We start from the raw sequence: 52,582 nt of genomic DNA, 5'->3' as shown, positions 1-52,582 counted from the left end.
GGCCTCAGCCCCTCGTCGTGCGCCCGGTCACGGCCGGGCGGCTCAGTCGCCCTCGCCCTCGCGCGGCTGGTCCTTCCACCGCGGGTCGTTCTCCCACTGCAGGTTGCGCTCGGCGGCGGTCTCCATCGCGCGTTCGGCGTCGGCCCGGCTGGGGTACGGCCCCATGCGGTCCTTGGCCGGGCACTCCGGGCCCTCCTCCACCTTTCTGTGCTCGATGCAGTAGAACCACTCACCGGGCTTGCCGGCCGGCTTGCGGACCCTCCTGAACGGCGCCATCGCTCCTCCTCGTACGACGTCCTGCCGCCATGCTGCCCGACCGGCCGCCGATACACTCGCTGACATGTCTGTCCTGGTGCCCGGCAAGCTCTCCCCCACGCGTCCTGTCCCCGCCTCGATCCCGCGGCCCGAGTACGTGGGGCGTCCCGCCCCGCGGCCGTACGACGGGCCGGAGGTGCAGTCGGCGGAGACCGTCGAGAAGATGCGCGTCGCCTCCCGGATCGCGGCCCAGGCGATGGAGGAGGCGGCCAAGGCCATCGCGCCGGGGGTCACCACCGACGAACTGGACCGGATCGCGCACGAGTACATGTGCGACCACCAGGCCTATCCCTCGGACCTGGGCTACCGCGGCTTCCCCAAGTCGCTGTGCGCCTCGATCAACGAGGTGATCTGCCACGGCATCCCCGACTCGACGCGACTGCGCGACGGCGACATCGTCAACCTCGATGTCACCGCCTTCGTCCACGGAGTGCACGGCGACACCAACGCCACCTATTTCGTCGGTGAAGTCGACGAGGAATCAAGGCAGTTGGTGGATCGCACCCGGGAATCCCTGAATCGCGCGATCAAGGCGGTCAAGCCGGGCCGGCAGATCAATGTGATCGGCCGGGTGATCGAGTCCTACGCCAAGCGCTTCGGGTACGGCGTGGTGCGCGACTTCACCGGCCACGGCATCAACACGGCCTTCCATTCGGGTCTGATCGTCCCGCACTACGACGACCCGCGCGCGACCACGGTGATGAAGCCGGGCATGACCTTCACCATCGAGCCCATGCTGACGCTCGGCACCCACGAGTACGACATCTGGGACGACGGCTGGACGGTGGTCACCAAGGACCGCAAGCGCACCGCGCAGTTCGAGCACACCCTGGTGGTCACGGACACGGGCGCCGAGGTGCTGACGCTGCCGTGACGCGTCCCTGACGCGTCCCGATGCCGCCACGCCCTTCATTACCTTTTCTTTACTCAATAGTGGGCACGGCGAGATGAGGCTCGGATAGGTTAGGCAAGCCTTTCCACAGAAAGGCACACCTAAGTCCTCGCCACACCGAGCTGCCAGGAGCCCGTATGTCCGCCGTCCGCATGTCCGCAGTAGCCGCCGCCGGGCTGGTGGTCGCCGTCACCGCTGTGACCGGATGCGCGAAGAAGGCGGACAGCTCCTCCTCGGACGCGATAAAGGTGACCGCTTCGGACACCGCCTGCGAGGTCTCCAAGACCACCTTCCCGGCCGGCCATGTGCAGCTCGCCGTGGAGAACAAGGGCTCCAAGGTCACCGAGGTCTACGTCTACACGCCCAGCGACCAGATCGTGACCGAGCGGGAGAACATAGGCCCCGGCACCAAGGCCAACATCACGGCCGAGATCAAGGCCGGTGCGTACGAGATCGCCTGCAAGCCCGGCATGCAGGGCGACGGCATCCGCCAGAAGATCACCGTGACCGGCAAGGGCGCCGTCAAGTCCGACCCGCGCCTGGACACGGCCGTCGCCGCGTACCGCAAGTACGCCCAGGAGCAGGCCGACCAGACCATCCCGGTGGTCCAGCAGTTCGCCGACGCCGTCAAGGCCGGCGACGTGGAGAAGGCCAAGTCGCTCTTCGCGCCCTCGCGCGTCGGCTGGGAGCGCACCGAGCCGGTCGCCGAGTCCTTCGGCGACATCGACCCCCTGACCGACACCCGTGAGGACGGTCTGGAGGACGGCCAGAAGTGGACCGGCTGGCACCGGCTGGAGAAGTCCCTGTGGAAGGACAAGAAGGCCGGCACCGAGGAGGGCACCCTCGCCGACCAGCTCGTCACCGACCTGAAGGACTGGCAGACCCGGGTCGGCAAGGCCGACATCACCGCCACCAGCATGGCCAACGGCGCCAAGGAGCTGCTGGACGAGGTCGCCACCGGCAAGATCACCGGTGAGGAGGACCGCTACTCCCACACGGACCTGTCGGATTTCCAGGCCAACGTCGAGGGCGCGCAGAAGGCGTACGAGCTGCTGAAGCCGGTCGCCGCCGAGAACGACCCGGCGCTCACCACCGAGCTGGACAAGCAGTTCACGGCCCTGGACGGCCTGCTGGCCAAGTACCGCAAGGGCGACACGTTCGTCTCGTACGACACCGTGGGCAAGGCCGACCGCAAGGACCTCTCGGACGCCGTCAACGCGCTCGCCGAGCCGCTGTCCAAGCTGGCCGCGGCCGTCGCCAAGTAACCGCAGAGGACTGGGGAGCATGTCCGAGGAAAGCACCACCTCGCGGCGCACGCTGCTCGGCTGGACCGGCGCCGGGGTCGTTCTCGGCGCCGCCGCGGCCGGCAGCGCAGTGGCCGCCGTACGCACCGGGAACGACGTGCAGCCCGCGGCCTCCGCGGGCAGCGCGATCGCCTTCCACGGCGCGCACCAGGCCGGCATCACCACCCCGGTCCAGGACCGGCTCCACTTCGCGTCCTTCGACGTCAAGACCGAGGACCGCGAGGAACTGATCGCGCTCCTCAAGGAGTGGACCGAGGCCGCGCGCAGGATGACGCAGGGCCGGCCGGTCGGCGAGGGCGCGGTCGGCGGTCTCGCCGAGGCCCCGCCGGACGACACCGGCGAGGCCCTGGGCCTGCCGCCCTCACGGCTCACCCTGACCATCGGCTTCGGCCCCTCGCTCTTCCGTGGCGCGGACGGCAAGGACCGCTTCGGGCTCGCCGGGAAGCGTCCCGAGGCCCTGGTGGACCTGCCCAAGTTCCCCGGCGACAACCTCGACGCGAGCCGCAGCGGCGGCGACCTGTGCGTCCAGGCCTGCGCCGACGACCCCCAGGTGGCGGTGCACGCCATCCGCAACCTGGCCCGCATCGGCTTCGGCAAGGTCGCCATGCGCTGGTCGCAGCTCGGCTTCGGCAAGACCTCCTCGACCACGCCCGAGGAGCAGACCCCGCGCAATCTGATGGGCTTCAAGGACGGCACGCACAACGTCGCCGGCTCCGACCGGGCCACCCAGGACAAGCATGTGTGGGTCTCCTCCGGCGACGGCCCGGCGTGGATGGCCGGCGGCTCGTACCTGGTGGCCCGGCGCATCCGGATGCACATCGAGACCTGGGACCGGACCTCCCTGGGCGAGCAGGAGGACGTCTTCGGCCGGACCAAGGGCGAAGGCGCCCCGCTCGGCAGGAAGCACGAGCGGGACACCCCCGACTTCAAGGTGATGAGGCCCGACGCGCACGTCCGCCTCGCGCACCCGGACAACAGCGGCGTCACGATCCTGCGGCGCGGCTACTCCTTCACCGACGGCACCGACGGCCTCGGACGGCTGGACGCCGGGCTGTTCTTCATCGCCTACCAGCGCGACGTGCGCGACGGCTTCATCCCGCTGCAGATGCAGCTGGCGAAGACCGACGCGCTCAACGAGTACATCCAGCACGTGGGTTCGGCCGTCTTCGCCGTGCCGCCGGGCGCCCGGGACACCGGCGACTGGTGGGGCCGTGCGCTGTTCGAGAACAAGTGAGAGGAAGTGACGGCGGGTGTTCGGCAACTACCTGATCGGGCTCCGTGAGGGTCTGGAGGCCAGCCTGGTCGTCTGCATCCTGGTCGCCTATCTGGTCAAGACCGACCGCAGGGACAAGCTGCCGCCGGTCTGGCTCGGCGTCGGCGCCGCGGTGCTGCTGAGCCTGGGCTTCGGTGCCGCCCTGCAGTTCGGTTCCTCCGAGCTGACCTTCCAGGCGCAGGAGGCACTCGGCGGGTCGCTGTCGGTCATCGCGGTCGGCCTGGTGACCTGGATGGTGTTCTGGATGCGGCGCACCGCGCGGCATCTGAAGGCCGAGCTGCACGGCAAGCTGGACGCCGCGGTCGCCATGGGCACCGGCGCGCTGGTCGTCACCGCCTTCCTCGCGGTGGGCCGTGAGGGGCTGGAGACCTCGCTGTTCATCTGGACCGCCGTGCAGGCCACCGACGACGGCGTGCGTCCGCTGGTCGGCGCGGCACTGGGACTGCTCACGGCCGTGGTGCTGGGCTGGCTGTTCTACCGCGGCGCGGTGCGCATCAACCTGGCCAAGTTCTTCACCTGGACCGGGGCGATGCTGGTCGTCGTGGCGGCGGGCGTCCTCGCGTACGGCTTCCACGACCTCCAGGAGGCCGGCTGGCTGCCGGGGCTGCGCGCGAAGGCCTTCGACATCGGCACCACGATCCCGGCGGACTCCTGGTACGGCACCCTGCTCAAGGGCGTGTTCAACTTCCAGCCGGACCCGACCTGGCTCCAGGTCACGGTCTGGGCGCTGTACCTCGTACCGGCGATGTTCTTCTTCCTTCGCCCCGGTAAGGTTGCGGCGCCGGTCGCGAAGGCGCCCGCCGCTGCCCCGAAGGAGCCCACGTCCGATGCCGCGCAGGTCCCGACTCCCGTCAGCGCTCGTCCTGTTGATGATGGCGCCGCTGACCGGGTGCGTGACGGTGCACGGGGAGAAGGCGCTCATCCCGTCGGTGACGAAGGCTGACGCCGCCAAGGCGCTGGCGCACTTCACCGAGGTCAACAACAAGGCGAACAAGAGCCTCGACGCGCGGCTGATCGCCACCGTGGAGACCGGCCCCCTCGGCGCCGTCGACGAGGCCGGTCTCACGGCGCGGCACGCGGCGCAGCCGGGCGGCAACCCGGACTTCAAGGAACTCTCCCTCAGCGACGCCGACTTCCTGATACCGCGGCAGGTCGGCTGGCCCAAGTGGTTCGTCGCCGACGCGGCCGTGGGTGTGGGCGACGCCGCCCCCGGGGCGAACCGCTGGCTCGTGGTCTTCCAGCGCGACGACGCCTCGAAGGCCTGGCGCGCCTCCTACGTCTCGGTCTTCCGGACCGGCTCCCTGCCGCGGTTCGCCCGCGACGCGGACGGCCTGGTCGAGGCCGTCCCGGCGGCCGGCTCGGGGCTGCTGGTGGAACCGGGCGCGCTGAGCAAGGCGTACGCCGGCTATCTCGACAAGGGCGACGCCAAGGACACCTCCGTCTTCGCCCCGGGCGCAGCGACCTCGCAGCAGATCGCGGAGCGGGCCAAGGGGGCCCGTACCGCCGCATCGGCGACGCAGTACGCCGACCAGCCCGCCACGAACGGGGAGTTCGCCCCGGTGGCGCTGCGCACCGCGGACGGCGGGGCGCTGGTCTTCTTCGCCTCGCACCACACCGCGAAGATCACGATGCTCCGCCCGGGGGTCGCCCCGCCGGTCAACGCCTACACCAAGGCGCTGATGACGGGCACCCCGAAGAAGTCCGTGACGCTGGGCCGGGTCGCCCGGCAGGCCGTCGTCGTCCCCGCGAAGAAGGACGGCGGCCAGGTCGTCTTCCGCAGCCGCATCGTCGGTCTGGTCGCCGCGCGCGGCGAGTGACGCGGCGGCCCGGGAGGGTTCGCGAGGGGCCCGGCCGCCGCCGGCCTCAGCCGATCCAGCCGGCCGTCTCCGGCTCGTGCTCGATCTGGGCGCAGGCGTCGGTGAGGACGGCGAGCAGCGGCAGCGGGTCGGGCAGCGGACGGTCGGGGCCGTGGCCGGGCAGCCAGGCCACGACGGCGCCGGACGGCAGCCGCGAGGGCGGCATCAGCACATAGCTGGCGCGGCAGTGCCAGCGCAGGCCGGGGTGCTCGTCCTGGGTCTCGGGATGGCAGTCCAGTTCGCAGGGCCACCACTCGTCCTCGTCGGCGGTGGCGCGGGTGCCGGTGAAGAAGAGCGTCCGGCCGTCGGAGACGGCCACCGGTCCGGTGGCGGCACCCTCGGCATCCAGCCGCTCCAGGGCGATCCTGCCCGCCTCGGCGGGGACGTCCAGGACGTCGTGGGCGATCCCGGTGGCGGTGATGAAGTTCGCGAGCGGCTGGGTGCGCAGCCAGCGCTGGATCTTCTCCGGGTCCGTGGTGGCCTGGGTCTGCCAGGCGAAGGAGACCGGGTGGGTGCCCGGGGTCGGACAGCCGATCCGGTCACAGGAGCAGCGGTAGCCCGATTCGGCGGACGGATGCGCGGCGGGAGCCAGCGGCAGCCCGGCCGCGGCGGCCGCCAGCAGCAGGTCGTCCCGGTCGCGGGCGCCCGGGGTCCGCTGGGCGAAACCGTCCTCGCCGTCGCCGTCCCGCTCCCCCGCTTTCCGGCGCAACCAGCCGGACAACCTGCCCTTGGTGACCATCGAGCCCCTTCCCTCGCCCGCGTGAACCCTCACTCCACCCTACGTAACGAAGGAAAAGACGTAAGCGGAATCCACGGATGGTGGATTTCCATCCTGCGCCCTGTACCGATCCGGTCCGCACCCGGGGTGCCCGGAAGGTCCCTCGAATGGGGGATGGGACCCCGCAAATGACCCTATACCGCACCGACCGGACGTAACCTGGTTTCCGACAAGTTGTCGGCAAGCCCATTGACTTAGGTGAGCCTAAGTTGACACGATTCCTGCTGGGACCGACGCAGGAGGATTCCTTTGACGCCCGCCAGTTCTTCCGGAGCCACGCCGTTCTCCACCGTGATCCGCGCCGCCGGCCACGACCGCCACACCGAGGCGGAGAACTCCACGTTCATCGGCGACCTGCTGGGCGGGCGCCTCGGAGTGACCGCGTACGCCCGCTACACCGAGCAGCTGTGGTTCGTGTACCGGGCCCTGGAGGACGCGGCCGGGACCTTGGCCGGCGACCCCGTCGCGGGCCCCTTCCTGCGACCGGAGCTGCCGCGGGTCGCCGCCCTCGAACGTGACCTCGGCCACCTGCTCGGGGCCGGCTGGCGGCAGCGGGCGGCGGCGCTGCCCGCGACCGCCGCGTACGCCGCCCGCATCACCGAGACCGCCCGTCTCTGGCCGGCCGGCTACGTCGCCCACCACTACACCCGCTACCTCGGCGACCTCTCCGGCGGCCAGGTCATCCGCGGCATCGCCGAGAAGACCTGGGGCTTCCCGCGCAAGGGCGACGGTGTGCGCTTCTACGTCTTCGAGGCGATCGGCAACCCCGCCGCCTTCAAGCGCGAGTACCGGGCCCTGCTGGACGCCCTGCCGGCCGACGAACTGGAGAAGCAGCGCGTCGTCGAGGAGTGCCGACGGGCCTTCGCCCACAACTCGGCGGTCTTCGCCGCGCTCGGGCGGGAGTTCCCGCTCACCGCCTGAGCACGTGCTCCGTGATCGGGCTAGGCCCCGTGTGCTCCCCAGCCCGCCGGGTCCACGCCGCCCGGGACCGGGGCCGCGGGGTCGTAAGGGGTGCGGGTGAAGACGAACGAGCCGATGTCGAGGTGGGTGACCGTGCCGTCGGCCGAGCGGACCGCGCGCAGCGTCTCGCCGTCGTAGTAGCCGTCCTGGCCGGTCCAGGTGCCGTCCTGCCCGGCGCGGAAGCGGGCGCCGCGGCCGCCGCCGGGGGTGGCCGGGGCGAGTTCCAGGTCGCGGCCCGCGGCCAGGCGCAGCACATGGGGCGCGGTGCCCCAATACCAGGGGCCGGTCAGCGCCAGCAGTTCCGGGTCGGGGTCGGAGACCGGGCGCCAGGGCTCGGGGATGCGCGGCTCGCGCTCGGCCACGATGCGCAGCAGGTCGCGGGCGATCTCCCCGGTCGGCGCGCCGGTGGTGGAGTTGGCGAGGACGGCGGCGCCCAGCCCCTCGGCGACGTCGCACCACAGCCCGGCCACGAAGCCGGGCATGGAGCCGCCGTGCCCGACGAGCGGCCGCCCGCCGGGGCCTGTCACCACCTGGAGGCCGAGGCCGTACTCGCCTGCGGGCGCCGCGGGCCGGCGCATCTCCTCCAGGGTGGCGGCGGACAGGACGCGTTCGTCGCCCGCGGCCAGGAAGGCCGCCCAGCGGCACAGGTCGTCCGCCGTCGACCACAGTTCGCCGGCCGGGGACATCAGCCCGGTCTCCTGGACCGCCTCGGGCAGCATCAGCTCGGCGTACGGGTGCACGGCCCAGCCGCCCGCGTGCGGGGCCTGCGGACGGCGTGTGGTGCGGGTCATCCCGAGCGGGTCCAGCACCTGGGACCAGAGCACCTCGTCCCACGGCCGTCCGTCGTGCAGCCGCTCCACGACGGCGCCGAGCAGGGCGAAGCCCGGGTTCGAGTAGTGGTGCCGCTCGCCCGCCGGGTGCAGCCGGGCGCGCTCGCCCAGCAGCCCGTCGAGGTCCGGGCGCAGCGCGCCGGGGGTGCGCTCCCACCACGGCCCGGGGGTCTCGGCGGCCAGACCGGCGGTGTGCGAAAGGAGTTGACGGATCGTCACCCCGTCTGCGGCGGTGGCGCCGAGGTGCTTGCCGACCGGGTCGTCCAGTCCGAGGCGTCCCGCGTCGCGCAGCCACATCACGAGCACGGCCACGAAGGTCTTGGTGATCGAGCCGATGCGGTACTGCACGTCTCCGTCCGGCGCGTGCCCGTCCACACAGGACCGGGAGCCGGTCCACACGGTGCGGCCGTCCCGGACGACGGCCGCCACGAGGGAGGGCGTACGGGCGGCGGACTGGGCGACCGCGATCCGGTGCAGCAGAGCGCGGCGGGTCTCGGGGAGCAGGACATCCGCGGACTCGGGGGACGCGGGACTGGGTGTCGGCATGCGCTCACCTTAGAGTCCGCCCACCAGGGCCGAACGGGCATTTTTCCGTCCGCAATCCGGTGCGGGATGTCCGCCGCGGGTCCACCATGTGCACAACGGCCTCAACCACACCGTGAGGAGCCTTCATTGAGCGCAGCGCGAACCGCTTCGTTCCGGCGGTACCTGATGTGTCCTCCCACGTACTTCCGGGTCACCTACTCCATCAACCCCTGGATGGACCCCGCAAAGCCGGTCGATCCCGCGCTCGCCCTCTTCCAGTGGGAGGACCTCCGCGACCGGTACCGCTCGCTGGGACACGCCGTCGAGATCCTGCAGCCGCTGCCCGGCCTGCCGGACATGGTGTTCGCGGCGAACGGCGCGACCGTGGTGGACGGACGGGTCTTCGGCGCCCGCTTCGCCAACATCGAGCGGAGGGCGGAGGCCCCGGCGCACCGCGACTGGTTCCTCAGCCGCGGCTACAGCCACGTCCACGACCCGCAGCACATCAACGAGGGCGAGGGCGACTTCGCGGTCACCGACAGCTGGCTGCTGGCCGGCAAGGGCTTCCGCAGCAGCCCGCTGTCGCACTCCGAGCTCCAGGAGTACTTCGGCAGGCCCGTGATCGGCCTGGAGCTCACCGATCCGCACTTCTACCACCTGGACACGGCGCTGTGCGTGCTCTCCGGCGACGAGATCATGTACCACCCGGACGCCTTCTCCCCCGGCAGCCGGTCGGTGCTGCGCCGGCTCTTCCCCGACGCGCTGGTCGCCACCCGGGACGACGCGCTGGCCTTCGGCCTGAACTGCGTCAGCGACGGCCGGAACGTCCTGGTCCCGGCGGCGGCCAAGGGACTGCTCAAGCCGCTGCGTGAGCGCGGTTTCGAGCCGCTCACGGTGGACATGTCCGAGCTGCACAAGGCGGGTGGCAGCGTGAAGTGCTGCACCATGGAGCTGCGCGACTGACCGTGATACGAAGGGGCCCATGTCTCAGCAGCCGCAGCAGCCGCCTCACCGGCCCCTTCGGACCACCTACGACGCCGTGATCGTGGGCGGCGGCCACAACGGCCTGGTCGCCGCCGCGTACCTGGCCCGAGCGGGCCGCTCGGTGCTGCTGCTGGAGCGGCTGCCCTCGACCGGCGGCGCCGCGGTCTCCACGCGGGCGTTCAGCGGTTTCGACGCGCGGCTGTCGCGCTACTCGTACCTGGTGAGCCTGCTGCCCCGGAAGATCACCGACGACCTGGGACTGCGCTTCGCGGTGCGGCGGCGGCGGATCTCCTCGTACACCCCGCACGGGGACGGCGGCCTGCTCGTGGACGCCGGGTCGCCCGCCCGCACCCGGGAGAGCTTCGTGCGGCTCACCGGCTCCGACCGCGACTTCGAGGCCTGGCAGAGCTTCTACGCGATGACGCAGCGGGTCGCCGAGCGGGTCTTCCCCACGCTGACCGGTCCGTTGCCCTCACGCGACGAGCTGGAGCGGATCGTGGACGACCCGCGGGCCTGGGAGACGCTGTTCGAGCGGCCGCTGGGCGAGAGCGTCGAGGCGGCGTTCGACGACGACGTGGTGCGGGGCGTGGTGCTCACCGACGCCCTCATCGGCACCTTCACACACGCCCACGACCCCTCGCTGCTGCAGAACCGCTGCTTCCTCTACCACGTGATCGGCGGCGGCACGGGCGACTGGGACGTGCCCGTGGGCGGCATGGGCGCCCTCACCGACGCCCTGGCGGACGCGGCACGGACGGCCGGTGCGGAGATCGTCACGGACACCGAGGTCACCGCGATCGCCACGGACGGGACCCGCGCGGAGGTGGACTTCGACGGCGGCCGGGTCTCGGCCCGGCACGTCCTGGTGGGTGCCTCCCCGCACACCCTGGCCGGGCTGCTCGGCGAGGCCGCCCCGGACAAGCCCGAGGGCGCCCAGCTCAAGGTCAACATGCTGCTGCGCCGCCTGCCGCGGCTGAGGGACACCGCCGCCGACCCGCGCGAGGCGTTCTCCGGCACCTTCCACATCGCCGAGTCGTACACCCAGTTGCAGACGGCCTACGAGGAGGCCGCGGCCGGCGCGGTGCCCACCGCCCCGCCCTCGGAGATCTACTGCCACTCGCTGACCGACCCCACGATCCTGGCCCCCGGGCTCGTCGCGGACGGCATGCACACCCTCACCCTCTTCGGGCTGCACGCCCCCGCCCGGCTGTTCGCGGCCGACCCCGCCGGGGCGAAGGACGCCCTGCTGGCGGCCACCCTCGCGCAGCTGGACGCGGTGCTCGCGGAGCCGCTGGCGGACTGCCTGGCGGTCGACGCGGACGGACGGCCGTGCATCGAGGCGAAGTCCCCGCTTGACCTGGAGCGGGAGGTCGGACTGCCCGGCGGGCACATCTTCCACCGGGACCTGTCCTTCCCCTACGCGCGGGAGGGCGCCGGCGCCTGGGGCGTGGGGACGGCCCACGCCAACGTGCTGCTCTGCGGCGCGGGCGCCGTGCGCGGTGGTGGCGTCAGCGGGATCCCGGGCCACAACGCGGCCATGGCGGTGCTCGGCGCCTGACGGCGCGGGACCGGTTGGACCGGGCCCGGGCACTCGGCGGTGGCGTCCGGGGTGGCAGGCCTCGCCCCACGCCGCCACGCGCCGACCCGGCTGAGTGACGCGCGCGCACGGACCGGGCCCGGGCGGCCACGGGGCTACTTGGCCGTGTCCGGATCGCCCAGGCGTCGCCCCACGGCACGGGCCGACCGGGCACAGGGCATCGTGACGTCCGACGGGAGCGTCGCCCGTCCGGCGCCGAAGCCCGCCACCGCGACGCGGCCGGGACGGGTCGGCCGGCTCCCCGGTCATTGTCCCGGGCCGGCCACGCGCCGAACGGCACAGGGCACCCTGCCGGCTACGGATTCGCCCGGAGCGCACCCCCCGGACCGGCGCCGAAGCCCGCCACCGCGACGCGGCCGGAAGGGGCCGACCGGCTACTCGGCCGTGTCCGGGGGCGGCCAGGCGTCGCCCCATGCCGCGTCGCGCGCCGCTCGGTACAGGGGGCCCTGGCGCTTGCTGACCGTGGTGCGGCGCAGCCCCTCCTCCACGGTGCACAGGTCGATCAGCACCTGCCCCTTGCGGATCTGCGGGTGGCGCACCACCCGGTCCGGCGCGGGCCCGGCGGGGAAGCGCGCCGCGGCGACGTAGCTGAACTTCTCGTCCTCGTAGGGCAGGGAACCGCCCTTGACCTGACGGTGCAGCGAGGTCCGGGCGACGCGGGCAGCGAAGTGGCACCAGTCGGGCGCCTGCACCGGGCACGCCCCGTCGTGCGGGCAGGGCGCGAGCACGTGGAGGCCGGCCGCGACGAAGGCGTCGCGGGCGGCGAGCACGCGGGCGTAGCCGTCGGGGGTGCCGGGCTCGACCACGAGGACGGCGCCGCGCGCGGCGCGGGCGGCCTCGGCGACGACGGCCGCCCGGTCGGCGTCCGGCAGTTCGCCGATGACGTAGGAGAGCGTGATCAGGTCGGCCTCGGGGAGCCGCGCCCCGGCACCCAGCGGCGCCCTGAGCCATTGGGCCTGCCGTACGGCCTCGGGCCGGGCGGAGCCGGCCAGCTCGCGGCCGAGCGCGAGGGCGGCGTCCGACCAGTCCAGGACCGTGCTGGTGTGCGTGCCCTCGTCCCAGGCGTCGGCGACCGCCCAGGTCGCGGCGCCCGTGCCGCCGCCCACGTCGACATGGCTGCCCGGCGCCCACTCGCCCGCCCGGTCGCGGAACTCCGCCAGCGCGGCGTACACGGCCGCGTAGGTCGCGGGCATGCGGTAGGCCGCGTACGCCGCCACGTCGGAGCGGTCGCGGAGGATCGGCGTGCTGCTGGGCGTACGCCCCCGGTAGGTGGCGATCAGACGGTCGACGGCCTGGGCGGCGCGGCCCGGGGGGAGCCCGTCGAGGAGATCGGCGAGGGCGGCATGCAGTGTGGACACAAGGGACAAGGGTAAGGGCCACTCCCGCACCACCCGCCCCGGCCGCGGCCCCCGCGGACGCCCCGCCCGACGCCCGGCCCTACGCCCCGCCCGTCACCCGGACGGCCGAGCGGACGGCCGAATCCTGGCTCCCCGGCACCCCGGCGCGGCGTACCGGGCCGGTCGTACACGATCCCGGCCCGTTCCTGGCGAACCCGCAGGTTGATCTCCACACTCCGTAACATGCGCGCAATCAGCCACAAAAGGGCAGAGGCTTCACTGGAGTGACCAGATCCAGCCGAACGTGAACTTCAGGACAACGGACCTCCGAAATTTCGTAAACCGCAGCGAACGTACAACTGTTTGGCATAGCGTTCCGGCTTACTACGGCACACCGCTGCTTGGGGAAGTGGCGGATGTGCCCACTTTGTCGCGTTGTGCCAGGGGGGTCCATGCGGCGGGTCGGTACACCCAGTTCGGAAGAGATGGATACAACTCCCGGGCAGGGCCGCATGGTCGCGGCTCCGCACGGGTCGAGCGACAAGGCGCGCTGGTATCTCCCGGTGGCGCTCGTCACGGATGCCGCCGGGGTCGGCGTGCCCGTCGAGCTCGTCTTCGACGCCACAGGCCAGCCGCATCCCCTGCTGTGCGCCGGGACCGCGGCGGTGGCGTGGGCGTGCGTGCAGGCCGGGCGGCACCGCTACGCCGGCCGGGTGCTGGGCGAGTCGCGCAGCGCGCGCTCGGTGCTCTACGACTGGCTGATCCTGCTGGGCGTGCTGGCCATGATCCGCACCGTCGTGGGCGAGGCCTCGGAGCCACTGGTGGCGCTGGTGGCGCTCACCCCGGGACTCCTGCTGACCGCCGTCTGCCGCAAACTGACATACCATCACCTGATCGCCTCGCGGCGCGAGGCGCACGCCGTGCGCAGGGTGCTCGTGGTGGGCGAACCGAGCGCGGCGGACTACGTGGTCGACCATCTGGCGGCACGCACCGACCACGAGTACGTGGTGGTCGGCGCGGTCCCGGTCGGCCTGGCCAATCTGGAGTGCGGCGCCCCGGTCGCCGCCCGCCTGGACTCGCTGCCGCCGGCCCGTCCGAGCGGCGACTCCGGCGCCGTCCTGGCCGCCGCCCGCGAACTCGGCGCGGACCTGCTGCTGGTGGCGCCCGGTCCGCGGATGGCCGGGGAGCGGCTGCGCAGGCTGTCGTGGGCGGTGCACGACGCGGGGGTGCCGCTGGCCGTCCTGCCCGGCCTGACCGACGTCTCCGAGCGCCGGGTGGAACTCGCCTCCGCCGCGGGCCTGACGCTCCTGCACATCAGCCCGCCGGTGCGGCGCGGGGTGCAGGTCACCCTCAAGTCGGCGATGGACCGGGTCGGGGCGGGGGTCGGACTCCTGCTGCTCTCCCCGCTGTTCGGGATCATCGCGGCGGCCATCCGGCTGGGCTCCAAGGGCCCGGTCTTCTACCGGCAGATCCGCCACGGTCTGGACTGCGCGCCCTTCACCATGTGGAAGTTCCGCACGATGGTGGCCGACGCGGACGACCGCAAGCCGGAGTTGGCGCCCGCCAACGAGAACGACGGCCTGATGTTCAAGATGCGCCGCGACCCCCGGGTCACCCGGGTCGGGCGCATCCTGCGCCGCTGCTCGCTGGACGAACTGCCGCAGCTGCTCAACGTCCTAAGGGGTGACATGTCCCTGGTGGGTCCGCGCCCGCCGCTGCCCGAGGAGGTCGCGCGCTACGACGAGGTCGAGCTGCGACGCCTCGCCGTGAAGCCCGGCCTGACCGGCCTGTGGCAGATCAGCGGGCGCTCCGAGCTGTCCTGGGACGAGACCCTCCAGCTCGATCTGCGCTACGTGGACAACTGGACGTTCACCAGCGACGTCGACCTGATGGCCCGCACGCTCCGGGCCGTGGTCGACGGCCGCGGAGCGTACTGATGCCCAGCGCCTCATCAGCCCGCGCCGTGCTCCCGCCACCAGGCGTACGTCGCGGCGATGCCGTCGCGCAGGGCGATCTCGGGCTTCCAGCCGAGGCCCGCCAGCCGCGACACGTCGAGCAGCTTGCGCGGAGTGCCGTCGGGCTTGCCGGTGTCCCAGGCGATGGCGCCCTCGTAGCCCACGACCTCCCGGACGGTCTCGGCCAGTTCGCGGATGGTGAGGTCGGCGCCGCAGCCGACGTTGACCGGCTCGTCGCCGTCGTAGGAGCGCAGCAGCAGCGCGCAGGCGGCGGCGAGGTCGTCCACGTGCAGGAACTCCCGGCGCGGTGTGCCGGAACCCCACAGCACCACCTCGGGGGCCCCGGCCAGGCGGGCCTCGTGGAAGCGGCGGACCAGGGCCGGCAGCACGTGCGAGGACTCCAGGTCGAAGTTGTCGCCGGGCCCGTAGAGGTTGGTCGGCATGGCGGAGACGAAGGACGCCCCGTACTGCCGCCGGTAGGACTGCACCTGGACAAGCCCTGCGATCTTGGCCAGCGCGTACGCCTCGTTCGTCGGCTCCAGCGGGCCGGTGAGCAGCGCGTCCTCGCGGATCGGCTGGGGCGCGTGCTTGGGGTAGATGCAGGACGAGCCGAGGAAGAGCAGCCGTCCCGCCCCGGCGGCGTGGGAGCCGGCGATCACGCTCAGCTGGATCCGCAGGTTGTCCTCCAGGAACTGCACCGGGTAGGTGCTGTTCGCCATGATGCCGCCCACCTTGGCGGCCGCCAGCACCACCGCGTCCGGGCGGGCCCCGGTCAGGAACGCCTCGGTTGCCGCCGCGTCCCGCAGGTCGAGTTCGCCGCGGCCGCGGGTGATCACCTCGTGCCCGTCGGCCTCCAGCCGGCGCACCAGCGCCGATCCGACCAGTCCGCGGTGGCCCGCGACGAAGATCCGGGCGCGCTCCGGCAGCAATGCGTTCGCTTGGGTCATGACAGCGGATTCTGCCAGCCCGGGTCACCCCATAGGGGCTGAATCCAAACATCAGTACGCAAAGGAAACATATCCGACCCCAGGGGGGACAGCGCATGGGCAAGAGCGCCCTGATCACGGGTGTCACCGGCCAGGACGGCTCCTATCTCGCGGAGCTGCTGCTGAGCAAGGGCTACTCGGTGCACGGCCTCGTCAGACGGTCGTCCAGCTTCAACACCGAGCGGATCGACCACATCTACCAGGGGCCACAGGAGGCGAATCGTTCCTTCACGCTCCATCACGCCGATCTCTCCGACGGCGTGGCCCTGGTCAACCTGCTGCGCGACCTGCGCCCCGACGAGGTCTACAACCTGGGCGCGCAGTCCCATGTCCGCGTCTCCTTCGACGCGCCGCTCTACACCGGCGACGTCACGGGCCTCGGCTCGATCCGGCTGCTGGAGGCGGTGCGCGCCAGCGGCGTCGACACCCGCGTCTACCAGGCCTCCTCGTCCGAGATGTTCGGCGCGACCCCGCCGCCGCAGAACGAGCGGACGCCCTTCCACCCGCGCAGCCCGTACGGCTGCGCCAAGGTGTACGGCTACTGGGCGACCGTCAACTACCGCGAGGCGTACGACATGTTCGCGGTCAACGGCATCCTCTTCAACCACGAGTCCCCGCGCCGCGGCGAGACCTTCGTGACCCGCAAGATCACCCGCGCCGTCGCCCGCATCAAGGCGGGCCTGCAGGACCGGCTCTACCTGGGCAACCTCGACGCCGTCCGCGACTGGGGCTACGCGCCCGAGTACGTCGAGGCGATGTGGCTGATGCTGCAGCGCGACACCCCGGACGACTACGTGGTGGCCACCGGGGAGGCGGCCACCGTACGGCAGTTCCTGGACACCTCCTTCGCGCACGCCGGCCTCGACCCGGCCGAGTACGTCCGCTACGACCCCAAGTACGAGCGCCCGAGCGAGGTCGACGCCCTCATCGGCGACGCGAGCAAGGCCGGGGAACTGCTCGGCTGGAAGCCCTCGGTACGGGTGGACGAGCTGGCCCGGATCATGGTCGACGCGGACTGCGAGCAGGTCGAGCGGCAGCTCGCGGGCGCGACGGTGCGCATCGACCGCTGAGGCGGCCGCCGGGATCCCGGCGGCCCCGCCACTCCCCCGGGATGTCCCGGGCCCCGGGAGGGTGTCGGGCAGGGAAAGTCCGCCCGAGTATTCAGTGAACACAATTTCGTCAAACTTTAGACCGCCCTCGTTCACATACCCCTACGCTGCCGTCCACAGGTGGGCGATTGGGCCGCTTGTGCACGAGTGGGCCTTGGGGGGCACATGCGAAGACTTGGGGCAATGACGGCTGCCGCGGCGCTGGTGGCGGGCGCGCTGGCCGGGGCGGGGATGGCGGTGGCACCCGGCGCGACCGCGCTCACCGCGCCGGTGGCCATGACCGCCGACGACCTGCCGACCTGGCAGACCAACGGCATCGTCTGGGCGATGGCCCAGGCGCAGGGGGTCGTCTACGCGGGCGGCACCTTCTCCACCGTCCGGCCGCCGGGATCGGGGCCGGGCAGCAACGAGCAGCCGGCGGTGAACTTCGCCGCCTTCGACGCCTCGACGGGCGCGCCGACCGGTTGCCGGCTGTCGTTCACGATCGGCGCGGGCAGCACGGCCACCGTGCGCGCGCTCGCGGTCTCGCCGGACGGCCAACGGCTCTACGCGGGCGGGTACTTCAGCGCCGTCAACGGCGTCCAGGTCAACAGCCTGGCCGCCATCGACCTCGCCACCTGCACCCCGGTCGCCTCCTTCCACCCGGCGGTCTCCGCGACCGTGCGGGCGCTGGACGCGACCGCGGACACGGTCTACGCGGGCGGCGACTTCACCGCCGTCGCCGGCCAGTCCCGCCGCTACTTCGCGGCGCTGACCTCCTCGGGGTCCCTGACCCCGTGGAACCCGACCGGCGACAAGCCCGGACGGGCGGTGCAGGTCACCCCGGACGGCGCCGACGTGATGATCGGCGGCGACTTCGACACCATCGGGGGCGCCGACTCGCACGCCCTGGCGGTGGTCGACTCCGCCGACGGGTCGCTGACGAAGGCGTACCCGGTGGGGTTCTTCCCCGCGACCTCGGTCGTCAAGGACATCGCCGACGACGCCACCGGTCTGTACACGGGCAACGAGGGCACCGGCGGCGGGGTCTTCGACGGCCGGGCCGCCTTCGAGCTGAGCGACTTCAGCCAGCGCTGGCGGGACAACTGCCTGGGCGCCACCCAGTCGGTCGAGGTCTACAAGAGCGTGCTCTACAGCGGCTCGCACGCGCACGACTGCAGCAGCATGGGCGAGTACCCCGACCAGCGGCGCAAGCACCTGCTGGCGGAGCCCGTCAACGACCCGCACCTGGTCGGCTGGTTCCCCGACACCAATGACGGCCTGGGCGAGGGCATCGGCCCGCGCGTGATGGCGGTCTCGTCGAAGAACGACACCGACTACCTTTGGGTCGGCGGCGAGTTCACCACCGTCGACGGCGGCGCGCAGCAGGGCCTGACCCGCTTCGCGTCCGGCCCCGACACCGGCAACCCGACCACGCCGGAGGCCGGCGCGGCCAGCCTGTCCGGCGGCAAGGCCAAGGTGACCTGGCAGGCGAGCCTGGACAACGACGACAGCGTGCTGACGTACAAGGTCTACCGGGACGGGGGCGCCACCCCCGTGTACACGACCACCGGCACCTCCCTGCCGTGGGTGCGCCCGCAGCTGAGCTTCACCGACACCGGGCTCACCCCCGGCTCCGTGCACAGCTACCGCGTGTCCGCGAGCGACGGCACCAACACCAGCCCGCTGTCCTCGGCCGCCACGGTGACCGTGGCGTCGGGGAGCAACAGCTACGCGGCGGCGGTACTGGACGACGGCGCGACGCTGTACTGGCGCTACGACGAGGCGAGCGGCACCTACGCCGCCGACGCCTCCAGCGCGGACGACAACGGCGACTACGTCGGCGGGCCGTCCTACCGGCAGACCCCGGCCGCGGTGACCGGGCCGAGCACGGCGATCGGCTTCAACGGCTCCAACCAGTGGGTCTACAGCGACCGCAGCCACGGCCGCCCGGCCACCTTCAGCGTGGAGACGTGGTTCAAGACCACCACCACCTCGGGCGGCAAGATCGTCGGCTTCGGCAACTCGACCACCGGCACCAGCGGCCAGTACGACAAGCACGTCTACATGACCAACGACGGCCGGCTGGTCTTCGGCGTCTACACCGGCGCCACCAACACCGTGACCACCAGCGACTCCTACAACAACGGCGCCTGGCACCACGTCGTCGCCACCCAGGACGGCGACGGCATGAAGCTGTACGTCGACGGCGCCCTGGCCGGCACCAACCCGCAGACCGGCAACGAGAACTACACCGGCTACTGGCGCGCGGGCGGCGACAACCTCAACGGCTGGCCCCTGCAGCCGTCCAGCAACTACTTCAACGGGCAGATCGACGAGACGGCGGTCTACCCGGCGGCGCTGACCGCCGCCCAGATCACCCACCACCACGACCTGGCCAGCGCGCCCGCCGACACGGTGACCACGCTGACCGCGGCGGAGGACAGTTACGTCAACGCCGGTGCGCCGTCCGCCAATTACGGCACCTCCGGCTCGCTCGCCGTGCGCGGCAGCTCGGCGTACCTGACCTACCTGCGCTTCAGCCTGCCGTCGGCCCCGGCCGGCCAGACGCTGAGGAGCGCGGTCCTGCGGCTGACCACCAGCAGCGACCCGACCGCCGGGACCAACGACACCGCCAACGTGGTGCCGGTGACCGGCGCGTGGACGGAGGGCGGTGTCACGTACACCGGCCGCCCGGCGCTGTCCTCGACGGTGCTCGGCAGCCTGACCGGTGCCACGAGCATCTCCACGGCGTACACGGTGCCGCTGGACGTCGCGCAGCTCGGCGGGTCGCTCGGCGGCTCGTACGGCATGGCGGTGACCAGCACCGGGACCGACGCGCTGTGGCTGTGGTCGCGGCAGGCACCGTCCTCGGCGAACGCGCCGAAGCTGGTGCTCACCTTCGGGTCCTAGCGGGGCAATCGGGAGACCTGGGCGGAAAGTACGCGCAAGGGTCTCCTCCGGACCGCCTGGCACGGCGTACGCTGCCGTGCCAGGCGGTTCGTCGCTGCGCCGCCGGGGGTCGCGAGGGCTGGGGGGCTCATGCGCACTGCGGGAACCGCGAGTACGGCGAGAACGGCACGTACGACGAGAACGACGCGAGCGGCGCGAACGCTTTCGGCCGCGCTCGCACTGACGGCGGCGTCACTCGCCGGAGCGGGGGTCGCGACCGCGCCGCCCGCCGCGGCGCTCACACCGCCGGTCGCGATGACCGCCGACCCGCTGCCCACCTGGCAGACCAACGGCGTCGTGTGGGCGATGGCCCAGCAGGGCGGCACCGTCTTCGCCGGCGGCACCTTCTCCGTCATCCGCTCCTCCGGCGCGGGCACGACCACGCAGCCGGCCGTCAACTTCGCCGCCTTCGACGCGGCGACGGGCGCGCCCACCGGCTGCCGGCTCTCCTTCACCATCGGCTCGGGCACCGCGACCGTGCGCGCCCTGGAGGTCTCCCCGGACGGGCGGACGCTGTACGCCGGCGGCTGGTTCAACGCCGTCAACGGCGTCACCGTCAGCAGCCTGGCCGCGATCGACATCGCCACCTGCACCCCGGTCGCCTCCTTCCGGCCGTCCTTCTCGGCCACGGTGCGGGCGCTGGCGGTCACCGACGACACGGTCTACGCGGGCGGCGACTTCACCTCCGTCGCCGGCCAGTCCAGACCGCGCTTCGCCGCCCTGTCCACGGCCGGGGCGCTGCGCGCCTGGAACCCGGACGCCGACAAGCCCGGCCGGGCGATCCAGCTCAGCCCGGACGGCGCGCACGCCGTCATCGGCGGCGACTTCGACACGGTCGGCGGCACCGGCTCGCACGCGCTGGCCGTCGTCGACACCGCGGACGGCGCCCTGACCCGCGCCTACCCGGTGGGCTTCATACCGCCGACTTCGGTGGTCAAGGACCTCACCGCCGACGCGACGGCGGTCTTCACCGCCAACGAGGGCACCGGCGGCGGGGTCTTCGACGGCCGCATCGCCCTGAACACCAGCGACTTCGGGCAGCGCTGGCGGGACGACTGCCTGGGCGCCACCCAGTCCGTCGTCGTGTACCGCACGGTGCTCTACAGCGGCTCGCACGCGCACGACTGCAGCAGCATGGGCGCGTACCCCAACCAGCGGCGCAAGCACCTGCTGGCGGAGTCGGTGGACGACCCGACGCTGCTGCCCTGGTTCCCCGACACCAACGACGGCATCGGCGAGGGCCTGGGGCCGCGGGTGATGACGGTCGCCTCCTCCGGCGGCACCGACTACCTGTGGGTGGGCGGCGAGTTCACCACCGTCGCCGGGGCCGCCCAGCAGGGCCTGACGCGCTTCGCCTCCGGTCCCGACACCGGGGCGCCGAGCGTGCCCGAGGTGAACGTGTCCAGCGTCCGCGCCGGCGAGGTCGCGGTGCGCTGGCGGTCCGCCCTGGACCTGGACGACGGACCGCTGACCTACCGCGTCTACCGCAACGGCTCCAGCACGCCGGTCTACACCGCCACCGGCCCCTCGCTGCCCTGGTCGCGCCCGCAGCTCACCTTCACCGACACCTCGGTCACCCCCGGCACCACGTACTCCTACCGGGTCAGCGCGAGCGACGGCACCAACACCAGCGCCCAGTCCGCCGCCCAGTCGGTGACGGCGGCCGGCAGCACGCAGGCGTACCCCGCGCGGGTGGTCGCCGACGGCGCCGGGCTGTACTGGCGCTACGAGGAGGCCTCCGGCCAGTTCGGCGCCGACTCCTCGCCCGGCGACGACAACGCGGTCTACCTCAACGGCCCGCTGTACCGGCAGACCCCGGGCGCGGTGCCCGGCGGCGGCACGGCCATGGGCTTCAACGGCAGCAACGACTACGCCTACAGCGACGCCCGGCACCCGCGCCCGGCCGCCTACAGCATCGAGACCTGGTTCCGGACCACGACCACCTCCGGCGGCAAGCTGATCGGCTTCGGCGACCGCAATGTCGACGACAACCTCAGCGCCAACTACGACAAGCACCTCTACATGGCCAACGACGGCCGGCTGGTCTTCGGCGTCTACAACGGCGGCACCCGCACGGTCACCACCACCGGCGCCTACAACGACGGCGCCTGGCACCACGTGGTGGCCACCCAGGGCGGCGACGGCATGAAGCTGTACGTCGACGGGTCCCCGGCGGGCAGCGGCACGACCACCACCAGCCAGGACTACGCGGGCTACTGGCGGATCGGCGGCGACAACCTCAGCGGCTGGCCGCTCCAGCCGGCCAGTGCCTTCTTCGCCGGTCAGCTGGACGAGACCGCCGTCTACCCGCTCGTGCTGACCGCCGCCCAGGTCGCCGACCACCACACCCTGGGCACCGGTGGCGGCGGTACACCGCCGCCGCAGGACACCCAGGTCACCGTGGCGGCCGGCGAGGACACGTACGTCAACGCCGGGGCGCCGTCGAGCAACTTCGGCACCTCCGGGTCGCTGGCGGTGCGCGGCAGTTCGGCGTACGTCACCTACCTGCGCTTCGCGCTGCCGTCCGCGCCGGCCGGCACCGTGCTGAAGTCCGCGACGCTGCGGGTGCGGACCAACTCCGACCCCACCGCGGGCTCCGCCGACAGCCAGAACGTCGTCCCGGTCACCGGGGCCTGGACCGAGACCGGCGCGACGTACGCCGGCCGCCCGGCCCTGTCCTCCACCGTGCTGGGCACGCTGAGCGGCGCGACCGCCTCCCAGACCACGTACACCGCGGCGCTGAGCGCCACGGGGCTGAGCGGGGCGCTGAGCGGCTCCCTGGACCTGGCGCTCACCAGCGGCGGTACGGACGCGCTGTGGCTGTGGTCGAGCGAGGCCGCGGGCACCGGGAACCACCCGGAACTCGTTCTGACATTCGGCGCACCTTAGTGCTCACTTTTTCTTCAAACCACGTCCATCGGACGTATGCCACGCCCTACCCTGCGGTGCACGGGCACCGAAGGGGACGCCCGGGCTCTTGGGGCCTTGGGGGGCACATGAGAAAGCGAAAGCTGAGATCCATATCCGCCGCCTTGACCGTGGCTGCGGGTTCGCTGGCGGCCGGCGCGGTGGCATCGCAGCCGGCCGGCGCGCTGACCGCGCCGGTGGCGATCACCGCCGACAGTCTGCCGACCTGGCAGACCAACGGCATCGTCTTCGCGATGGCGGAGGCCAACGGGACGGTCTTCGCCGGCGGGACCTTCTCGTCGGTACGGCCGTCCGGGGAGGCGGCCGGCGGCGGAGGCGAGCGGGAGGCGGTCAACTTCGCCGCCTTCGACGCGGCGACCGGCGCACCGACCGGCTGCAGCCTGTCGTTCACCGTCGGCACGGGCACGGCGACCGTGCGCGCGCTCGCCGTCTCGCCGGACGGCACGACCCTGTACGCGGGCGGCTTCTTCGGCGCGGTCAACGGGACGCCGGTCAGCAGCCTGGCCGCGATCGACACCGCCACCTGCGCCGTGAAGTCCGGCTTCGGGGTCTCGGTCAACGCGACCGTGCGCGCCCTCGCCGTCAGTGACGACACCGTCTACCTCGGCGGCGACTTCTCCTCCGTCGGCGGCCAGGCGCGCAGCGACTTCGCGGCCGTGACCACCTCCGGCGACGTCACCCCCTTCACCGCCGACGGCGACGCCCCCGGCCGCGCCCTCGCGCTCACCCCGGACGGGAGGAACCTCGTCCTGGGCGGCGACTTCGACCGCGTCAACGGGACCGCGTCGCACGCGCTGGCCGTCGTCGACGCCGGCAGCGGCGCGGTGGTCAAGGGCTACGGCTCCTCCTTCGTCCCGTCGACCTCGGTCGTCAAGGACATCGCCACCGACGCGACCGGCTTCTACACCGGCAACGAGGGCACCGGCGGCGGTGTGTTCGACGGCCGCATCGCGATCAACCTCAGCGACTTCAACCAGCGCTGGCGGGACACCTGCCTGGGCGCCACCCAGTCGGTCGAGGTCTACCGATCCGTGCTCTACAGCGGCTCGCACGCGCACGACTGCAGCACCATGAACGAGTACCCCAACCAGCGGCGCAAGCACCTGCTCGCGCAGGGCGTCGACAACCCGGCGAAGCTGGGCTGGTTCCCCGACACCAACGACGGCCTGGGCGAGGGCATCGGCCCGCGCGCCATGAGCCTGGCCTCCTCCGGCGGCACCGACTACCTGTGGGTCGGCGGGGAGTTCACCACCGTCAACGGGGTCGCGCAGCAGGGCCTGACCCGCTTCGCCTCCGGCCCGGACACCGGTGTGCCGACCACGCCCAACGTCAACGTCTCCAGCGTGACGCCGGGTTCGGTCAAGGTGCACATCCAGACCAGCCTGGACCTCGACGACAGCTCGCTGACCTACCGCGTGTACAAGAACGGCGGCACGACCCCGGTGTACACCACGACGGCCTCGTCGCTGCCCTGGGTGCGGCCGCAGCTCACCTGGACCGACACCGACGTGACCGCGGGCGCGACGTACACCTACCGCGTCACCGCGAGCGACGGCACCAACACCACCGTCAAGTCCCCGACCCAGACGGTGACCGCGGCGTCCGTGCCGGACGCCTACCCGAGCCAGGTCCTCGCCGACGGCGCGACGCTGTACTGGCGCTACAACGAGACCGCCAACACCTTCGCCGCGGACGAGTCCCCCGCGGACGACGGGGGCAACCACGTCGGCGGCCCGACCCGCGGCGTCAGCCCGGGCGCGCTGACCGGTTCGGCCAGTACGGCGGTGACGTACAACGGCACGACGCAGTGGTCGTACAGCGACGCCAAGCACACGCGGCCGTCCTCGTACAGCATCGAGACCTGGTTCAGGACGACCACCACTGCCGGCGGGAAGCTCGTCGGCTTCGGCGACCGGACCTCCGAGATCAGCGCCACCACGGACAAGCACGTCTACATGACCAACGCGGGCCGGCTGATCTTCGGTGTGCGCAGCGGCAGCAACCGCACCGTCACCACCTCCGCGGCCTACAACGACGGCCAGTGGCACCACGTCGTCGCCACGCAGGGCTCGACGGGGATGCGGCTGTACGTCGACGGCGCGCTGCAGGCGTCCAGCTTCCTGATCACCGGGGGCACGGACTACACCGGCTACTGGCACGTGGGCGGGGACAACCTGTCGGGCTGGACCAGCCGCCCCACCAGCAACTACTTCGCGGGGTCCATCGACGAGACCGCGATCTACCCGGGCGTCCTGTCGGCCGCGCAGATCGCCCAGCACTACACCCTGGGGAAGAACGGATGACCCGTACGCACCGCCGGGTCCGCCTCGCCGCCGCCGTCCTCGTGACGGCGGCGGCGGTGCTGCTCACCGGCTGCTCCAGCGGCTCCAGCACGAAGGACGTCGCGCAGGGCGCATCCGCCCCCGCCGCCACCGCGACCGCGCCCGCCACCGCGTCCACCGGCGCCACCGCCTCACCTGCCGCACCCGCCGATCCCGCCTCCGACGCCGTCCCCAGCGGGCCCAAGGTCCCCCAGGACGAACTGACCCCGGTCACCGGCTCCTTCACCAAGAAGGAGAAGGCCTATCTGACCGGCCGGGTCCCCAAGGGCACCGACCCCGCGGCCGTGCTCCAGCTCGGCCAGGAGACCTGCGACCGCATCGCCTCCGTCGCCGAGGTCGACGAGGACGCCGCCATCGGCGGCATCATCACCGGCCAGATCGGCGGTGCCAAGGGCGCGGTCATCCATCTGTGCCCGAAGCAGGAGTCCATCCTGAAGGCCGCCGAGACGGGCTTCGCGGACGGCTCCTACACGGTCGGCGCCAAGGCGAAGGCGGGCAGCGTCATCACGCCCGGCACCTACCGCGCGCTGACCCCCACCAAGGACTGCACGTGGACGGTCGGGACGAAGTCCGGCACCGCCCACAAGGTCACCGTCACCACCGCCGCCGGGACCTTCGGCTCCCGCGGCTGCTTCGCCTGGGCCAGGGAGGGCTGATGACCCAGCTCGTGAGCAGGCTGCCCGCGGTGGTGGCGATCCCGACCAAGAACGAGGCCGAGAACATCGCCTCGACCGTCGACGCGGTCGCCGGGCACTTCGAGGCGGTGGTGGTCGTCGACTCGGGCAGTACGGACGACACCTGTGCGATCGCCGTGGCGCACGGCGCGGAGGTCGTCCCGTACACCTGGGACGGCGGGTATCCGAAGAAGAAGCAGTGGTGCCTGGAGAACGTGTACCCGGACGTGCCCTGGCTGCTCTTCCTGGACGGCGACGAGGTGCCGACGCCGGAGCTGATCGCCGAACTGCGGGAGGTCTTCTCCCGGCCGGTGACGGCGGCCGCCTTCGACATCCCGCTGCTGTACTGGTTCGCCGGACGCCCGCTGCGGCGCGGCCACACGGTGGTCAAGCGGTCGCTGCTGGACCGCACGCGGGTCTCCTACCCCGAGGTCGACGACCTGGCGGCGCCCGGCATGGGCGAGCAGGAGGGCCACTACCAGCCGACGGCGAAGGGCCCGGTCGGGCAGCTCAAGGGGCGCATCGAGCACCGCGACCTGGACCCGGTACGCACCTGGTTCGAACGGCACAACCGCTACTCCGACTGGGAGGCGTGGCTGGAGCACCACCCGGGCGCCAAGGAGCAGGTGCGCGGGCTGAAGACCCATCAGGGGCGGCTGTTCCAGAAGGTGCCGTTCAAGCCGCTGCTCTTCTTCGGCTACACCTATGTGGCCCGGCGCGGCTTCCTCGACGGCCGCGCCGGCTTCGACTACGCGCTGGCGCTCAGCTTCTACCGCTGGCAGATCGGGCTGAAGGCCCGCGAGCGGGCGCCTTCATAGCCCGCTCGTACACCTCCTGGAGGGTGTCGAGCACGGCGTCCAGAGACAGCTCGTCCCTGATGAGCCGCCAGGCGGCCTGCGAAGCCGCCTGGTTGGCCCCGGGCTCCAGCAGGCCGAGCACCGCCTCGCCGATGTCCTCGGGGCGGTGCACCACCCGCCCGGCGCCCGCACGTTCGATGTCTGGGGCGAGGCCGTTGGACTCCCGTACGACCACGGGCGTGCCCACCGACATCGACTCCAGCAGCGACATCGCGAACGGCTCGTCCACCGACGGCAGGACGTAGACGTCGGCGGCGCGGAAGGCCTCCAGCGCCTCGGCGTGGCTGAGCGGCCCGACGTGCCGCACCTCGTCCGTCACGCCCAGCTCCCGAACGGTCTCCAAGGTGCCGGCCAGCTCTCCCGAGTCGGGGCCGGCGAGGACGAAGCGGGCGTCCGGGTACCGCTCCAGTACCTCCGGGATCGCGGTGGCGAAGTCGCGGGGGCGCTTGCGGGTCTGGAAGCGCGCCAGATACAGGACGGTGGGCGGGCCGCTGCGCGCCCGCGGCCGGTGCAGCGCGGTGCCGTTGGGCAGCCGTACGGGACGGGCCAGTCTCCCCGCGCCGACGACGGCCTCCAGGTCGCCGCGCTCCCAGTCGGTGAGGTGGAGGACGGCGTCGGCGCGGCGCAGCAGCCGCTTGGTGGCGAGCGCGTCCAGCACCTTGGCGAGCGGTTTGTCGCTGGGGTCGATCATGCCGTGGGTCTGCAGCACCAGCGGCCGGCCGCACTGGAGTGCCGCCACCGCCACCGGCAGGGTGATCAGGTCGCGCATCAGATGGACGTGGACGACGTCGGCGGAGCGCACCAGGCGGCGGGCGCCGGCCAGCAGCGAGGGCGAGGTGATCCCGGAGACCTCGAAGCGCGGCAGGACGTGCCGGGCCCGGAAGACCCGCGCGGGCACGCCCTCCACCTCGTCGGGCAGCCGCCCCGGCGGGAAACCGTCGCCCAGGGTGACGAGTTCGGCGTCGACGCCGCGCCCGCGCAGTCCGCCGGCCAGGTTGAGGGCGACCCGGGTGGGGCCGCCGAAGGCGTTGGTGGGCGTGTGCAGGGTGACGACGTGCAGCACCTTCACGACTGGGGCTCCTTGAGCGGGCGCGTGCCGTCGGCCGTGTGCAGGGTGAGCTCCGGCAGGTCCTTCGCGAGCACGGTGCCGGCGGCGACGACCGCGTGCCGGCCGACGGTCACCCCGGCGAGCACGATGGCGCGGGCGGCGACCCATGCGCCGTCCTCGACGGTGATGGGCGCGTTGCGGTAGCGGAAGTCCACGGCGCGGTGGTCGTGGCTGCCGGTGCACAGCAGCGCCTCCTGCGACACGCAGACGTCGGCGCCGAGGGTGATGGGCTCCAGATTGAGCAGCCAGGCGCCCTCGCCGATCCAGGTGCGGTCGCCGACGGCCAGCTTCCAGGGCCACAGCACCCGTACCCGGTGGCGGATGAGCACGCCCTCGCCGATGGTGGCGCCGAAGGCGCGCAGGAGGGCGACCCGCAGCCGCGCGGGGCAGAACCAGGCGGCGAAGACGGTGTTCATCACGGCGAACCACAGGGCCTGGACCGCCTTGCCCCGCCCCTTGTCGTACCCGGCCAGTGTGAAGGCCGACAGATCACGTGCCGTCACGGCGCACCCCCAGTAACCCCCTGTGTCCCCCGCCCCGGTGCCCTCCCCCGGCACGGTCCGCACAGATTATCGGCGTACACGGTTGCGGGGCAGGCGGATCTATAGACTGCCCGAGGGGAATCGTTGGGGGGCTGTTGCATGGCAGTTCAGACGCACGAAATCCAGTCGCGGGACCTGCCGTTGGGGGAGGTGGAGGTCCCGGCCGTCTCGCCGCGGGCACTGCTGTCCCGGGCGCTGGCGGTGCCGCTGATCCTGGGCCTCGGCCTGTTCCTGCCCGCGCTGGTCGCCGTGCAGCCGGGGCCGGGGGTGCGGGACACCGTCTTCTGGCTCCAGATGGTGCTGACCTGCTACGCGGGCATCCGGCTCGCGGTGATGGCGCTGACCGCCCATCGCAAGCTGATCCAGGGCTCGTTCTGGCTCTTCGTGTACGTGGCGATGGGTGTCGCCCCGCTCGCCCAGGACGTGCTGGACCAGACGCCGACGCCGGTGGTCGGCACCCGGGCTGACCTGCTGGCCGCGGTGGTGCTGGTGCTCATCGGCTGCGCGGCGTTCGACGTGGGCGCGCTGCTGTCGCGGCACCGCCCCATCCGCCGGGCCCGGCGGCGGGAGCGCTCGGCGTCCTTCCACCGCAGGCGGGTGTTCCTGCTGGCGGCCGTCGCCTTCGCCGGCAGCGCGCTGCTGGTCGTCAAACTCGGCGGTCCCGCGGCCTTCTTCAGCAGCCGGCAGGCGATCACCGACACCATCCGCGCCGACGGCGCCGCCTCCGCCGAGTCCAATGTGGGCTCCGCCTTCCTGCGCGGCTTCGGCACCGTGCCGGCGCTGGTCGCCCTGCTGATCTTCACGCGGTGGCTGGTGACCTCGCGGCGGGCCCGGCGCCGGCCGCTGGTCATCGCCACGTGGGTCGCTCTGCTGCTGCTCAACGCGGTGGTGAACAACCCCGTCTCCAACCCGCGTTACTGGTTCCTGACGGTCCTGTTCTCCTTCCTGTTCACCGCCTTCCCGCGCAGCCCCGCGATGTACCGGGCGGCGCTGGCCCTCGGCGTCATCGGGGCCCTGGTGGTCTTCCCCTTCGCCGACCGCTTCCGGTACGACGACGGCGGCTACAAGCCGGTGGAGACCACGTCGGTCTTCGAGCCGCTGGCGGTCAAGGACTACGACCAGGTGGGCATGTTCGCCAACACCGTCACCTTCGCCGACAGCGGACCCGGCCACTTCTACGGGCGGCAGATCGCGGGCTCCGCGTTCTTCTTCGTGCCGCGCTCGGTGTGGCCGGGCAAACCGCGCGACACCGGCGTCATGATCGGGCAGTGGATGGGGATGAAGAACGTCAACCTCTCCTCCCCCATGTGGGCGGAGCTGTGGATCGACTTCGGCGCCGGGGGCGTCGTCGCGGGCTTCCTCGGCCTCGGCTATCTCTCGGCCCGCGGCGACCGCCTCTACGCCCGGCGGACCGCCGTCGACCGCCGCCCCGGCAACGTCATGGCGATCGTGATCCCGCTGATCGCCGGGTACTCCTTCATCCTGCTGCGCGGCCCGCTGCTGCAGGCCTCGGGCCGCATCGGCGTGGCGCTGATCTGCTTCGCCCTGGTGACCACCCTGCGCTCCGACCGGCGCAGGCTGCTGCGCTGACCGCCGGCCGCGCGCCTACTGCACGGAGGCTCCCGCGGCGGGCGTGGTCAGCGCGTCCAGGGCGCGGCGCAGTTGCGTGCTGGAGGTGTGCACGGTGTACGGGAAGTAGACGACCTCGACACCGACGCCGGCGAAGTCCCGCTCCAGCCGCAGCCCCTTGTCGGTGCCGCGCCAGTCGTCGCCCTTGAAGATGACGTCGAAGCGGACCTGCTGCCAGGTCTCCAGCTTGTCGGGGACGGTCTCCACGAAGGCGGCGTCGACGAAGCGGACGCTGCGGACGATCTCCAGGCGTTCGATGAGCGGGACGACCGGTGTGCGCCCCTTGGCGAGAGCGGCCATCTCGTCGGACACCACTCCGGCGACGAGGTAGTCGCACTGACTGCGGGCGTGCCGAAGGATGTTCAGATGCCCGACGTGGAACAGGTCGTAGACCCCGGGCGCATAGCCCACTCGATGCGACATGGTGTCAATCCCCCCACAGGAATACAACCTTCTCGCGAGTTGCGGAGTCTCAGACATTAGCGTGAAGGCAGCATGTTTCTCCGGTGAACGGATAAGGTGAGCTTCTGGTCACTTCTGGGGGGAAGGGGTCCGTCCGTGCCCGAGTTCCAGGGCCGCACTCTGCTGCTGGTCTCCACCAACTACGCACCCGAGCACGCGGGTATCGGCCCGTACGCCACGCAGATCGCCGAGCACTGGGCGACGCCCGACGGCGGCGGGGCCGAGGTCCATGTACTCGCCGGGATGCCGCACTATCCGTCATGGCGCCTCGACCCGGCCTACCGGGGGGTGTGGCGTGCCGAGGAACACCGCGCCGGCGTCACGGTGCACCGCCGCCGGCACACCGTGCCGCCGCGTCAGACCGCGCTGCGGCGTGCCCTGTTCGAGGCGTCGGTGCTGGCGCACGGCCTGGTGGCGGCGCCGCGGATCCGCCCGGACGCGGTGGTGGCGCAGATGCCGAGCCTGGCGGGCGGCGTGATCGGCGCCCGGGTCGCGGCCCGGCACAAGGTGCCGTACATACCCGTGGTGCAGGACCTCATGGGTGCGGCGGCGGCGCAGAGCGGCATCCGCGGCGGGGACCGGGCGGCGGCCGTCGCGGGCGCGGCGGAGGCCTACGCGCTGAAGCGGGCGACGCTGGTCGGGGTCATCCACGAGACCTTCGTCGACAAGGTCGCCGCGATGGGCGTCGACCGGGGCCGCATCCGCCTGGTGCCCAACTGGTCCCATGTGGCCCGTCCTTCGGCCCCCCGTGAGGAGACCCGGGCCCGGCTCGGCTGGGCACGTGGGCAGATCGTGGTGCTGCACTCCGGCAACATGGGCCTCAAGCAGGGCCTGGACGTACTGGTGGAGGCAGCCCGCCGCGACCCGTCGGTGCGGATCGTGCTCATGGGCGACGGCAACCAGCGCGAACGGCTGCGGCAACTGGCCGCGGACGTACCGAACCTGGAGTTCGCCCCGCCCGCCGGGGACGCCGAGTTCCCCGACGTGCTGGCCGCGGCCGACGTGCTGGCGGTCACGCAGCGCGCCTCGGTGCTGGACATGAGCATCCCGTCCAAGCTGACCTCGTACTTCGCCGCCGGGCGCCCGGTCGTCGCCTCCGTCGCCGCCGAGGGGGGCACCGCGCAGGAGGTGCTGCGCTCCGAGGCCGGGCTGCTGGTGGCACCGGAGGACCCGGAGGCGTTCTTGAAGGCGGTCCGGGCCCTGGCCCAGGACCCGCAGGCCGCCGACGAACTGGGCGCCCGCGGCCCGGCGTACGTGGCGGCGCACCTCAGCCGCGAGGCGGGACTGGCACGGATCAGCGCGCTGCTCGCCGAAGCACTGGACACGACGACGCAAGGTGTCGATCCTGTGGGGTCGGACGCATGGGGGGTTCCACGCACGTGAGTGATCAACCACACGGTTCGCAGCTGTCCGAGGCACAGGACGAACCGGATCTCCTCCGGGACCAGTTCCGGCAGCTCATCCGCTACCGCGCGCTGCTCGTGGCGGGTGTGCTGCTCGGCCTGCTGGGCGGCGGCTACCTGGCGCTGACGGGCAGCGACACCTACGTGGCCACCAGCGAGGTGGTGCTGCGCGCGGCCACGACCGACCCGTTCGCCGCCGGGGCGTCCTCGCCCGACAAGTCGATCAACATCGGCTCGGAGCGGCAGACCGCGATGAGCAACGAGATCGCCAAGAGCGCCGCGAGGAAGCTCGGGCTGTCCGGCCGCGCGGTCGCCGGCCTCCAGTCCGACCTCCAGGTCACCAACCCGCCCAACACCGTGGTGCTGCGCTTCGCGTACACCTACTCCGACGCGGACGAGGCGGCCCGCCGCGCCAACGCGCTGGCCACGGCGTTCATGGACGCGCGCAAGCAGAACACCGAGAACACCATCAAGAACACGGTGCACGGCCTGCAGAAGCAGCTCGCCCCGGTGGTCAAGCAGCGCAAGGAGCTCGACGAGCAGATCGCGAACCTCGGCGAGGGGCCGACCCTCGACGCGGCCACCACGGTGCAGGCCACGCTCGTCGGCCGGATCTCCGAGCTCAGCAGCCGCATCACCGAACTGCAGTCCCTGGACACCACCCCCGGCAACTGGAACCGCGTCGCCACCCCGCCGTCCGCGCCGTCGGGCCCCGGGCTGCCGATGATGCTCGGCCTCGGCGCGCTCGTCGGTGTCGCGGTCGGACTGCTCGCCGCCTGGGTGCGGCTGGTCTTCGACCCCACCGCACGCTCCGAGGGCGACGTGGTACGGGCGCTGCGCGCGCCCGTGCTGGGCACGCTGCCGCGGACCAGGAACGGGCCGCTGCTCGCCGTCGACCACGCCGACCCGCGCCTGGCCGAGGAGTACCGCTCGGTCGCCTTCCGGCTCGCCTACGACCAGCGCTTCGCCGACCGGCGGCGGCTGCTGGTGGTCGCCCCGCGCGGCGTCGGCGACACGGCCGCCGCGGTGGCGGTCAACCTGGCCGCGTCCTTCGCCGAGATGGGCATGGACGTGCTGCTGGTCGAGGCCGACCTGCGCACCCCTGGTCTCTCGGCGCGGCTGCGCGCGGCCGACGGCTCGCGGCCCGGCTGGGCGCGCTCCCCGCAGCTGAGCGAGGGCGGCTGGCCGGCGGGCATCCAAGTGCCCGTCGACGCAGGCGAGTCGGGCTCCTTCGACCTCGTGCCGGGACGCCGTGTGCGCAATGTGGCCCGCGCGCTCACCTCGGCCGCGGCCGGCCGGCTGTTCGCGGAGGCAGACGAGCCGGGTTCGGCCGTCGTCGTGCTGGCCCCGGCGGTCCTGACGTACGCGGACGCGCTGGCGCTGGCCGACCGCATCGACGGCGTCCTCGTCGTCGCCGACCCGCACGCCGTGCACCGCGCCGATCTGGACCGGGTGCGCCAGCTGATCAGCGGCGCGGGCAGCACCGTGCTGGGCTCCGTCCTGCACAGCTCCCCGGGCGGCGGCTGGTGGTCGCGGCGGCGGCTCGCCCGGCGCGGCCGCAAGGCCGCCGCGCCGCGCGCCGCGGCAGCCGGTGCGGGCGCCTCGGGCGGCGCGAGTGCGGAGAGCCCGGCGACGGGTACGGCCACGGCCCCCGCCCCCGCCCTGACGACGGGGGACAAGACCACGGACACCATTCCGCTGCGCACGGTGACCCGGTGACGGGGCGGCCGGCGCCCGGCGCCAAGGCCGCCATCGTCTGCTCGGTCCTCGACCAGGGCGTCGCCGCGCTCACGAACATCCTCGTGCTCGTGGTCGCCGCCCGGCTCTCCAGCGCCGCCGGCTTCTCGGTCTTCTCGATGGTCTACGCCGTCTTCTCCGTGCTGCTCGGCGTCGGCGTCTCCTACGTCGGCCAGGCGCTGGTGCTGGAGCGCGGCGAGGACTCCGCGGTGCACGCCGCGTGCCGCTCGGCGGCCGGCTTCGTCGCCGTCGCCTCGACGGTCGTCGGCGCCACGATGGCGGCGGTGCTCTTCTTCGTACCGGGTCCGACGGCGCGGGCGCTGGCGGTCCTCGGGCTGGTGCTGCCCCTGGTCCTGACGCAGGACGGGCTGCGCTACTGCTTCTCCACCCTCCGCCTGCCGCATCTCGCCCTGGTCGGCGACGTGTTGCGGCTCGCGGTCGCGCTGCCCGCGCTCGCCCTTCAGCCGCACGGCACCGGGCCCGCGCGGCTGGTGGCCGTCTGGGGGCTGTCGGCTGTGCCGGCGCTGCTCGCGGGCGTCGCGCTGCTCGCGCCCCGGCTGCGCGGCGCGCCGTCGGACCTGCGGCGCTTCCTGCGCAAGGGGCACCTGGGGCGCCGCTTCGTGGTCGAGTACGGGGTCGGCAACGCCTCCAGCCAGCTCGCGGTCGTCGGACTCGGCCTGTTCGCCAGCCCGTTGGCGGTCGGCGCGCTGCGCGGTACGACCACCCTCTTCGGGCCGATGAACGTGCTCTTCAACTCCGCCACCGCCTTCGGGCCGCCGCTGCTGGGCCGCGTGCCCGGCATGCGCGGCCAGGTCCGGGCCACCGCCGTGCTCGCCGGGGTCCTCGCCGGGGTCGCCGCCGGCTGGACGGCGGTGCTGACGGCCCTGCCCGACCGGCTCGGCCGCCAGCTCCTCGGGGCGACCTGGCAGGCCGCGGAGGGTCTGCTCCCCGCCACCGGCACGCAGTACGCCGCCATCGCCGCGGGCACCAGCGCCCTGCTCACCCTGCGTGTGCTCCAGCCCCGGGCGACCCTCCCCATCCAGGTGGTCTTCTCCCTCGCCTCCATCGCCTTCATGATCTCCGGCTACGCCCTGGCCGCCGTCCCCGGCGCCGCCTGGGGCCTCGCCCTCGGCTCCGCCCTGAAGGCCGCCGTCCTGTGGACCCGCGTCTCCCTCGTCCGCCGCGAGCCCACCGCCTCCGGCCCTGACCCCCGCCCCGAACCGGCCCCGGCGGGCGCCTGACGGTCCGCGGGGAGAAGGGCATCCGGTGGGGCTGGGTCACCGCGCGAGCGGCGTGCGCAATCCAGGTGCGAGCCGTGAGCCCTGCCTCATAGCCTCGGTCCCATGACCGACCATGCCTTCGTCCCCGACGACTTCGCCGTCCCCGCGGAGCTGATCACCCCGCGGTTCCGGCTGGAACCTCTGGGACCGCAGCACAACGCCGCCGACCACGCGGCGTGGACCAGCAGCATCGACCACATCCGTGCGACCCCGGGCTTCCCGGACGGAAAATGGCCACCCGTGGACGGGATGACCCTGGAGGCGAACCTCGCCGACCTGCGGCGTCACGCGGACGACTTCGCTCAGCGCCGCGGATTCACCTACACCGTCATCGACACCGACGGCGGCGAGGTGATCGGGTGCGTCTACATCTATCCCTCCCGCAGCGACGACCACGACGCCGAGGTCAGCTCCTGGGTCCGTGCCGACAAGGCCGAGCTGGACGCGCCCTTGCATGCGGCCGTCACGACCTGGCTGTCCACGCACTGGCCCCTCGGCACCCTCGACTACCAGCCCCGCTGACAACCATGTGGTCCCGCAGCAGCCCTGCCCCGGCCGCGGGATGAAGCGAACACACCGTGCCGGTCACGGCACGGCACTAGACCATGCCCAGCAGGTGATCGGCGGGGCTGTAGTCGATCTTCCAGTCGGCATACACCCCCACCGCTCGGTCCCTCCGGCACCGCAGACCCACCCTCACCCAGCGGACCGATCCATCGTCGGTGAGCTCGAACGCGACGGCTGCCTCGAACTCCTCGCCTCCGCAGGGGCAACCAGCCGTGCCCGGGTCCGCGTCCGCCCAGTACTCCTCGCTGTCCGCGATGAAGGCCCGGCCACCGCAACCGGAGCACTCCCGTTGGGCTCCACCCTCGAGGTCATCGACGAGCACGCGGAACACGCGCCCGCCGCAACCACCGCACACGCAGGGAACGATCTTCACCGGACCGTCCGCACCGCCCCGGAGAAACGCTCCGAGTTCCACCGGGACACCCTCGCCAATCTGATCATCAGCATGCACAACCACACGGTTCCAGAGACCGATGACATCGCCTGCGAGCAGCAGACCCGAGCCGACGCGCGGGACGGGGCCCCGGTGGCCGCCCGGCAGAACGCCGCGGCCCGGCCTCCGGGACGGGCCCGCGGCGCGCCGCGTCACGGCTCACGGCGCCTGTGGCGCCCCCGGTGCCGGGGCGAGACGGGGGAAGAGCGGGACGGGCGGCGGGAGGGTGCCGTCGGGGGCGGAGGCGCATTGGGCGGTGATGCGGGACGCGGCGTGCGGGAGGAAGGGGGCGAGTTCGTCGCCGAGGGTGCGGCAGGCGTGGAGGAGGGCGGCCAGCACCGCGTCGAGGCGCCGGCCCGCGGGGGCGTTGCGGTGGTGGCGTTCGGCGCGGGCCAGTTCCCAGGGGCGGGTCTCGTCGATGCAGCGGTTGGCCTCGTCGACGATCCGCCACACGGCCGCGGCGGCGCCCCGGAAGTCGACCTCGTGCAGCGCCCGGGCGATGTCCGTCGCGGCGCCGTCGCAGACCGCGCGCAGGTGCTCCGTACCCGGCTCCGGTTCCCCGCCCGCGCCCGCGGGCTCCGTGCCGCCGCGGAAGCGGTGGACCATGGTGACCACCCGGTTGACGAGGTTGCCGAAGCCGCCCGCGAGGTCCGCGTCGGAGCGGGCGACGAGCCGTTCGCGGGTGAAGTCCGCGTCCCCGATTCTGGGCACCTCGCGCAGCAGCCACCACCGCACGGCGTCGGTGCCGTAGGCGGCGGCCAGTTCGACCGGATCGACGGTCGTGCCCGCGGACTTGCTGATCTTCCGGCCGTCGACAGTGAGGTAGTCGTGGACCAGGATGTCGGTCGGCAGCGGCAGTCCGGCCGACAGCAGCATGGCCGGCCAGTACACGGCGTGGAAGCGCAGCACGCCCTTGCCCACCAGGTGCACGCGGCGCCCCTCGCCGGCCCACCAGCGCTCGTACTCCGGCGACCCCGCGCCGTCCGGATCGCCGTAGCCCAGGCTCGTGACGTAGTTGCCCAGCGCGTCCCACCACACGTACACGACCTGCCCGGGGTCGCCCGGCACGGGGATGCCCCAGCCGCGGGCCCGTTGCTGCGAGCGGGAGACGGAGAAGTCGTGGAGCCCGCGGGCGAGAAGGGCCAGCACCTCGTTCCGCCGGGCGGCGGGCTCGATCCGCAGCCGGCCGTCCTCGATCAGCTCGCGCAGCACACCGGTCCAACGGGACAGCCGGAAGAACCAGTTCTCCTCCGCGACGGGCTGCGGCTCGGTGCCGTGCTCGGCGCAGCGGCCGTCGACCAGTTCGCCCGGGGTGTAGAACTGCTCGCAGCCCACGCAGTACAGGCCCTCGTAGTGCGTCCGGTACAGGTCGCCCGCCGCCGCGCAGCGGCGCCACAGCCGCTCCACGCCCGCGCGGTGCCGGGGGTCGCGGCTGGTGCGGATGAAGTCGTCCAGCGACAGCGCGAGCGGCCCGTCCAGCGCGGCGAAGGCGGCGGCGTTGCGGTCGACGAACTCCTGCACGGGGACGCCCTCGGCCTCGGCGGCGAGCACGTTCTTCAGCGAGTTGTCGTCCGTGCCGCTCAGGAACCGCACCGGCTCCCCCGCACGGCGGTGGTGCCGGGCCAGCACGTCGGCCTGCACCAGTTCCAGCGCGAAGCCGAGGTGGGGGCGGGCGTTGACGTACGGGATCGTGGTGGTGACGTAGAACGGGGCCGGTGCGGGACCCGGCGGGTGCGTGGTCATCGGAACCTCCTGCGAAGGGGGCGGGGCTCCGACGCGCACAACAGCCGAGGCCCCGGTCCAGGGCCTCGGAAAACGCGACGCGTCCGACTCAGCAGCCCCGGCAGCGGGGCATCATGCGGCGGTACGGCGCGGTCGCGATCATGCCCGGATGGTAGCGGAGCCCGGACCGGGTGCGGCGGCCATTTACGGCGGCGGGCCCCTCAGCGCAGCTCGCGGAACCACTTCACCAGGAAGGCGGCCAGGTAGAGCGCGTACACCGCGAACAGCGCGGTGTAGGCGGCCAGGAAGACCCGCGGCGCGCCCAGGGTGAGGAAGAGCAGGCAGAAGACGCCGTAGTCGACGGGCAGCAGGGCGACCGCGCGCAGCCGGGACGGCGCGGGGGCGGGCCCGGGCGCGGCGGCTGTCCCGGCAGCGGCGGGCGGGGCCTTGGGCTTCAGCTTGTCCGCCAGCAGGCCACCGCAGAAGAGCAGCACGGCGGCGAACTGGAAGCCCAGGGGCACCAGCAGCCAGCCCTCGGAGGGCAGGTCGAAGAAGCGGTGGAAGGAGATGAGCACGGCGGAGTGGACCGCGGTGATCTTCGCCGCGTCCACGACGTGGTCCAGCCACTCCCCCGCCGGGCTGCCCCGGCCCAGCAGGCGGGCCAGTTGACCGTCGGCGGAGTCGAAGGCGAAGCCGGCGACCAGGCCCAGCCAGACCGCCACGGCCAGCGGCCAGGACGGGCCGGCCAGGGCGAGCGCGGCCACCGCGCCCAGGCTGAACACCGCGCTCACCAAGGTGACCTGATTGGGCGTCAGACCCACCCGGTAGGCGCCCGCGGCGAGCACCCGGCCGGCCGGCCGGTTCACGTACCGCGAGTAGAGCGACACGCCCTTGGCGGACTTCTGCGCGGTGCGCAGCTCGTGCAGCGCCCCGGCCATCGTTAGCGTCACGTATCCCCCCACGCAATACCTCATTCGTGTACGTCACATCATGGCAGGGTCCGGTCACATCAGGGGCCGTATGTCAGGTCACGCGGGTGAGCAGCAGGGCGATGTCGTCGCTGCGGGGCGCGGAGCGGCGGGCTTGTTCGACCAGGGCGTCGGCGAGTTCCTCCAGCGACAGGTCGCCGGCGCGGTCGACGTGGCCGGCCAGGGCGGCGGTCGCCTCGTCGAGGTCGACTCCGCGGGCCTCGACCAGGCCGTCGGTGTAGAGGACGAGGAGCGTGCCCGGCGGCAGCGGGATCTCGATCGTCGGGTAGCGCGCGTCGCGGTCGACACCGAGCAGCGGTCCCGGCGGCACTCGCAGCAGCTCGCAGCCGCCGCCGGGGTGCCGCAGCAGCACCGGCGGGTGGCCGGCCGTGGCCAGGTGGGCGCGGTGCCGGGCCAGGTCGAGGTGGACGTAGACGCAACTGGTGAGCAGGCCGGGGTCGAGGTCGACCAGGAGGCGGTTGGAGCGGGCCAGGACCTCGCTGGGGGAGGCCCCGGAGGTGGCGCGGACGGCGGTGCGGACCTCTCCCATGAGGGCGGCGGCGTTGACGTTGTGGCCCTGGACGTCGCCGATGGTGAGGGCGGTCATCTGCGCGCCGAGGCTGATGACGTCGTAGAAGTCGCCGCCGATGTCGATGCCCTGGGTGGCCGGGACGTAGCGGGCGGCCACGTCCAGGCCGGGGATCTCGGGCAGGGCCCGGGGCAGCAGACGCGCCTGAAGGGTGATGGCGAGGTCGTGCTCGGCGTCGTAGAGCCGGGCGCGGTCCAGCGCCTGGGCGATCAGGCCGGCGATGGAGGTGAGGACGCTGCGTTCCCCCGGCGGGAAGGGGTGCGGCCGGTCGTAGGCGAGCACCATGGTGCCGACGGCACGGCCCGAGGCGATCAGCGGCAGGAACGCCCAGGCGGCCTTGGTGTCGCGGACCTCGACGGCCGGGTAGAACCGGCGGAGTTCCGCGACGGTGGCGAAGAAGCCGGGGACGCCGGTCCGCATGACCCGCACGGCGGGGTTGCCCATGGACAGCGGGGCCATGTCGAGCTCGGCCATCAGCTCCTCGGTGTACCCGCGGTAGCCGATGATCCGCAGCCGGTCCGCCTCCGTCGTCAGCAGCGAGACGCCCTGCACCCCGAAGACGGCCAGCATCTGGTCCATGACCTGGTCGATGACGTCCTGCACGCCGACGGCCTCGGTGAGCGTCGCGGCCAGGTGCAGGAGGTGGTAGAGGGCCACGGCCCGGTCCTGCCCGCCGGTCTCGGGCAGCCGCGCGGCCGGGGTGTCGGCGTCCACGGGGGCGGGGGCCGCGGTGACGCGGGCGCTGATGCCGGAGGGGTCCGGGTGGAGCTCGAAGGAGAGCCAGTGGTCGGGCGGCCGCAGCGTGGTGAGGGAGGCCGGCCGGAGGCTGATCAGCGCGCCGCGGCAGCTGTCCTCGAAGACCGGGTCGCCGAGCCAGGGCAGGGTCTGCCAGGGCCGGGACCCCAGGAGTACCGGGATCTCCGCCCCGAGCAGACGGGCGGCGGCCCGGGTGACGAAGGTGAAGCGCCCGTCCAGGTCCAGCGCGAAGGACGCCTCCGGCAGCCGCTCGGCGAGGGAGGCCGCCGCCAGCGCCTCGGCGGGCCCGTGGACGCGGGCCCGCAGCGGGGACAGCATCCTGGGCTCCTGCCCGGACGGCAGCGGGCACCCCCGGTCGGCGGCCTCCCGCAGCAGCACGCCGATGCGGTGGCAGGCGGCCCGCAGGGCGCTCCGCTCCCGCAGCGACAGCTGCCGGGCGTGGGCGCCGGGCAGGAAGAGCACGAGCCCGCCCCAGGACCTGCCGTCGGCGGTGATCGGGGCGGCGGCCAGCGAGAACTCGTACGGAAGCACCAGGGCGAGGCGGGGATAGATCCGGGCGGTCTCCTCGGGGCCGCCGAGCCAGACGAGTCGGTCCTCGCGCACCGCGTCGGAGACCGGGGTGCTGTAGGCCAGCCCGATGCGCGCCCACAGCCCCGCGAACGACTGCGGGCCACCGACCAGCGTCGCCAGGCGCAGCGTCTCGTCGTCGGGGCTCAGCAGGTAGACCAGGCTGACGGAGGCGCCGGTCTCACGCGTCACCTGGAGCAGTGGGGGGTCGATCAGCTCCGGGCCCGGGACCGGGCCAGGACCCACGGCACCGATGCCGTCGGCGTCCGTGGCGGCGACTCCGGCGGGGTTCCGCATCCTTTCCCCTTCCGGCGGCGGACCTCACCCCCCGAACAAAACGAACCGCCCCCTTACTGACGATATTCCCCTTTTGGGAGGTCGGCGGCGCCACATGGTGCCGCGTTCACGCCACCCCGAGCGCCCGGGCGAACCGGGTCCCCACGGCTGCCCGCGGGGCGCTCCCGTCGCGCCAAAGGCGGCAGGGGTGCACGGAGTTGGCGAGCAGCACCAGGAACGAGTCGGTCGCCGGGTCGATCACCAGGCTGGTCCCGGTGAAACCGGTGTGCCCGACGGCGCCGCGCCCGGCGAGGGCGCCCATGAACCAGGGCTGGTCCCTCTCGAAGCCGAGGTGGGGGCCGCCCGCGTCGAGCAGGGAGCGGCACAGCAGGGCCAGGTCCCAGGCGGTGGAGAACAGGCCCGCGTGACCGGCGACGCCGCCCATGGCGTACGCGTTCTCGTCGTGCACCGAGCCGCGGAGCATGCCGCGGTCCAGCCGGCCCCAGGGGCGGCGCTGGTCCTCGGTGGCGGCGATGCGGGGCAGCCATCCGGCGGGCGGGTTGTAGCGGGTGTCGTACATGCCGAGGGGACCGGTGATCTCCTCGCGCACCAGGGCGTCGACGGATTCGCCGGTCTCGCGTTCCAGAGCGTGCTGGAGGGCGATGAGGTTGAGGTCGGAGTAGACGCGCGCGGCGCCCGGCGCGGCGACCGGCTCCTCCTCCCACAGCAGGCGGGCCCGGGCCTCCGCGTCGGCCTGGTCGTAGAAGGGCAGTTCGGGGCGGAGCCCGGAGGTGTGGTCGAGCAGCTGGCGTACGGTGACGCGCCGCTTGCCCGCGGCGGCGAACTCGGGCACGTACGCGGCCACCTCGCGGTCCGGCTCCAGCCGGCGGACGGCGACGACGGCCGTGAACAGCTTGGTCAGCGACGCCAGATCGAAGATCGTGTCGGGCCGCATCGGCACCCACTGCTCGCGGGGCAGTTCGGCACCGCGGTCGGCCCGCTCGTCGTACCCGCGGTAGCGCACCGCCCAGCCCACGGCCTCGTGCAGGGCAACGGTCGCCCCGCGCCCGGCGAGGACGACGGCCCCCGCGCACCAGGGATGCACGGAGGCGGGCGAAGGTTCCAGAAAGGGGGTGATCTCCCCGACGAGCCGGTTCAGCTCGTCCGCGCGCAGCTCCGCGTCAGGGCAGGTACCTCTCGACAGCCGCGGGGCCATGCTCCTCCAGCAACTTGCGGGCCTGTTCGAGCCGGGCCGGCGTCGGCTCGCGGCCGGAGGCCATGACCAGGTCCTCCGGATCAATCATGTGTTCGGACCCGGTGTGCAGGCAACTGTCCGCGGTCTTCCAGGCCCACTTGCTCTCGTCGATCGGCTCGGTCATCACTGCCTCCTGACTCGGCACGGCAATGATCGCAGGGATCACCGTGCATCCACAGTACGCCGCCAGGGGCGGCACAGCCCGGCGAAACAGGCCACCGCGGCCAGCACGCTGCCCAGCTGCACCAGCGCCATCGGCACGGCCGAATCCTCGCCCGCGACACCCACCAGCGGCGAGGCCACGGCGCCCACGAGGAAGGAGGTCGTGCCGAGCAGCGCGGAGGCGGAACCGGCCGCGTGCCGGGTGCGCATCAGCGCCAGGGCGTTGGTGTTGGGCAGCACCAGGCTCATCGCCGACATCAGCACGAACAGGCCCGCGGCCACCGGCAGCAGCCCGACCCTCCCGAACACGCCGGAGGTCATCGCCAGCAGCGCGACCGCGGCCAGCGTGATCACCACCAGTCCCACGGCGACCACCTTGTCCATGCTGACCCGCCCCACCAGCACCTTGCCGTTGACCTGGCCCAGCGCGACCAGCCCGACGGAGTTGACGCCGAAGAGCAGGCTGTAGGTCTGCGCGGAGGCGCCGTAGATCTCCTGCACGACGAAGGAGGAGGCGGAGACGTAGGCGATCAGGGCGGCGAAGGTGAAGCTCGCGGTGAGCATGTAGCCGGTGAAGGGCCGGTCGGCGAGCAGCCCGCGCATCGTGTGCAGGGTCTCCCCCAGGCCGCCGCGGTGCCGGTCGGCCGGGTCCAGGGTCTCCGGAAGGCAGCGCCACACCAGGAGGACCAGCAGCGTGCCGACCACGGTGAGCACGACGAAGACCCCCCGCCAGTCGGTGATCCGCAGCACCTGGCCGCCGATGAGGGGGGCCACGATCGGGGCCACCCCGGAGATCAGCATCAGCGTGGAGAAGAAGCGGGCCATGGCGACCCCGTCGTACAGGTCGCGGACGACGGCCCGGGCGATGACGATGCCCGCGGCGCCGGTCAGGCCCTGGAGCAGCCGGAAGGCGATCAGCAGCCCGGCGCTCGGGGCGAACGCGCACACGGCGGTCGCCAGCACGTACAGGACCATGCCCACCAGCAGCGGCCGGCGGCGGCCCCAGCGGTCGCTCATCGGGCCGACGACCATCTGGCCGAGGGCCAGTCCGGCCAGGCACGCGGTCAAGGTGAGCTGCACCATGACGGCCGGGCTCCGCAGCGACTCCGTGACCTGCGGCAGCGCCGGCAGATACATGTCCATCGACAGCGCGGGGAGCGCGGTGAGGCCGCCGAGCACGAAAGTCACCAGCAGTCCGGTACGGCCTCCTGGGCGCTCTGCGGCGCGTCGTACCGGGGTTGACGCCCCCGGTGTGGATATCTGGTCGGGCGGGATCGGGCCGGCTTCCGGCATCTGCATCTCCGTGGTCGGTGAATCGTTCTCTATGCTCTCAGCCATCACAAGGTGGATGAGACCAGGTGGGGGCAGTTCCGTGAGTGATTCGATCGGTGGTTCCGGCGACACCTCCGCCGGCGCCTCTTCCGCCGGGTCCGGACGCAGGATCCGGTGGGGCATCCTCGCGACCGGCGGCATCGCTTCGGCGTTCGCGAGCGACCTGCGGGAGCTCAAGGACGACGCGGAGCTCGTCGCCGTCGGCTCGCGCAGCACCGCGGCGGCGCGCGCCTTCGCCGACCGCTTCGACGTGCCTCGCGCGTACGGCAGCTGGACCGCGCTCGCCGACGACGAGGACGTGGACGTGGTGTACATCGCCACCCCGCACTCCGCGCACCGCGTCGCCGCGGGACTGTGCCTGCGGGCCGGACGGGCGGTGCTGTGCGAGAAGCCGCTCACCGTCAACGCGGTGGAGGCGCGCGAGCTGGCCGAACTCGCGCGCGGGCACGGCCGCTTCCTGATGGAGGCGATGTGGATGTACTGCAGCCCGGTGATCCGCCGGCTCACCTCCCTGGTGGCCGACGGGGCGATCGGCGAGATCCGGGCGGTCCACGCGGACTTCGGCCTGGCCGGGCCCTTCGAGCCGAGCCACCGGCTGCGCGACCCGGCCCAGGCCGGCGGCGCCGTGCTCGACCTGGGCGTCTACCCGGTGTCCTTCGCCCACCTGCTGCTCGGCGAGCCGGACGAGGTCCAGGCCTGGGGGCACCTCACCCCCGAGGGCGTGGACGACGCCACGGGCATGGTGCTCGGTTACGACAGCGGCGCGATGGCGGTGCTGAGCTGCTCGCTGGCCGCCGACACGGCCCGTACGGCGGTGGTGACCGGGACCACGGGACGGATCGAGTTCCCGCGCGGCTTCTTCTACCCCGAGCAGTTCGTGCTGCACCGCGAAGGCGTCGATCCGGAGGTCTTCGGCCCGCCGGCCGCCCCGGCGGGCGGGCGGCTGCAAGGCCTGCACGGCCTGCAGTACGAGGCGATGGAGGTCATGCGCTGCCTGCGGGCGGGCGAGACCGAGTCGCCGCTGGTGCCGGTGGAGGGCAGCCTCGCCGTGATGCGCACCCTCGACACGGTCCGCGACCGCATCGGCGTCCGCTACCCCGGCGAGGCCTGAGCGACGGACCCCCGAGCGGCCCCGTCCGGCAGGTCTTCCCCCGCCGCCCGCCACCTCGGCGGGACGGCGGCCACGGGCTGCCGCGCCCGGGAAGGGATCGCGGGGCCGTCCCCGGTCCTGCACCAGGTGCTGCCCTGCCCGCGGGCGTGGATGCTCTCCTCGCCGCCCGGCGGCGACGCCACGGCGCGGGGCCCGCCCTCGGGCCGCCCATGACCGCCGGAAGTCTCGCGCCCGGCCGCCACCTTGGGGCAGCGGCCGCACGGGCTCCGGCACGAGGCGATCGAGCTCATCCACTGCCCGCGCGCGGGCGAGACCCCGTCACCGCCGGTCCCGGCGTGCCAGCCACGGGCTGCCGCTGACCACGGGATGCCCTCGGCCTGATGTCGCGCCCCAAGGACGACGTCGCCGACGTCGCCGGTGACGCCGGGGCACGGGAAGGAACCGCGGGACGAACGTCCCCGACGCGCCTCCCGACGCTCCCGCGGGCGGGATCCCTGACCGCCGCAAGTCTCCGGCCCGGCCGCCACCTTGGGCCAGCGGCCGCACGGGCTCCGGCACGAGGCGATCGAGGTCATCCACTGCCCGCGCGCGGGCGAGACCCCGTCACCGCCGGTCCCGGCGCGCCGAGCCACGCGCCGCCGCTGACCGGACGACGCGGCCGCGAAGAGGACGTCGCCGGCATCTACCGCCCGCTCCCTCGGGTGCATGCGCTGCCTGTGCGGTGAGCCGTCATCACCGTCGGCGGCCGGGGAAGGGCAGCCTCCCGCCCGCAACGCAGCAGCGCCTAGCCGCAGGCCACGCGCCGCCGCCGGCCTGGCGGGACGCCCCCCGGCGCAGGGCACGGTGCGCCGGCCCCACGCTCCCGCGGCGGAGAGCCGCTACGCGGCCCCGTGCGCCGGGGCGATGTCCTGGATGCGGCGGGCGAGGTCGAAGTCCTTGGCGGTGAGCCGGCCGCCGGCCGCGTGCGTGGTGACGGCGACGTCGACCGCGTTGTAACGGAGCGTCAGGTCGCTGTGATGATTGACCTCGTCCTGGATCTGCGCGATGTGCACCACGAAGACCGCGCCCGGCAGATGCGGGAGCCGGTAGGTGCGCTGGAGGGTCGCGCCGTCGTCGGTCAGGGACCAGCCGGGCAGCTCGGCCAGGCGGTCCTCGATCTCCTTGTGCGACAGGGGCTCGGCGTAGGGCGGCATGTCGCCATGGTCCCACCGCCTACGCTGCGGGGCCATGAACGGTAATGAGACCGCGGACAGGAAGATCGCCGTCGTCACCGGCGCCGGCTCGGGCATCGGGCGGGCGGTGGCCGTCGAACTGTCGGCCGCCGGCTGGACGGTGGCGCTGGCGGGACGGCGCGAGGAGGCACTGCGGGAGACCGCGGCGACGGCGGCCGGGGAGACCGCCGTCATCCCGACGGACGTCACCCGGCCGGAGGCGGTGGCGGCGCTGTTCGACGCCACCGCCGCACGCTGGGGCCGGGTGGACCTGCTCTTCAACAACGCGGGCCGGGGTGCCCCGGCCGTCTCCCCGGACGAGCTGTCGTACGACGACTGGCGGGCCGTCGTGGACGTCAACCTGCACGGCGCCTTCCTCTGCGCGCGGGCCGCGTTCGCCGCGATGCGGGCGCAGGATCCGCAGGGCGGCCGGATCATCAACAACGGCTCGCTCTCCGCGCACGTGCCGCGTCCACTGAGCATCGCGTACACCGCGACGAAGCACGCCGTGACCGGACTGACCAGGTCCCTGTCGCTGGACGGCCGCCCGTACCGGATCGCGTGCGGTCAGATCGACATCGGCAACGCCGCGACCGACATGACCGAACGCATGGCGGGCGGAATCCTGCAGGCGAACGGCGCCCTCCTGCCCGAACCGCGCATGGACGTGACCGACGTGGCCCGCACGGTCGTGCACATGGCATCCCTGCCGCCGGAGGCGAACGTGCAGTTCGCGACGGTGATGGCGACGGCGATGCCGTATATCGGACGCGGCTGAGCCTGGCAGAGAACGACCAATTCGCCTACGGAATCGGTCAAGTGCGAAATACGTCCCATAGGACCGCTTGCGTCGCGTTACGTTGCGGCATGCTCTCCAAGCACCACCATGACGTATGGTCAGAACCGCCGCCCGTGGACGATCCGGAGGCCGGCACCGGGATCGACGATCCCGAGACCGAGCTCATATCGCTGCCCGGCCCCGTCTTCGTCGATTCCAGCGGGCGGCGGGCCCGCATGGTCCGCAGGGCCGGCTGGGCGGTCGGCGCAGCTTGCACGCTCTACACGGCCGCCCTCGTACTCAGCCTCTCCGGCGCGACGCCGATCGCGCCGAAGACGCTGCTGCCGCTGCCGGGGGTACCGAGCACAGCGCCGGACGACGCGGGCTCCTCGGGGACGGGGGAAGTCGACGTACCGGCCGACCAGGCCGCTCCCCCGGCGACGGCGGGGCTGTTCCGGGCGGGGACGGGCGCGGGTCCGGCCCCGTCCGGCAGCGCCCGGCCGAAGGCGACCGCTTCTCCCAGTCCGCGCACCACACCCAGCGGCCACGCCACCGGTAGCACCGGCCCCAAGGCCGGCACGTCCCCGACACCGCGCGCGACCGGGACCAAGCCGCCCGCCTCCTCGCCGACACCCAGTACCTCGGCGAGTTCGTCGGCCAGTTCATCGGCCTCGTCGTCGGCGCAGCCCTCCGGCTCGTCCGGGCCCGGCTCCGAGGTGCCGCCCGCCAGCGGCACCGGCACCGACCAGCAACCGCAGGGCGGCTCGTGATACCCCTGCGCCCCCGGCTCGTCATACCCGTCCTCGCCCTCGTCGTCCTCGTGTGCGTGCTGCTGCTCGGCGGCTACGTACGCGGCGACTTCGAGGCCGACCACCGGGTGCACCCGCCGGTGGCCACGGACAAGGTCCCCGAGGCGGTGCTGGACGGCGGTCCCGTGGTGGACTCCACCGGGGACCGCCCGCGCTCGTACCGCACGCCGGACCACACCATCGCCCTCACCTTCGACGACGGACCGGACCCGGTCTGGACGCCGGAGGTGCTCGACGTGCTGCGGCGGCAGAACGTGCACGCCACCTTCTTCGTCACCGGCAGCAACGCCGCCCGCCACCCGGACCTGATCCGCCGGATGGTGAACGAGGGGCACGAGATCGGCGTGCACACCTTCGCCCACCCGGACCTGGTGTACCAGTCACCGGGGCGGGTCGACCGCGAGCTGTCGCAGACGCAGCTCGCGCTCGCGGGGGCGGCCGGCATCCACAGTTCGCTGTTCCGCCCGCCGTACTCCTCCACCGCCGACGCGCTGGACGACCTGTCCTGGCCGATCGTCCAGCAGGTCGGCCGCAAGGGCTACGTCACCGCCTTCATCGACCAGGACGCCGAGGACTGGCGCCGGCCCGGCGTCCAGGCGATCGTCGACGGCTCCCTCCCCAAGAAGCCGGGGAAGGGCGCGATCGTGCTGATGCACGACGCCGGCGGCGACCGCTCGCAGACGGTGGCCGCGCTGGACCGGCTGATCCCGCTGCTCAAGGAGCGCGGCTACCGCTTCGAGACGGTCGGCGCGGCGGTCGGGGCCAGTTCCACCAACCACCCGGTCGGCGGGGCCGAGTTGTGGCAGGGGCGGATCTTCGTGGCCGCCGTGGAGCTGTCCGAGACGGCCGTACCGGCGCTCGCCGTCCTGCTGGCCGCCGTGGGCGTGCTGGTCCTGGCGCGGTTCGCCGCGATGCTGCTGCTGGCCCGCCGGCACGCCCGTCGACGCCGGGCACCCGGCTTCCGCTGGGGACCGGCGGTCACCGAACCGGTGAGCGTCATCGTGCCGGCGTACAACGAGAAGGAGTGCATCACCCACACGGTCAACTCGCTCGCCGCCGGGGAGCATCCCATCGAGATCGTGGTCGTCGACGACGGGTCCAGCGACGGCACCGCCGACATCGTGGAGGCCCTCGGCCTGCCCGGTGTCACGGTGGTGCGGCAGCCCAACGGCGGCAAGCCGGCCGCGCTCAACAACGGCGTCGCGCACGCCCGGCACGACCTGATCGTGATGATGGACGGCGACACGGTCTTCGAGCCGGCCACCGTCCGCGAGCTCGTCCAGCCCTTCGCCGACCCGCGGGTCGGCGCGGTCGCCGGCAACGCCAAGGTCGGCAACCGCAACCGGATGATCGGGCGCTGGCAGCACATCGAGTACGTGATGGGCTTCAACCTCGACCGCCGCATGTACGACCTGATGCGCTGCATGCCGACCATCCCCGGCGCCTGCGGGGCCTTCCGGCGCGACGCGCTGCGCGACGTGGGCGGCATGAGCGACGAGACCCTCGCCGAGGACACCGACGTCACCATGGCCCTGCACCGGGCCGGCTGGCACGTGGTCTACGCCGAGCGGGCCCGCGCCTGGACCGAGGCGCCGTCCTCGGTACGGCAGTTGTGGGAGCAGCGCTACCGCTGGAGCTACGGCACCATGCAGGCGATGTGGAAGCACCGCGGGGCGGTGCTGGACCGCGGCCACTCCGGGCGGTTCGGCCGGGTCGGGCTGCCGCTGGTAGTGCTCTTCCAGGTGCTCACCCCGCTGCTGGCGCCGCTGCTCGACGTCTTCGCCGTGTACGGGCTGGTGTTCATGGACCCGTTTCGCACCGCGGTCGCGTGGGCCGCGGTGCTGGGTGTGCAGGCCGCGTGCGCCGCGTACGCGTTCCGGCTCGACGGCGAGCGGCTGCGGGACCTGTGGCCGCTGCCGCTCCAGCAGGTCCTGTACCGGCAGTTGATGTACCTGGTGCTGCTCCAGTCCTGCATCACCGCGGTCAACGGCGGCCGGCTCGGCTGGCACAAACTGCGGCGCACGGGCGAGGTCGGCACGCCGCCCGTGGCCGCCGGGAGTGAACGGTGATACCGCGTCCGCCCGACCACCCCTACCCGGAGGACCCCATGCACGCCCACGACCCGCGCGGCGTCCGCCCGCCGGGACCGGCGCCGGTGCCCGCACCGCTCCCCGGTCCCGGGGGCGGACGGCGGCGTGCCCGCGTCGCGGCGGAGCACGGCGCGACCGTGACCGTCGACGCACCGGAGCGGGACCGGGCGGGCGGGTTCCCGGCGGGGGCCGGCGCACCCGCCGCGACGGCCGGCGCCGCAGCCGCCAAGCCCGCCAGGGTCGGGGGCGAGGGCGGGGGCCGGGACCGTTATCTGGACCTGCTCCGGGCGCTGGCCCTGGTGCGGGTGGTGGTCTTCCACACCTTCAACTGGGCGTGGCTGACCTACGCCTTCCCCTCCATCGGCGTGATGTTCGCGCTCGCCGGCTCGCTCATGGCGCACTCGCTCAAGCGCCCGGCGGGCTCGGTGCTGCGCAGCAGGGCGCGGCGGCTGCTCGTGCCGTACTGGCTCTTCGCGGCGGTCGTCGTGGGCGCGATGCTGGTGCACGGCTGGCGCATCCACTCCTGGCCGCGGATGCTGCTGTGGGTCCTGCCGCTGGCGGACCCGCCGCGCATCGCGTGGGCCGAGCAGATGACGGACCCGCTGTGGTACATCCGCACCTACCTTTGGCTGGTCCTGCTCTCCCCGTGGCTGCTGAAGGCCTTCCGCGCCGCACCCAGGGCGTGTCTGGCCGCCTGCGGGGTGCTGGTCGCCCTGGCCCAGTACGACAGGCTCCCGCTGACGGAGCCCGCGCTCACCCCGGCCGTCGACCTGGTCACCTTCGCGGCCTGCTGGCTGCTCGGCTTCGCGCACCGGGACGGACGGCTGGACGCGATGCGGGCCCGGACCGTGCTGGGTCTGGCCGCGCTGTGCCTGGCCGCGGGCGGCTGGTTCGCGCTCACCCACCCCACCGACGAAGGCTTCGACCTCGGCGAGATCCCGCTCGCGCAGGCGCTGTGGTCGGTCGGTTTCGTCCTCGTACTGCTCCGCTTCCGCCCGCGCCGGCTGACCCGCGTACCGGTGGCGGACGGCGCGGTGAAACTGCTCAACGCCCGCGCGGTCACGGTCTACCTGTGGCACGAGGTCGCGCTGTTTGTCAGCGTCCCGCTCATCGACCGCATGTGGGACGTGCCGTTCTTCGAGGCCCATCTGCCGCTGGACGCCACCTGGTTCCAGTTCCTCGTGGCCTGGCCGCTGATCGGCACGGCCATCCTGCTGACCGGCTGGGCCGAGGACGTCGCCGCCCGGCGCAAGCCGCACCCGTGGCCGGCCGGCGGCGGAGGGCGCCGCGCACGCGCCCGCCGTCGCACCTGACCGCCCGACCCGCCCTATCCGCACCACCTTGGGGGACCCCGCACCATGCGCACCCGTACGACGCTGACCTGCCTGCTCACGGCGATCTCCGCGACCGCCGCCACACTCGCCCTCGCGGCCCCGGCCGCCGAGGCCGCCGGCTCCGTCCACCTCGCCAAGATCTACTACGACAGCCCCGGCACCGACCGCGGCTCCGACGCGAGCCTCAACGCCGAGTGGGTGACGATCACCAACTCCACCTCGCGCGCGGTCAGCCTCAAGGGCTGGACGCTCACCGACGCGGCCAACCACAAGTACACCTTCGGCAGTTACTCCCTCGGCGCCGGCAAGACCGTCAAGGTCCACACCGGACCGGGTACGGACACCAAGAGCGACCGCTACCAGAACCGCGGCTGGTACGTGTGGAACAACGACAAGGACACCGCGACCCTGCGCAAGTCCGGCGGCGCGAAGGCCGGCGCCTGCGCCTACAACAGCACGCGCTCGGACTACAAGAACTGCTGAACTGCTCCCGCGGTGCCGGGATCTGCTCCCACAATGCACATCCACGCCGCCGGACCCCCTGGGTCCGGCGGCGTTTGCGAGGGTGGGGCCGTCAACCCCCGCGCAAAGAGGAATGGTTCCCGTGACTGCTGCACACGACGTCGAGCGGATCGAGCAGGCCAACGCCTCGGGGCGCCCCCCGGTCGTCTTCGTCCACGGGCTCTGGCTGCTGCCCAGCAGCTGGGACCGGTGGGCCACGGTGTTCGAGGAGGCCGGGTACGCCCCGGTCACCCCCGGATGGCCCGACGACCCGGAGACCGTGGAGGAGGCCAACGCCCATCCGGAGGTCTTCGCCGGCAAAGGGGTCGCCGAGGTCGTCGACCACTTCGCCGACCTCATCGGCAGGCTGGACCGCAAGCCGGCCGTGATAGGCCACTCCTTCGGCGGCCTGATCACCCAGATCCTCGCCGGACGCGGGCTGTCGGCCGCGTCGGTCGCCATCGACCCCGCGCCGTTCCAGGGCGTGCTGCCGCTGCCGGTGTCCTCACTGCGCTCCGCGGCCCCGGTGCTCGGCAATCCCGCCAACTTCCATCGCGCGGTGCCGCTGACCTACGACCAGTTCCGGTACGGCTTCGCCAACGCGGTGAGCGAGGAGGAGGCGCGGGAGCTGTACGAGACGTTCGCCGTGCCCGCCCCCGGCGAGCCGCTGTTCCAGGCCGCCGTCGCCAACTTCAACCCGTGGAGCGAGACGAAGGTCGACACGGAGAACCCGGAGCGCGGGCCGCTGCTGCTGGTCTCCGGCGAGAAGGACCACACCGTGCCGTGGGCCATCACCAACGCCTCGTACAAGAAGCAGCACCGCAACGAGCGGGCCGTCACGGAGATCACCGAGATCGCGGGCCGCGGGCACGCCCTGACGATCGACAGCGGCTGGCGCGAAGTCGCCGAGACCGCGCTGGCGTTCGTCAAGCGCTTCCACTGAGACCGCCCGAGGGGAGACAGAACCATGCCCGAGCACGTGCCCACCGCTCCTGTGCTGGAGCCCGCCGCGGCGGATTTCGCGGCGGCGACCGCGAAGCCGCCGTTCCTGTTCGACCTGGACCCGGCCGAGGGCCGCAAGGCCGTCGACGAGGTCCAGTCCGGTGACATCGCCAAGCCGGACGTGGACGAGGAGTGGATCAACGTCGAGGGCGGCCCGACCGGCAGCGTCCGCGCCCGGATCGTCCGCCCCGCCGGCGCCTCCGGCACCCTGCCCGTCATCCTCTACATCCACGGCGCCGGCTGGGTCTTCGGCAACGCCCACACCCACGACCGCCTGGTCCGCGAACTGGCCACCGGCGCGCGGGCGGCCGTCGTCTTCCCCGAGTACGACCTGTCCCCCGAGGCCCGCTATCCCGTGGCCATCGAGCAGAACTACACCGTCGCCCGCTGGATCGTCACCGCCGGCGCCGCCAAGGACCTGGACGCCACCCGCCTCGCGGTCGCAGGCGACTCCGTGGGCGGCAACATGACCGCCGCGCTGACGCTGATGGCCAAGGACCGCGGGGACGTGCCGCTGGTGCAGCA

43 protein-coding genes and 1 pseudogene are annotated in these 52,582 nt (G+C 72.9%); 28 read left to right on the top strand and 16 right to left on the bottom strand.

What is annotated here, in order from left to right; all coding sequences use genetic code 11:
• Positions 1–42: 42 nt before the first annotated feature.
• Positions 43–276 (bottom strand): hypothetical protein, encoded by a 234-nt coding sequence (locus tag ACFWVC_RS30715; RefSeq protein WP_384294660.1) that lies wholly within the window; start codon positions 274–276, stop codon positions 43–45.
• 64 nt (positions 277–340) lie between these two features.
• Between ACFWVC_RS30715 and map the strand changes: the two genes are divergently transcribed.
• From map to ACFWVC_RS30690, 5 genes are all read left to right on the top strand, one after another.
• A complete protein-coding gene (gene map, locus ACFWVC_RS30710; protein ID WP_384294655.1) occupies positions 341–1,189 on the top strand; it encodes a type I methionyl aminopeptidase in 849 nt (282 codons plus the stop codon).
• Between the two features lie 155 nt (positions 1,190–1,344).
• Positions 1,345–2,472 (top strand): iron uptake system protein EfeO, encoded by a 1,128-nt coding sequence (gene efeO, locus ACFWVC_RS30705; protein WP_384294650.1) that lies wholly within the window; start codon positions 1,345–1,347, stop codon positions 2,470–2,472.
• Positions 2,473–2,491: 19 nt separating this feature from the next.
• Entirely contained in the window at positions 2,492–3,745 is a 1,254-nt protein-coding gene (efeB, locus tag ACFWVC_RS30700) for an iron uptake transporter deferrochelatase/peroxidase subunit (RefSeq protein ID WP_384294647.1), read from the top strand.
• 16 nt (positions 3,746–3,761) lie between these two features.
• Positions 3,762–4,727 (top strand): iron uptake transporter permease EfeU, encoded by a 966-nt coding sequence (gene efeU / locus ACFWVC_RS30695; protein WP_384294642.1) that lies wholly within the window; start codon positions 3,762–3,764, stop codon positions 4,725–4,727.
• Positions 4,714–5,601 (top strand): hypothetical protein, encoded by an 888-nt coding sequence (locus ACFWVC_RS30690; protein ID WP_384294637.1) that lies wholly within the window; start codon positions 4,714–4,716, stop codon positions 5,599–5,601. Before efeU ends, ACFWVC_RS30690 begins: the two co-directional genes overlap by 14 nt.
• A gap of 46 nt (positions 5,602–5,647) precedes the next feature.
• Here ACFWVC_RS30690 and ACFWVC_RS30685 read toward each other — a convergent pair whose 3' ends face one another.
• Positions 5,648–6,379, bottom strand: a complete 732-nt coding sequence (locus tag ACFWVC_RS30685) for a bifunctional DNA primase/polymerase (RefSeq protein WP_384294633.1) — start codon at positions 6,377–6,379, stop codon at positions 5,648–5,650.
• 288 nt (positions 6,380–6,667) lie between these two features.
• Between ACFWVC_RS30685 and ACFWVC_RS30680 the strand changes: the two genes are divergently transcribed.
• A complete protein-coding gene (locus tag ACFWVC_RS30680) occupies positions 6,668–7,339 on the top strand; it encodes a heme oxygenase (biliverdin-producing) (RefSeq protein WP_384294628.1) in 672 nt (223 codons plus the stop codon).
• A gap of 20 nt (positions 7,340–7,359) precedes the next feature.
• Here ACFWVC_RS30680 and ACFWVC_RS30675 read toward each other — a convergent pair whose 3' ends face one another.
• Positions 7,360–8,754, bottom strand: coding sequence for a serine hydrolase domain-containing protein (locus ACFWVC_RS30675; RefSeq protein WP_384294625.1), 1,395 nt, complete (start codon positions 8,752–8,754; stop codon positions 7,360–7,362).
• A 126-nt stretch (positions 8,755–8,880) separates the two neighbouring features.
• Here ACFWVC_RS30675 and ddaH point away from each other — a divergent pair, with 126 nt between their 5' ends.
• Entirely contained in the window at positions 8,881–9,696 is an 816-nt protein-coding gene (gene ddaH, locus ACFWVC_RS30670; protein ID WP_384294621.1) for a dimethylargininase, read from the top strand.
• A gap of 19 nt (positions 9,697–9,715) precedes the next feature.
• Positions 9,716–11,275, top strand: a complete 1,560-nt coding sequence (locus ACFWVC_RS30665; protein WP_384294617.1) for a phytoene desaturase family protein — start codon at positions 9,716–9,718, stop codon at positions 11,273–11,275.
• A 413-nt stretch (positions 11,276–11,688) separates the two neighbouring features.
• Here ACFWVC_RS30665 and ACFWVC_RS30660 read toward each other — a convergent pair whose 3' ends face one another.
• Complete coding sequence (locus ACFWVC_RS30660; protein ID WP_384294613.1) at positions 11,689–12,672, bottom strand: small ribosomal subunit Rsm22 family protein; 984 nt, start codon at positions 12,670–12,672, stop codon at positions 11,689–11,691.
• 464 nt (positions 12,673–13,136) lie between these two features.
• On the opposite strand from ACFWVC_RS30660, the gene ACFWVC_RS30655 reads away from it, so the two are divergent.
• Complete coding sequence (locus ACFWVC_RS30655; protein ID WP_384294608.1) at positions 13,137–14,588, top strand: sugar transferase; 1,452 nt, start codon at positions 13,137–13,139, stop codon at positions 14,586–14,588.
• Between the two features lie 14 nt (positions 14,589–14,602).
• Here ACFWVC_RS30655 and ACFWVC_RS30650 read toward each other — a convergent pair whose 3' ends face one another.
• Entirely contained in the window at positions 14,603–15,553 is a 951-nt protein-coding gene (locus ACFWVC_RS30650) for a GDP-L-fucose synthase family protein (RefSeq protein WP_384294603.1), read from the bottom strand.
• 95 nt (positions 15,554–15,648) lie between these two features.
• Between ACFWVC_RS30650 and gmd the strand changes: the two genes are divergently transcribed.
• From gmd to ACFWVC_RS30620, 6 genes are all read left to right on the top strand, one after another.
• Entirely contained in the window at positions 15,649–16,662 is a 1,014-nt protein-coding gene (gmd, locus tag ACFWVC_RS30645) for a GDP-mannose 4,6-dehydratase (RefSeq protein WP_384294600.1), read from the top strand.
• Between the two features lie 222 nt (positions 16,663–16,884).
• Positions 16,885–19,593, top strand: a complete 2,709-nt coding sequence (locus ACFWVC_RS30640) for a LamG-like jellyroll fold domain-containing protein (RefSeq protein WP_384294596.1) — start codon at positions 16,885–16,887, stop codon at positions 19,591–19,593.
• 129 nt (positions 19,594–19,722) lie between these two features.
• A complete protein-coding gene (locus ACFWVC_RS30635; protein WP_384294591.1) occupies positions 19,723–22,521 on the top strand; it encodes a LamG-like jellyroll fold domain-containing protein in 2,799 nt (932 codons plus the stop codon).
• Between the two features lie 107 nt (positions 22,522–22,628).
• Positions 22,629–24,863, top strand: a complete 2,235-nt coding sequence (locus ACFWVC_RS30630) for a LamG-like jellyroll fold domain-containing protein (protein ID WP_384294587.1) — start codon at positions 22,629–22,631, stop codon at positions 24,861–24,863.
• Positions 24,860–25,558, top strand: a complete 699-nt coding sequence (locus ACFWVC_RS30625; protein ID WP_384294582.1) for a hypothetical protein — start codon at positions 24,860–24,862, stop codon at positions 25,556–25,558. Before ACFWVC_RS30630 ends, ACFWVC_RS30625 begins: the two co-directional genes overlap by 4 nt.
• Positions 25,558–26,394: a glycosyltransferase family 2 protein gene (locus ACFWVC_RS30620; protein WP_384294578.1), complete on the top strand. Its 837-nt coding sequence runs from the start codon at positions 25,558–25,560 to the stop codon at positions 26,392–26,394. Before ACFWVC_RS30625 ends, ACFWVC_RS30620 begins: the two co-directional genes overlap by 1 nt.
• Here the strand turns inward: ACFWVC_RS30620 and ACFWVC_RS30615 are convergent.
• Together ACFWVC_RS30615 and ACFWVC_RS30610 are read right to left on the bottom strand one after the other, a co-directional pair.
• Positions 26,339–27,502, bottom strand: a complete 1,164-nt coding sequence (locus ACFWVC_RS30615) for a glycosyltransferase (protein ID WP_384294572.1) — start codon at positions 27,500–27,502, stop codon at positions 26,339–26,341. The genes ACFWVC_RS30620 and ACFWVC_RS30615 overlap by 56 nt on opposite strands.
• Entirely contained in the window at positions 27,499–28,044 is a 546-nt protein-coding gene (locus ACFWVC_RS30610) for a WcaF family extracellular polysaccharide biosynthesis acetyltransferase (protein WP_384294567.1), read from the bottom strand. The genes ACFWVC_RS30615 and ACFWVC_RS30610 overlap by 4 nt, the downstream gene beginning before the upstream one ends.
• A gap of 138 nt (positions 28,045–28,182) precedes the next feature.
• Between ACFWVC_RS30610 and ACFWVC_RS30605 the strand changes: the two genes are divergently transcribed.
• The gene (locus ACFWVC_RS30605; protein ID WP_384294563.1) at positions 28,183–29,673 is read left to right on the top strand and encodes a hypothetical protein; all 1,491 of its coding nucleotides are present in this window, start codon (positions 28,183–28,185) and stop codon (positions 29,671–29,673) included.
• A 15-nt stretch (positions 29,674–29,688) separates the two neighbouring features.
• Here the strand turns inward: ACFWVC_RS30605 and ACFWVC_RS30600 are convergent, their stop codons facing one another.
• Positions 29,689–30,135, bottom strand: a complete 447-nt coding sequence (locus ACFWVC_RS30600; RefSeq protein ID WP_384294558.1) for an adenylyltransferase/cytidyltransferase family protein — start codon at positions 30,133–30,135, stop codon at positions 29,689–29,691.
• A gap of 165 nt (positions 30,136–30,300) precedes the next feature.
• Here ACFWVC_RS30600 and ACFWVC_RS30595 point away from each other — a divergent pair, with 165 nt between their 5' ends.
• The 4 genes from ACFWVC_RS30595 to ACFWVC_RS30580 all read left to right on the top strand — a co-directional run bounded on the left by ACFWVC_RS30595 (position 30,301) and on the right by ACFWVC_RS30580 (position 35,116).
• Positions 30,301–31,557: a glycosyltransferase family 4 protein gene (locus tag ACFWVC_RS30595; RefSeq protein WP_384294676.1), complete on the top strand. Its 1,257-nt coding sequence runs from the start codon at positions 30,301–30,303 to the stop codon at positions 31,555–31,557.
• Positions 31,554–33,296 carry a lipopolysaccharide biosynthesis protein gene (locus tag ACFWVC_RS30590; protein WP_384294554.1) on the top strand — a complete coding sequence of 581 codons (1,743 nt, stop codon included), beginning with the start codon at positions 31,554–31,556 and terminating at the stop codon, positions 33,294–33,296. Before ACFWVC_RS30595 ends, ACFWVC_RS30590 begins: the two co-directional genes overlap by 4 nt.
• Entirely contained in the window at positions 33,293–34,555 is a 1,263-nt protein-coding gene (locus ACFWVC_RS30585) for a hypothetical protein (protein ID WP_384294550.1), read from the top strand. The genes ACFWVC_RS30590 and ACFWVC_RS30585 overlap by 4 nt, the downstream gene beginning before the upstream one ends.
• 102 nt (positions 34,556–34,657) lie before the next feature.
• Complete coding sequence (locus ACFWVC_RS30580; RefSeq protein WP_384294545.1) at positions 34,658–35,116, top strand: GNAT family N-acetyltransferase; 459 nt, start codon at positions 34,658–34,660, stop codon at positions 35,114–35,116.
• A 76-nt stretch (positions 35,117–35,192) separates the two neighbouring features.
• On the opposite strand, the gene ACFWVC_RS30575 is transcribed toward ACFWVC_RS30580, so the two are convergent.
• The 7 genes and pseudogenes from ACFWVC_RS30575 to ACFWVC_RS30545 all read right to left on the bottom strand — a co-directional run bounded on the left by ACFWVC_RS30575 (position 35,193) and on the right by ACFWVC_RS30545 (position 43,188).
• Positions 35,193–35,612: a hypothetical protein gene (locus ACFWVC_RS30575; RefSeq protein WP_384294538.1), complete on the bottom strand. Its 420-nt coding sequence runs from the start codon at positions 35,610–35,612 to the stop codon at positions 35,193–35,195.
• Positions 35,613–35,753: 141 nt separating this feature from the next.
• A complete protein-coding gene (locus tag ACFWVC_RS30570; protein WP_384294533.1) occupies positions 35,754–37,337 on the bottom strand; it encodes a methionine--tRNA ligase in 1,584 nt (527 codons plus the stop codon).
• 200 nt (positions 37,338–37,537) lie between these two features.
• On the bottom strand, positions 37,538–38,254 hold the full coding sequence (locus ACFWVC_RS30565; protein WP_384294672.1) for a CDP-alcohol phosphatidyltransferase family protein: 717 nt from the start codon (positions 38,252–38,254) through the stop codon (positions 37,538–37,540).
• A gap of 85 nt (positions 38,255–38,339) precedes the next feature.
• On the bottom strand, positions 38,340–40,493 hold the full coding sequence (locus tag ACFWVC_RS30560) for a SpoIIE family protein phosphatase (protein WP_384294530.1): 2,154 nt from the start codon (positions 40,491–40,493) through the stop codon (positions 38,340–38,342).
• A 112-nt stretch (positions 40,494–40,605) separates the two neighbouring features.
• Positions 40,606–41,688 (bottom strand): annotated as a pseudogene (locus ACFWVC_RS30555) (serine hydrolase domain-containing protein); the annotation flags it as partial.
• Entirely contained in the window at positions 41,654–41,851 is a 198-nt protein-coding gene (locus ACFWVC_RS30550; RefSeq protein ID WP_319662505.1) for a hypothetical protein, read from the bottom strand. The pseudogene ACFWVC_RS30555 and the gene ACFWVC_RS30550, both read right to left, overlap by 35 nt.
• Positions 41,852–41,889: 38 nt before the next feature.
• Complete coding sequence (locus ACFWVC_RS30545; protein WP_384294666.1) at positions 41,890–43,188, bottom strand: multidrug effflux MFS transporter; 1,299 nt, start codon at positions 43,186–43,188, stop codon at positions 41,890–41,892.
• Positions 43,189–43,330: 142 nt separating this feature from the next.
• Between ACFWVC_RS30545 and ACFWVC_RS30540 the strand changes: the two genes are divergently transcribed.
• Positions 43,331–44,332, top strand: a complete 1,002-nt coding sequence (locus ACFWVC_RS30540) for a Gfo/Idh/MocA family protein (RefSeq protein ID WP_384294663.1) — start codon at positions 43,331–43,333, stop codon at positions 44,330–44,332.
• Positions 44,333–45,210: 878 nt separating this feature from the next.
• Here ACFWVC_RS30540 and ACFWVC_RS30535 read toward each other — a convergent pair.
• Positions 45,211–45,525: a 4a-hydroxytetrahydrobiopterin dehydratase gene (locus tag ACFWVC_RS30535; protein ID WP_384294523.1), complete on the bottom strand. Its 315-nt coding sequence runs from the start codon at positions 45,523–45,525 to the stop codon at positions 45,211–45,213.
• Positions 45,526–45,559: 34 nt separating this feature from the next.
• On the opposite strand from ACFWVC_RS30535, the gene ACFWVC_RS30530 reads away from it, so the two are divergent.
• The 7 genes from ACFWVC_RS30530 to ACFWVC_RS30500 all read left to right on the top strand — a co-directional run.
• Positions 45,560–46,321 (top strand): SDR family oxidoreductase, encoded by a 762-nt coding sequence (locus ACFWVC_RS30530; RefSeq protein WP_384294519.1) that lies wholly within the window; start codon positions 45,560–45,562, stop codon positions 46,319–46,321.
• Positions 46,322–46,410: 89 nt separating this feature from the next.
• On the top strand, positions 46,411–47,091 hold the full coding sequence (locus tag ACFWVC_RS30525; protein WP_384294515.1) for a hypothetical protein: 681 nt from the start codon (positions 46,411–46,413) through the stop codon (positions 47,089–47,091).
• Positions 47,088–49,199 (top strand): bifunctional polysaccharide deacetylase/glycosyltransferase family 2 protein, encoded by a 2,112-nt coding sequence (locus ACFWVC_RS30520; RefSeq protein ID WP_384294512.1) that lies wholly within the window; start codon positions 47,088–47,090, stop codon positions 49,197–49,199. Before ACFWVC_RS30525 ends, ACFWVC_RS30520 begins: the two co-directional genes overlap by 4 nt.
• Positions 49,196–50,533 (top strand): acyltransferase, encoded by a 1,338-nt coding sequence (locus ACFWVC_RS30515; RefSeq protein ID WP_384294508.1) that lies wholly within the window; start codon positions 49,196–49,198, stop codon positions 50,531–50,533. The genes ACFWVC_RS30520 and ACFWVC_RS30515 overlap by 4 nt, the downstream gene beginning before the upstream one ends.
• A gap of 45 nt (positions 50,534–50,578) precedes the next feature.
• Positions 50,579–51,037, top strand: a complete 459-nt coding sequence (locus ACFWVC_RS30510; RefSeq protein ID WP_384294504.1) for a lamin tail domain-containing protein — start codon at positions 50,579–50,581, stop codon at positions 51,035–51,037.
• Between the two features lie 112 nt (positions 51,038–51,149).
• Positions 51,150–51,998 carry an alpha/beta hydrolase gene (locus tag ACFWVC_RS30505; protein ID WP_384294501.1) on the top strand — a complete coding sequence of 283 codons (849 nt, stop codon included), beginning with the start codon at positions 51,150–51,152 and terminating at the stop codon, positions 51,996–51,998.
• A 24-nt stretch (positions 51,999–52,022) separates the two neighbouring features.
• Positions 52,023–52,582 (top strand): alpha/beta hydrolase (locus ACFWVC_RS30500; RefSeq protein WP_384294495.1); only part of this gene is annotated, 560 nt, incomplete at its 3' end.

The sequence above is a fragment of the Streptomyces sp. NPDC058691 genome, assembly GCF_042714775.1.
GTDB lineage: Bacteria > Actinomycetota > Actinomycetes > Streptomycetales > Streptomycetaceae > Actinacidiphila.
The sequence above is the reverse complement of the archived record's forward strand: the minus strand, read 5'-3'. Positions and strand labels throughout refer to the sequence as shown.

Bases quoted from the DNA above. Each gene is read 5' to 3' on its own strand.
- ACFWVC_RS30545 (WP_384294666.1), bottom strand. From the start codon at position 43,188: ATGCAGATGCCGGAAGCCGGCCCGATCCCGCCCGACCAGATATCCACA.
- ACFWVC_RS30505 (WP_384294501.1), top strand. From the start codon at position 51,150: ATGGTTCCCGTGACTGCTGCACACGACGTCGAGCGGATCGAGCAGGCC.
- ACFWVC_RS30640 (WP_384294596.1), top strand. From the start codon at position 16,885: ATGACGGCTGCCGCGGCGCTGGTGGCGGGCGCGCTGGCCGGGGCGGGG.
- ACFWVC_RS30635 (WP_384294591.1), top strand. From the start codon at position 19,723: ATGCGCACTGCGGGAACCGCGAGTACGGCGAGAACGGCACGTACGACG.
- efeO (WP_384294650.1), top strand. From the start codon at position 1,345: ATGTCCGCCGTCCGCATGTCCGCAGTAGCCGCCGCCGGGCTGGTGGTC.
- map (WP_384294655.1), top strand. From the start codon at position 341: ATGTCTGTCCTGGTGCCCGGCAAGCTCTCCCCCACGCGTCCTGTCCCC.
- ACFWVC_RS30530 (WP_384294519.1), top strand. From the start codon at position 45,560: ATGAACGGTAATGAGACCGCGGACAGGAAGATCGCCGTCGTCACCGGC.
- ACFWVC_RS30535 (WP_384294523.1), bottom strand. From the start codon at position 45,525: ATGCCGCCCTACGCCGAGCCCCTGTCGCACAAGGAGATCGAGGACCGC.
- ACFWVC_RS30715 (WP_384294660.1), bottom strand. From the start codon at position 276: ATGGCGCCGTTCAGGAGGGTCCGCAAGCCGGCCGGCAAGCCCGGTGAG.
- ACFWVC_RS30510 (WP_384294504.1), top strand. From the start codon at position 50,579: ATGCGCACCCGTACGACGCTGACCTGCCTGCTCACGGCGATCTCCGCG.
- ACFWVC_RS30685 (WP_384294633.1), bottom strand. From the start codon at position 6,379: ATGGTCACCAAGGGCAGGTTGTCCGGCTGGTTGCGCCGGAAAGCGGGG.
- ACFWVC_RS30570 (WP_384294533.1), bottom strand. From the start codon at position 37,337: ATGACCACGCACCCGCCGGGTCCCGCACCGGCCCCGTTCTACGTCACC.
- ACFWVC_RS30625 (WP_384294582.1), top strand. From the start codon at position 24,860: ATGACCCGTACGCACCGCCGGGTCCGCCTCGCCGCCGCCGTCCTCGTG.
- ACFWVC_RS30600 (WP_384294558.1), bottom strand. From the start codon at position 30,135: ATGTCGCATCGAGTGGGCTATGCGCCCGGGGTCTACGACCTGTTCCAC.
- efeB (WP_384294647.1), top strand. From the start codon at position 2,492: ATGTCCGAGGAAAGCACCACCTCGCGGCGCACGCTGCTCGGCTGGACC.
- ACFWVC_RS30630 (WP_384294587.1), top strand. From the start codon at position 22,629: ATGAGAAAGCGAAAGCTGAGATCCATATCCGCCGCCTTGACCGTGGCT.
- ACFWVC_RS30560 (WP_384294530.1), bottom strand. From the start codon at position 40,493: ATGCGGAACCCCGCCGGAGTCGCCGCCACGGACGCCGACGGCATCGGT.
- ACFWVC_RS30650 (WP_384294603.1), bottom strand. From the start codon at position 15,553: ATGACCCAAGCGAACGCATTGCTGCCGGAGCGCGCCCGGATCTTCGTC.
- ACFWVC_RS30565 (WP_384294672.1), bottom strand. From the start codon at position 38,254: ATGGCCGGGGCGCTGCACGAGCTGCGCACCGCGCAGAAGTCCGCCAAG.
- ACFWVC_RS30525 (WP_384294515.1), top strand. From the start codon at position 46,411: ATGCTCTCCAAGCACCACCATGACGTATGGTCAGAACCGCCGCCCGTG.
- gmd (WP_384294600.1), top strand. From the start codon at position 15,649: ATGGGCAAGAGCGCCCTGATCACGGGTGTCACCGGCCAGGACGGCTCC.
- ACFWVC_RS30620 (WP_384294578.1), top strand. From the start codon at position 25,558: ATGACCCAGCTCGTGAGCAGGCTGCCCGCGGTGGTGGCGATCCCGACC.
- ACFWVC_RS30550 (WP_319662505.1), bottom strand. From the start codon at position 41,851: ATGACCGAGCCGATCGACGAGAGCAAGTGGGCCTGGAAGACCGCGGAC.
- ACFWVC_RS30665 (WP_384294617.1), top strand. From the start codon at position 9,716: ATGTCTCAGCAGCCGCAGCAGCCGCCTCACCGGCCCCTTCGGACCACC.
- ACFWVC_RS30605 (WP_384294563.1), top strand. From the start codon at position 28,183: ATGGCAGTTCAGACGCACGAAATCCAGTCGCGGGACCTGCCGTTGGGG.
- ACFWVC_RS30580 (WP_384294545.1), top strand. From the start codon at position 34,658: ATGACCGACCATGCCTTCGTCCCCGACGACTTCGCCGTCCCCGCGGAG.
- ACFWVC_RS30655 (WP_384294608.1), top strand. From the start codon at position 13,137: ATGGATACAACTCCCGGGCAGGGCCGCATGGTCGCGGCTCCGCACGGG.
- ACFWVC_RS30675 (WP_384294625.1), bottom strand. From the start codon at position 8,754: ATGCCGACACCCAGTCCCGCGTCCCCCGAGTCCGCGGATGTCCTGCTC.